The organism is Pseudovibrio ascidiaceicola, assembly GCF_900114245.1.
GTDB lineage: Bacteria > Pseudomonadota > Alphaproteobacteria > Rhizobiales > Stappiaceae > Pseudovibrio > Pseudovibrio ascidiaceicola.
In genome coordinates this window covers 167920-222905 of the sequence record NZ_FOSK01000001.1, presented here as the reverse complement: position 1 = coordinate 222905, position 54986 = coordinate 167920, and the positions used below count along the sequence as shown (strand labels likewise).

The 54986-nt window shown below is 51.8% G+C and carries 60 protein-coding genes (2 of these 60 only partly in view); 38 read left to right on the top strand and 22 right to left on the bottom strand.

What is annotated here, in order from left to right:
* Positions 1 to 313, top strand: partial view of an HpcH/HpaI aldolase/citrate lyase family protein gene (locus BM231_RS01150; protein ID WP_093516119.1) — the 3' portion only. The gene continues 590 nt to the left of window position 1, outside the view; only the last 313 of its 903 coding nucleotides appear in the window; the start codon falls outside the window, past its left edge; the stop codon is at positions 311 to 313.
* Between the two features lie 91 nt (positions 314 to 404).
* Positions 405 to 611 carry a DUF1737 domain-containing protein gene (locus BM231_RS01145; protein ID WP_057464660.1) on the top strand — a complete coding sequence of 69 codons (207 nt, stop codon included), beginning with the start codon at positions 405 to 407 and terminating at the stop codon, positions 609 to 611.
* A 58-nt stretch (positions 612 to 669) separates the two neighbouring features.
* On the opposite strand, the gene folE is transcribed toward BM231_RS01145, so the two are convergent.
* From folE to BM231_RS01120, 5 genes are all read right to left on the bottom strand, one after another.
* Complete coding sequence (gene folE, locus BM231_RS01140; protein ID WP_093516117.1) at positions 670 to 1293, bottom strand: GTP cyclohydrolase I FolE; 624 nt, start codon at positions 1291 to 1293, stop codon at positions 670 to 672.
* Positions 1294 to 1353: 60 nt separating this feature from the next.
* Complete coding sequence (locus BM231_RS01135; RefSeq protein ID WP_093516115.1) at positions 1354 to 2406, bottom strand: ATP-binding protein; 1053 nt, start codon at positions 2404 to 2406, stop codon at positions 1354 to 1356.
* A 72-nt stretch (positions 2407 to 2478) separates the two neighbouring features.
* Complete coding sequence (locus tag BM231_RS01130; protein WP_057464662.1) at positions 2479 to 3168, bottom strand: outer-membrane lipoprotein carrier protein LolA; 690 nt, start codon at positions 3166 to 3168, stop codon at positions 2479 to 2481.
* A 254-nt stretch (positions 3169 to 3422) separates the two neighbouring features.
* Positions 3423 to 6320, bottom strand: coding sequence for a DNA translocase FtsK (locus BM231_RS01125; RefSeq protein WP_093516113.1), 2898 nt, complete (start codon positions 6318 to 6320; stop codon positions 3423 to 3425).
* A 4-nt stretch (positions 6321 to 6324) separates the two neighbouring features.
* A complete protein-coding gene (locus BM231_RS01120) occupies positions 6325 to 7521 on the bottom strand; it encodes an aminotransferase class I/II-fold pyridoxal phosphate-dependent enzyme (RefSeq protein WP_093516111.1) in 1197 nt (398 codons plus the stop codon).
* Positions 7522 to 7723: 202 nt separating this feature from the next.
* Here BM231_RS01120 and BM231_RS01115 point away from each other — a divergent pair, with 202 nt between their 5' ends.
* Positions 7724 to 8728 (top strand): CorA family divalent cation transporter, encoded by a 1005-nt coding sequence (locus BM231_RS01115; RefSeq protein WP_093516109.1) that lies wholly within the window; start codon positions 7724 to 7726, stop codon positions 8726 to 8728.
* A 59-nt stretch (positions 8729 to 8787) separates the two neighbouring features.
* On the opposite strand, the gene BM231_RS01110 is transcribed toward BM231_RS01115, so the two are convergent.
* Positions 8788 to 9051: a DUF1674 domain-containing protein gene (locus BM231_RS01110; RefSeq protein WP_057464666.1), complete on the bottom strand. Its 264-nt coding sequence runs from the start codon at positions 9049 to 9051 to the stop codon at positions 8788 to 8790.
* Positions 9052 to 9263: 212 nt separating this feature from the next.
* On the opposite strand from BM231_RS01110, the gene htpX reads away from it, so the two are divergent.
* From htpX to BM231_RS01060, 9 genes are all read left to right on the top strand, one after another.
* Positions 9264 to 10289: a zinc metalloprotease HtpX gene (gene htpX / locus BM231_RS01105; RefSeq protein WP_093516107.1), complete on the top strand. Its 1026-nt coding sequence runs from the start codon at positions 9264 to 9266 to the stop codon at positions 10287 to 10289.
* A 303-nt stretch (positions 10290 to 10592) separates the two neighbouring features.
* On the top strand, positions 10593 to 12041 hold the full coding sequence (gene rsmB, locus BM231_RS01100) for a 16S rRNA (cytosine(967)-C(5))-methyltransferase RsmB (RefSeq protein WP_093516105.1): 1449 nt from the start codon (positions 10593 to 10595) through the stop codon (positions 12039 to 12041).
* Positions 12042 to 12353: 312 nt separating this feature from the next.
* Positions 12354 to 13973 (top strand): heparinase II/III family protein, encoded by a 1620-nt coding sequence (locus BM231_RS01090; RefSeq protein WP_208859975.1) that lies wholly within the window; start codon positions 12354 to 12356, stop codon positions 13971 to 13973.
* Positions 13974 to 14136: 163 nt separating this feature from the next.
* Positions 14137 to 15753 carry a bifunctional phosphoribosylaminoimidazolecarboxamide formyltransferase/IMP cyclohydrolase gene (gene purH, locus BM231_RS01085; RefSeq protein ID WP_093516099.1) on the top strand — a complete coding sequence of 539 codons (1617 nt, stop codon included), beginning with the start codon at positions 14137 to 14139 and terminating at the stop codon, positions 15751 to 15753.
* Positions 15754 to 15921: 168 nt separating this feature from the next.
* A complete protein-coding gene (locus BM231_RS01080) occupies positions 15922 to 17451 on the top strand; it encodes a glycosyltransferase family 39 protein (RefSeq protein WP_093516990.1) in 1530 nt (509 codons plus the stop codon).
* A 96-nt stretch (positions 17452 to 17547) separates the two neighbouring features.
* A complete protein-coding gene (locus BM231_RS01075; RefSeq protein ID WP_208859974.1) occupies positions 17548 to 18015 on the top strand; it encodes a GNAT family N-acetyltransferase in 468 nt (155 codons plus the stop codon).
* A gap of 114 nt (positions 18016 to 18129) precedes the next feature.
* Complete coding sequence (locus BM231_RS01070) at positions 18130 to 18873, top strand: carbonic anhydrase (protein WP_244527129.1); 744 nt, start codon at positions 18130 to 18132, stop codon at positions 18871 to 18873.
* Between the two features lie 12 nt (positions 18874 to 18885).
* A complete protein-coding gene (locus tag BM231_RS01065; RefSeq protein WP_063308897.1) occupies positions 18886 to 19338 on the top strand; it encodes a GNAT family N-acetyltransferase in 453 nt (150 codons plus the stop codon).
* 1082 nt (positions 19339 to 20420) lie between these two features.
* The gene (locus BM231_RS01060) at positions 20421 to 20999 is read left to right on the top strand and encodes a hypothetical protein (RefSeq protein ID WP_208859973.1); all 579 of its coding nucleotides are present in this window, start codon (positions 20421 to 20423) and stop codon (positions 20997 to 20999) included.
* A 187-nt stretch (positions 21000 to 21186) separates the two neighbouring features.
* Here the strand turns inward: BM231_RS01060 and BM231_RS01055 are convergent, their stop codons facing one another.
* The 4 genes from BM231_RS01055 to acnA form a co-directional block, all read right to left on the bottom strand.
* On the bottom strand, positions 21187 to 21513 hold the full coding sequence (locus BM231_RS01055; RefSeq protein WP_093516986.1) for a hypothetical protein: 327 nt from the start codon (positions 21511 to 21513) through the stop codon (positions 21187 to 21189).
* A gap of 241 nt (positions 21514 to 21754) precedes the next feature.
* Entirely contained in the window at positions 21755 to 21925 is a 171-nt protein-coding gene (locus BM231_RS26920; RefSeq protein WP_159437941.1) for a hypothetical protein, read from the bottom strand.
* A gap of 129 nt (positions 21926 to 22054) precedes the next feature.
* On the bottom strand, positions 22055 to 22789 hold the full coding sequence (locus BM231_RS01050) for a hypothetical protein (RefSeq protein ID WP_139226327.1): 735 nt from the start codon (positions 22787 to 22789) through the stop codon (positions 22055 to 22057).
* 914 nt (positions 22790 to 23703) lie between these two features.
* Complete coding sequence (gene acnA / locus BM231_RS01040) at positions 23704 to 26379, bottom strand: aconitate hydratase AcnA (RefSeq protein WP_093516091.1); 2676 nt, start codon at positions 26377 to 26379, stop codon at positions 23704 to 23706.
* Between the two features lie 466 nt (positions 26380 to 26845).
* Between acnA and BM231_RS01035 the strand changes: the two genes are divergently transcribed.
* From BM231_RS01035 to BM231_RS00985, 10 genes are all read left to right on the top strand, one after another.
* Entirely contained in the window at positions 26846 to 27286 is a 441-nt protein-coding gene (locus tag BM231_RS01035) for a cupin domain-containing protein (RefSeq protein ID WP_093516983.1), read from the top strand.
* Between the two features lie 150 nt (positions 27287 to 27436).
* Entirely contained in the window at positions 27437 to 28141 is a 705-nt protein-coding gene (gene ccmA, locus BM231_RS01030; RefSeq protein ID WP_208860058.1) for a heme ABC exporter ATP-binding protein CcmA, read from the top strand.
* Positions 28142 to 28143: 2 nt separating this feature from the next.
* Positions 28144 to 28812 carry a heme exporter protein CcmB gene (ccmB, locus tag BM231_RS01025; RefSeq protein WP_093516087.1) on the top strand — a complete coding sequence of 223 codons (669 nt, stop codon included), beginning with the start codon at positions 28144 to 28146 and terminating at the stop codon, positions 28810 to 28812.
* Positions 28813 to 28990: 178 nt separating this feature from the next.
* Positions 28991 to 29770, top strand: a complete 780-nt coding sequence (locus BM231_RS01020) for a heme ABC transporter permease (protein ID WP_057464678.1) — start codon at positions 28991 to 28993, stop codon at positions 29768 to 29770.
* A 5-nt stretch (positions 29771 to 29775) separates the two neighbouring features.
* Positions 29776 to 30006 (top strand): heme exporter protein CcmD, encoded by a 231-nt coding sequence (ccmD, locus tag BM231_RS01015; protein ID WP_063294558.1) that lies wholly within the window; start codon positions 29776 to 29778, stop codon positions 30004 to 30006.
* Positions 30007 to 30011: 5 nt separating this feature from the next.
* Complete coding sequence (locus BM231_RS01010; protein WP_063299778.1) at positions 30012 to 30605, top strand: DsbE family thiol:disulfide interchange protein; 594 nt, start codon at positions 30012 to 30014, stop codon at positions 30603 to 30605.
* A gap of 122 nt (positions 30606 to 30727) precedes the next feature.
* Entirely contained in the window at positions 30728 to 31471 is a 744-nt protein-coding gene (locus BM231_RS01005; RefSeq protein WP_093516085.1) for a DUF1223 domain-containing protein, read from the top strand.
* A gap of 168 nt (positions 31472 to 31639) precedes the next feature.
* Positions 31640 to 32527, top strand: coding sequence for a cation diffusion facilitator family transporter (locus tag BM231_RS01000; RefSeq protein WP_063308956.1), 888 nt, complete (start codon positions 31640 to 31642; stop codon positions 32525 to 32527).
* A 224-nt stretch (positions 32528 to 32751) separates the two neighbouring features.
* On the top strand, positions 32752 to 33570 hold the full coding sequence (locus tag BM231_RS00990; protein WP_093516981.1) for a carbohydrate ABC transporter permease: 819 nt from the start codon (positions 32752 to 32754) through the stop codon (positions 33568 to 33570).
* 138 nt (positions 33571 to 33708) lie between these two features.
* A complete protein-coding gene (locus BM231_RS00985; protein ID WP_208859972.1) occupies positions 33709 to 34083 on the top strand; it encodes a hypothetical protein in 375 nt (124 codons plus the stop codon).
* A gap of 76 nt (positions 34084 to 34159) precedes the next feature.
* On the opposite strand, the gene BM231_RS00980 is transcribed toward BM231_RS00985, so the two are convergent.
* From BM231_RS00980 to BM231_RS00965, 4 genes are all read right to left on the bottom strand, one after another.
* Complete coding sequence (locus tag BM231_RS00980) at positions 34160 to 34525, bottom strand: YybH family protein (protein WP_063299781.1); 366 nt, start codon at positions 34523 to 34525, stop codon at positions 34160 to 34162.
* A gap of 364 nt (positions 34526 to 34889) precedes the next feature.
* A complete protein-coding gene (locus BM231_RS00975) occupies positions 34890 to 36206 on the bottom strand; it encodes an ammonium transporter (protein ID WP_093516081.1) in 1317 nt (438 codons plus the stop codon).
* Between the two features lie 22 nt (positions 36207 to 36228).
* A complete protein-coding gene (locus tag BM231_RS00970) occupies positions 36229 to 36567 on the bottom strand; it encodes a P-II family nitrogen regulator (protein WP_057464729.1) in 339 nt (112 codons plus the stop codon).
* Positions 36568 to 36932: 365 nt separating this feature from the next.
* Positions 36933 to 37505, bottom strand: a complete 573-nt coding sequence (locus BM231_RS00965; protein WP_093516079.1) for a DUF924 family protein — start codon at positions 37503 to 37505, stop codon at positions 36933 to 36935.
* A gap of 94 nt (positions 37506 to 37599) precedes the next feature.
* Here BM231_RS00965 and BM231_RS27320 point away from each other — a divergent pair, with 94 nt between their 5' ends.
* Positions 37600 to 37824, top strand: a complete 225-nt coding sequence (locus BM231_RS27320; RefSeq protein WP_063308945.1) for a sulfurtransferase TusA family protein — start codon at positions 37600 to 37602, stop codon at positions 37822 to 37824.
* Positions 37825 to 37845: 21 nt separating this feature from the next.
* Here BM231_RS27320 and BM231_RS00955 read toward each other — a convergent pair whose 3' ends face one another.
* Positions 37846 to 38139: a 4a-hydroxytetrahydrobiopterin dehydratase gene (locus BM231_RS00955; RefSeq protein WP_093516077.1), complete on the bottom strand. Its 294-nt coding sequence runs from the start codon at positions 38137 to 38139 to the stop codon at positions 37846 to 37848.
* Between the two features lie 155 nt (positions 38140 to 38294).
* Here BM231_RS00955 and BM231_RS00950 point away from each other — a divergent pair, with 155 nt between their 5' ends.
* The gene (locus tag BM231_RS00950) at positions 38295 to 38780 is read left to right on the top strand and encodes a low molecular weight protein-tyrosine-phosphatase (protein ID WP_057464687.1); all 486 of its coding nucleotides are present in this window, start codon (positions 38295 to 38297) and stop codon (positions 38778 to 38780) included.
* Positions 38781 to 38847: 67 nt separating this feature from the next.
* On the opposite strand, the gene BM231_RS00945 is transcribed toward BM231_RS00950, so the two are convergent.
* The gene (locus tag BM231_RS00945) at positions 38848 to 39687 is read right to left on the bottom strand and encodes a phosphatase PAP2 family protein (RefSeq protein ID WP_093516075.1); all 840 of its coding nucleotides are present in this window, start codon (positions 39685 to 39687) and stop codon (positions 38848 to 38850) included.
* A 211-nt stretch (positions 39688 to 39898) separates the two neighbouring features.
* Between BM231_RS00945 and BM231_RS00940 the strand changes: the two genes are divergently transcribed.
* A complete protein-coding gene (locus BM231_RS00940; protein WP_093516073.1) occupies positions 39899 to 40501 on the top strand; it encodes a 2-hydroxychromene-2-carboxylate isomerase in 603 nt (200 codons plus the stop codon).
* Here BM231_RS00940 and BM231_RS00935 read toward each other — a convergent pair.
* Positions 40498 to 41625, bottom strand: coding sequence for a hybrid sensor histidine kinase/response regulator (locus BM231_RS00935; protein ID WP_093516071.1), 1128 nt, complete (start codon positions 41623 to 41625; stop codon positions 40498 to 40500). The two genes, BM231_RS00940 and BM231_RS00935, sit on opposite strands and share 4 nt — an antisense overlap.
* A gap of 164 nt (positions 41626 to 41789) precedes the next feature.
* Here BM231_RS00935 and BM231_RS00930 point away from each other — a divergent pair, with 164 nt between their 5' ends.
* Genes BM231_RS00930 through BM231_RS00920 form a run of 3 tightly spaced genes read left to right on the top strand, consistent with a single transcriptional unit; the run spans position 41790 to position 44415 of the window.
* Positions 41790 to 42752, top strand: coding sequence for an AEC family transporter (locus BM231_RS00930; RefSeq protein ID WP_093516977.1), 963 nt, complete (start codon positions 41790 to 41792; stop codon positions 42750 to 42752).
* Positions 42753 to 42782: 30 nt separating this feature from the next.
* On the top strand, positions 42783 to 43745 hold the full coding sequence (locus BM231_RS00925) for an AEC family transporter (RefSeq protein WP_093516069.1): 963 nt from the start codon (positions 42783 to 42785) through the stop codon (positions 43743 to 43745).
* A gap of 34 nt (positions 43746 to 43779) precedes the next feature.
* Positions 43780 to 44415 carry an HAD-IA family hydrolase gene (locus BM231_RS00920; RefSeq protein ID WP_093516067.1) on the top strand — a complete coding sequence of 212 codons (636 nt, stop codon included), beginning with the start codon at positions 43780 to 43782 and terminating at the stop codon, positions 44413 to 44415.
* Here BM231_RS00920 and gluQRS read toward each other — a convergent pair.
* Entirely contained in the window at positions 44412 to 45269 is an 858-nt protein-coding gene (gene gluQRS / locus BM231_RS00915) for a tRNA glutamyl-Q(34) synthetase GluQRS (protein WP_093516065.1), read from the bottom strand. The two genes, BM231_RS00920 and gluQRS, sit on opposite strands and share 4 nt — an antisense overlap.
* Before the next feature lie 72 nt (positions 45270 to 45341).
* On the opposite strand from gluQRS, the gene BM231_RS00910 reads away from it, so the two are divergent.
* The 4 genes from BM231_RS00910 to BM231_RS00895 are packed head-to-tail and all read left to right on the top strand — an operon-like array spanning position 45342 to position 47628.
* Positions 45342 to 45983: a DNA-3-methyladenine glycosylase family protein gene (locus tag BM231_RS00910; protein WP_093516063.1), complete on the top strand. Its 642-nt coding sequence runs from the start codon at positions 45342 to 45344 to the stop codon at positions 45981 to 45983.
* Positions 45984 to 46020: 37 nt separating this feature from the next.
* Positions 46021 to 46455, top strand: coding sequence for a hypothetical protein (locus BM231_RS00905; RefSeq protein ID WP_093516061.1), 435 nt, complete (start codon positions 46021 to 46023; stop codon positions 46453 to 46455).
* A complete protein-coding gene (locus BM231_RS00900) occupies positions 46452 to 47126 on the top strand; it encodes an alpha/beta hydrolase (protein WP_208859969.1) in 675 nt (224 codons plus the stop codon). The genes BM231_RS00905 and BM231_RS00900 overlap by 4 nt, the downstream gene beginning before the upstream one ends.
* A gap of 28 nt (positions 47127 to 47154) precedes the next feature.
* The gene (locus BM231_RS00895; protein ID WP_093516059.1) at positions 47155 to 47628 is read left to right on the top strand and encodes a YbaK/EbsC family protein; all 474 of its coding nucleotides are present in this window, start codon (positions 47155 to 47157) and stop codon (positions 47626 to 47628) included.
* A 4-nt stretch (positions 47629 to 47632) separates the two neighbouring features.
* On the opposite strand, the gene BM231_RS00890 is transcribed toward BM231_RS00895, so the two are convergent.
* On the bottom strand, positions 47633 to 47845 hold the full coding sequence (locus BM231_RS00890) for a hypothetical protein (protein WP_063291285.1): 213 nt from the start codon (positions 47843 to 47845) through the stop codon (positions 47633 to 47635).
* Between the two features lie 159 nt (positions 47846 to 48004).
* Between BM231_RS00890 and BM231_RS00885 the strand changes: the two genes are divergently transcribed.
* Positions 48005 to 48556: a cysteine hydrolase family protein gene (locus BM231_RS00885; protein WP_093516057.1), complete on the top strand. Its 552-nt coding sequence runs from the start codon at positions 48005 to 48007 to the stop codon at positions 48554 to 48556.
* Here BM231_RS00885 and BM231_RS00880 read toward each other — a convergent pair.
* Positions 48553 to 49458 (bottom strand): polyprenyl synthetase family protein, encoded by a 906-nt coding sequence (locus BM231_RS00880; RefSeq protein WP_093516055.1) that lies wholly within the window; start codon positions 49456 to 49458, stop codon positions 48553 to 48555. The genes BM231_RS00885 and BM231_RS00880 overlap by 4 nt on opposite strands.
* A 300-nt stretch (positions 49459 to 49758) precedes the next feature.
* Between BM231_RS00880 and BM231_RS00875 the strand changes: the two genes are divergently transcribed.
* The 3 genes from BM231_RS00875 to BM231_RS00865 all read left to right on the top strand — a co-directional run bounded on the left by BM231_RS00875 (position 49759) and on the right by BM231_RS00865 (position 52001).
* Positions 49759 to 51000, top strand: coding sequence for an SAM-dependent methyltransferase (locus BM231_RS00875; protein WP_093516053.1), 1242 nt, complete (start codon positions 49759 to 49761; stop codon positions 50998 to 51000).
* 128 nt (positions 51001 to 51128) lie between these two features.
* A complete protein-coding gene (locus BM231_RS00870; RefSeq protein ID WP_208859968.1) occupies positions 51129 to 51491 on the top strand; it encodes an NINE protein in 363 nt (120 codons plus the stop codon).
* Positions 51492 to 51641: 150 nt separating this feature from the next.
* The gene (locus BM231_RS00865; protein WP_093516051.1) at positions 51642 to 52001 is read left to right on the top strand and encodes an NINE protein; all 360 of its coding nucleotides are present in this window, start codon (positions 51642 to 51644) and stop codon (positions 51999 to 52001) included.
* Positions 52002 to 52142: 141 nt separating this feature from the next.
* Here the strand turns inward: BM231_RS00865 and ahpD are convergent, their stop codons facing one another.
* Together ahpD and BM231_RS00855 are read right to left on the bottom strand one after the other, a co-directional pair.
* Positions 52143 to 52685: an alkylhydroperoxidase, AhpD family gene (ahpD, locus tag BM231_RS00860; protein ID WP_057464702.1), complete on the bottom strand. Its 543-nt coding sequence runs from the start codon at positions 52683 to 52685 to the stop codon at positions 52143 to 52145.
* Positions 52686 to 52856: 171 nt separating this feature from the next.
* On the bottom strand, positions 52857 to 53408 hold the full coding sequence (locus BM231_RS00855; RefSeq protein WP_093516049.1) for a peroxiredoxin: 552 nt from the start codon (positions 53406 to 53408) through the stop codon (positions 52857 to 52859).
* A gap of 247 nt (positions 53409 to 53655) precedes the next feature.
* On the opposite strand from BM231_RS00855, the gene BM231_RS00850 reads away from it, so the two are divergent.
* The gene (locus BM231_RS00850; protein WP_063294563.1) at positions 53656 to 54600 is read left to right on the top strand and encodes a hydrogen peroxide-inducible genes activator; all 945 of its coding nucleotides are present in this window, start codon (positions 53656 to 53658) and stop codon (positions 54598 to 54600) included.
* A gap of 56 nt (positions 54601 to 54656) precedes the next feature.
* Positions 54657 to 54986, top strand: partial view of a monofunctional biosynthetic peptidoglycan transglycosylase gene (mtgA, locus tag BM231_RS00845; RefSeq protein ID WP_342029949.1) — the 5' portion only. It continues 327 nt past the right edge of the window; only the first 330 of its 657 coding nucleotides appear in the window; it begins with the start codon at positions 54657 to 54659; the stop codon falls past the right edge of the window.

Genomic DNA, 54986 nt, shown 5'->3' with positions numbered 1-54986 from the left:
TCTGGACGGTGTTTACAACAACTTCTCTGCTCTTGAAGGCTTTGCGGAAGAATGTAAGCAGGGTGCCGAGATGGGGTTGGATGGTAAGACCTTGATCCATCCGAAGCAGCTTGGACCTTGCAACACTGCCTTTGCGCCAAGCAAAGCGGATGTTGAGTGGGCGAAGAAGATGATTGCCGAGTTTGAATTGCCAGAAAACCAGAGCAAAGGTGCTGTGCAGGTTGACGGCAAGATGGTTGAGCGTCTGCATGCAGATATTGGCCGCAAAACGGTTGCGATTGCTGAGGCTATCAAACGGCACGTAAACGCGTAAATTTGAACTCTGCGCACGTTTTAACCTCTGGTATCTGATAGGTGTGGCTGGTAGGTTCCCGCCCACACTCGAAGAATTTAAAGGAATAAACATGCGCCTTTACCGCCTCATCACCGAACCGGATTCTGCAAAGTTTTGTCACCGTGTTACTGAAGCGCTCAACAAAGGTTGGGAACTTCAGGGCTCGCCAACCATGACTTACGACGCAACTCAGGGCCTTACCATTTGTGGTCAGGCCGTGGTCAAGCATGTTGATGGTGAGAAGTACACGCCAGAGACCAAGCTCGGCGCTTGGTAAGTTAATCTGTTCAAGGCCTGCAGCAATGCAGGCCTTTTTCGTTATGGGCTTCGGTTGCTTAACCGAAGTTGCTTGAAGGAGCGTGGAGCAGTGAGGTAAATTCCTGCCTTAACGTGGTGTCGGTTTTAAAGTCCCCTTCGAAATATCGTGTAACCATTGAAACGCCCGGCTTACGAATGCCTCTCGTGGTCATGCACATGTGGGCTGCTTCAATGATGACTGCGACCCCGCGTGGCTCAAGCGCTTGCCAAATTGCATCACCGATCTGAGCGGTGAGGGTTTCCTGTATCTGCAACCGTTTAGAATACGCTTCCACAACGCGAGCAAGCTTGCTGATGCCGACAACGCGACCAGCAGGTAAATAGGCAACATGGGCTTTGCCGATGATAGGGACGATGTGGTGTTCGCAATGAGATTCCAGACGCATGTTGCGCAGGATGATCAAGTCATTGTAGCCGTCAGTTTCTTCAAAGGTTTGGGTGAGCAGTTGCTTGGGGTCTGTCTCATAACCTGCAAAGAAATCCTCGTAGGCGCGGGCAACTCGGGCTGGCGTGTCAATCAACCCTTCGCGCTCCGGATCATCTCCTGACCATTCGATCAGGGTTTTTACAGCGGCTTCAGCATCTTCCCTTGAGGGGCGTTTGCGTGCCTGATCTTTGGTCGGCGTTTCGCTCAACAGCATACTTCTGGTTCCTGATGGGTGGAGGTATGCTGATATTATTGTAATAGTATAACATTACAATCAAGTGGATTGTTGTAGAATGGCTTCTAAAACACCCCGATAAATAGCTCTAACGCGATGATGATGGTTTGGGGAAGCTTGCCAGAAGTTGGTGAGGCCGGGACCTGCGTTCAACTCCAGGACATTAGCGGGTGCATCGTTTTTGCTGAGATCATCACAAAGGATGTCTACACCTGCATATCGTAAGCCACACACACGCGCAGCTTCCACGGCCAGGTTTTTGAAGCGGTGAGAGGCGAGGTCGGTTACGTCGACTGCTTCACCGCCCGTTGAAAGGTTAGCGTTGGAAAGAAGCTGAAGGAGTTCTCCATCGGGTAGCACAGTTGTCAGATCGTAGCCTGCTACCCGAATGGCTTTAAGGATGCGGGGGTCATTACTTTCAACCTTGTAGCCACCGCTTCTGGTGGTGAGGGTTTTGATCTTGTTAGCCAAGAGTTCTGCGATAGGGTGAGAGCCGTTTCCGATAAGGGAGAGAGGGCGCCGTTCTATGATTGCCAGAATCGTTCCATCAAGCACAATCACGCGATAATCGCGGCCTGAGACAGCTTTCTGTACCAGCATGCGATCGTTGGATCGTAAAGCGTTTGTCAGGTGGGCGTTGAGTTCTGCCTCTTCGGAGATCTTTTGAACACCGACGCCTTGGGTACCTTCATTGGGTTTGATGAAAACCGGATAGCCGAGTGACTGGGCGATGTCGCCTGCTTCTGTGAGCGTGTTCAGGCTTCTGGCGACATGTGGGTTGGCGGTGCTGAGTTGCCTGATCGCTTTGTTTGAATGAATGAGCTTGAAGTCAGGGGTTGGTAGACCGGCATCCTGCAAGAGACGACCGCAAAAGTCCTTGTCTCGTGCGGCTTCTCCAGCGGCATAACTGTTAAGTGCGAAAGCTCCGCCCTTGATGGGGAAACGCATGCCGCTGCCTGTTTCTATGTAACCGAAATAGAAGAATTCGCTGTCGAGAGCGAGTTTGATGCCTTTCTCCTGACACAACTCCGCAAGCAAGCGTGGGGCAAGAGGAAGGTTCGGGAGGTCAGGCGAAACAGGGATAAACTGCATTCAAATTCTCAAGCTAATAAAAAAGGAGCGCCGAAGCACTCCTCTTCATACATCAGTTTTTGTAGCAATGCTCTAGTTGTTGCCGCGTCTTTGACGGGAGTTCGCGATGTAATCGATCTTGAACAAATCCGGGTTAGTCGCGCCGTTTTCAGTCACGTCATAGATAGCAACAGAAGTGTCGTATCCCTGTGCGTCGCGTACGGTCCATTGCTTGAGCTTGTAGTTTCTTGCGTCGAAAATCAGCGTCAGGCGGCCAGATGTGAAACGGGTTTTGTCGTCGATCGCAATTGTGATGAGATCTGGTTCAACAACCACGTTGGTTACATTGGCGTCTGTCTTAAGGTCGATTTTATCAGCCAGTAGGAAGCGCAGGGGTGTCTGTGAAAGTGGCCAGATGTCCTGCGTCTGCAACTTACGGTCCTTGACTGAAACCATGCTGCCGTCAGCAATGATGTCGAGTGTAGAAGGCTTGTTGTAGTAGAAGCGGACTTTGCCCGGACGGCTGATAAAGAACTGCCCTTCGACACGTCCACCGGTTGGGCCAAATTGCACGAACTTGCCGTGCATGTTGCGGACGGAATTGAAATACTTGCTAACGGCGTCAATGGCTTGCACGTTAGTCAGCGCGACTGGCTGTGCCTGCTGGGCTGTTTGAGCGGCGGAGTGTTCCGCAGTCAGTGGGACAGAACCAATAAAAAGCGCTGCTGCAATTGCGAGGCTTTTGCCAATCCTACCAAAAGAGATCGCCTGAGATGCAATCATAAATATAACTCCGCTGTCAAAACTCGTAGAACAACCGTAAGGCGAGTTGATTAACTCTTCTCTAAATCCAGCTTGCGGTTATTTGTGAACCCTCATTCTGAAAGGCTATCGTTACCATAAGGCGAAGATGGGGCATATGCCTCAAATTCCATAAAATCGCCTAGACATCTCTGAAAAGGCTGATCAACTTTTCGGGAGTGTTTTACAGCAGTCTACCCGTGATTGGCTACAGGCAGACTGCTGCAAGATAAGTATCAGAACTGCTCGCCGTTTTCTGGGAGCAGGATTTCTCGCTTACCGGCATGGTTCGCTGGGCTGATCATGCCCTCTTGCTCCATGCGCTCAATGAGAGAGGCAGCGCGGTTGTAGCCAATTGAGAGGCGGCGCTGAATGTAGGAGGTTGATGCTTTACGGTCTCTGGCGACGATTGCAACGGCCTGATCAAACAGGTCGTTGGTTGCGTTGCCGGAGCCTTGCGTCAGAGCATCGTAGCCGCCCTCCGATTCAGTGTCTTCAGTCACGTCAGAGAGGTAGGTCGGTGTGCCTTGCTCTTTGAGGTGTGAGACGATGTCTTCCACTTCATCATCAGCAACAAATGGGCCGTGAACACGCTGGGTTTTACCGCCAGCGGCCATGTAAAGCATGTCACCCATGCCAAGCAGCTGTTCTGCGCCCATTTCGCCAAGGATTGTGCGACTGTCGATCTTGGATGTCACTTGGAATGAAATACGGGTTGGGAAGTTGGCTTTAATAGTACCGGTGATGACGTCTACGGATGGGCGCTGGGTTGCCATGATCAGGTGGATACCGGCAGCACGGGCCATTTGTGCCAAACGCTGGATTGCGCCTTCGATGTCCTTACCTGCTACCATCATGAGATCAGCCATTTCATCGACGACTACGACGATGTACGGCATTTTCTCCATTGGCAGTTCTTCTTCTTCGAAGATTGGCTCGCCAGTGTTTTTGTCAAAGCCGGTCTGAACCGTGCGCGTGAAGCTTTCGCCCTTCTTCATGGCTTGCTCAATACGGGTGTTGTACCCGTCGATATTGCGCACGCCCATCTTGGACATTTTCTTGTAGCGATCTTCCATCTCACGAACGGTCCATTTCAAAGCCACGACGGCCTTGTTCGGATCGGTCACAACAGGGGTGAGAAGGTGCGGAATGCCGTCATAAATGGACAGTTCCAGCATCTTTGGATCGATCATGATCATTTTACACTGCTCAGGGGTGAGCCTGTAGAGCAGGGAGAGGATCATGGTGTTGACGGAAACGGACTTACCAGAGCCTGTGGTACCTGCCACCAGCAAGTGAGGCATGCGGGCAAGGTCGGCGATGACGGCTTCACCATTAATGGTTTTGCCGAGGGCCATGGCCAGCTTTGCTTTGGACGCGTCAAAGTCCTCAGAGTCCAGAAGTTCGCGCAGGTATACGGTTTCGCGTTTGGCGTTTGGAAGCTCGATACCGATGGCGTTTTTGCCCGGAATAACGGCTACACGTGCAGAGATCGCGCTCATGGAGCGGGCGATGTCGTCTGCCAAGCCAATCACGCGGGAAGATTTGATACCCGGAGCTGGTTCCAGCTCGTAAAGCGTTACAACAGGTCCCGGACGAACTGCGATGATTTCACCACGGACGCCAAAGTCACCCAGTACACCTTCCAGAATACGGGCGTTTTGCTCAAGTGCGTCTTTACTCAGGCGCTGCTTGCCGTCTGCCTGAGGTTCAGCGAGAAGCTCAATGCTAGGCAATTCAAACGGTGGCTGTTTGATAATTGCGGTAGATCTCTTCTCCTGCGCAAACGGGCGCGGCACAGAGCGTCCCGGAGCAGGGCGTGGCGGTTGTTGTTGAGGAGCTGCCTGCATTGGAGGTTCTTGCTCATCAGGACTTGCAATGCCGATCGGTGCATCCGGCTGAGGACCCAGATGGAGGTCTTCGCCCTCATGGTAGTCATCTGGCCCAAGCTCATATCCATGTTCATCATAAACAGGTTCGCCTGCGGGTACAGGTTCCCACTGTTCTTCAGGATAGTGCTGGTTTTGCGCTGCGTAATGTTGTGTGTTGTCATGTTGCGCGTCAAACTGCACATCTGACCGTTCAGGCTGAGCTTCCTGCTGATAATAATCGCTGAGGCCATCATCTTCGACAGGCATAAGCTTGGATGCTACTTTGCGTCTTAGACGGGATACCAAGCTGTCTTTTTCAGCGGGCTCTTCTTCATCAGCTTCCTGCTCTTCCCACTGTTGATCTGCCTGTGGGGCGTGCTGCTCTTCTTCGTAATATTCTGGCTGCTGAGGCTGGTTTGGATCGTGCGGGGCAGGTGCATAATCTTCTTCCTGCCAATTTTGTTCAGTGACCAGCTTGCGTTTGAAGATCGTGCGTTGAATCGCACTGGTTGCCATGAGCTTCCAATGGCTTAGCGCGCCAATGATTGCATAGTAGCGATTGTTTTCGCCGTCATAGTCTTCCTCAGAATCTTCCGTAAACGGCAACGCTTCGTGAGGGGTGTATTCATCTTCAACAGCTTCGTCTTCAGTGAACTCTGAAGGAGCTGGATCTTTGCCGATCAGGCCTGCTGCGTAAGCTAGGAGCACAATAGAAGGCAGGCCAAGACCGACTGCACCGGTCAGGGTTCTCATGCCCGTTGAGAGCTCAGGCAGGATTGCGGTTGGAACGGAGAAAATCCAGTCGCCGAGGAAGCCGCCAAGTCCTGTTGGCAGTGGCCAGCTTGATGGAATTGGAATGGCTGCCAAACCACCTGCAAATAGCACGGTTCCGACAAGCCATGTCAGGAAGCGTTTGCGGGTGACACCGGATGTATATTTGAGAGACAGGCGCCATCCCCAGAGGAAGATGGGCACCAGAAATACGGCTGTTGCCAGCCCGATTGTCTGCATCAGAACGTCTGCAACAATGGCTCCTGTTTGGCCCAGAGCATTGTGAATCTCAGCATTGGTTGCGTGATTCAAGCTTGGGTCGTCCGTTGACCATGTTGCGAGGGCTGCCGCCACACAGAGACCGATGACGAGGATCACCGCGCCACCAATGACGATTATGTTGCTTTTGATAAAGCGCTTGATCGGGCTCTCTGTATCAGCCAGTGAAACAGAGTTTGCTTTTGGTCGTTGCATTGCAGCAGCCTGACGCATTCAATTACTCCAGAGAGTCCAAAATTCTTCGGAAAGCTTCCTTGCTGACTTCCAAAGATTCAACGAGGGCGAGGCGGATGTATTTGTCACCGGGGTTGGAACCATCCGGCATATCAGAGGCGATGTAAGCTCCTGGGAGGGACTTCACGCCCACTTCGCGCCAGAGCTTTTCAGCGACCTGTGTTCCAGAACCCCAGCGAGAAACATCCAACCAGAGGAAAAAGCCGCCATCTTTGCGTACTGAGCCAAATAGAGGAGATAGCATTTCCTCTGCGGCGTCGTACTTTTCATTGTAGAGGCGGCGGTTTTCGATCACGTGTCCTTCATCTCCGAACGCACGAACGGCAAGCGCCTGCACAGGCATTGGAACCTGAGGTGCTGCAACGTTGCGGAAATCGGCAAAGAATTGGATGAACTCTGGATCTCCGGCAGCAAAGCCACAGCGTGCGCCTGGGAGGTTGGAGCGCTTGGACAGTGAATTGAACGTCACGACATTTTTCAGCGTGCCATCAAGAGCTTCCGCTGCTTCCAAAATGCCAGTCGGAGGCGTGTCGCGATAGATTTCAGAATAGCACTCATCAGCGAAGAGCAGAAAGTTGTGCTTGCGTGCCAGCTTGATGAGCTTTTGCCAATACTCCATAGGCGCAACGGTGCCTTGTGGGTTGGCAGGCGACGCGAAATAGAATGCGACGGTGCGGTCGAGCAAAGCAGGGTCGATGGCATCCAGATCTGGCAAAACTCCGTCGGCTGGTTCTGGCAAAAGAATTTCGTCAGCTCCCGCAATATGAGCGCCAGCACCGTAGGATTGGTAAAACGGGTTCGGCAGAATAACGGCCGGTTTGCTGTCTTTCTTCAGATAGTCGCGTGCGCAAACACAGCCAAAGACGAGGCCTTCGCGAGAGCCGTTGAGCGGAATGACGCTTTTGTCTGGATCGAAGGCATTAGAGAGTTGAAAACGGTTTTTGATCCATTTGCCAACAGCTACACGGAATTCATCAGTGCCACGAATTGCGGGATACTTGCGGAAGCCGTTCTTGTTTTCCTCAAGCACTTCAATGACGTAGCTTGGAGGCTCATGGCGCGGCTCACCGATAGTCATGACAATTGGATCAAGACCCGGTGCGATGCCAGCGAGTTGCTGATTCAGCCGCTGAAACGGGTTTCCTCCGCTAGATTTTTTCTCAATTTCTTTCGTGGACACAAGAATTCTCGCAGGAATGATTTACAACAAATGCTCGGAGCACCAAAACTCTAGTGTTTTTTGGTAAATTGGCTGTTAACCAATTTACTGTGCGCTAAGCTGAATAGGTGTTTCTTCTGGGGTTTGTCATCTGATTTTTTAGAAGTGTGGGTTTTGATGTGTGTGCTGAGTTAGGATCGAACTTGGGCCGGGATTTGTCGAAATGGCACAAACCACAGAAAACATTGAGGCGAGCCATATCCATTTGGATTCCTCATTTGTCATTGTTTTTTCCAAGTCAAAAGGCATGCGAAGACTCACGTTAGAACAGCTACGTGACTATGAGCTGGAGTCTGACGAATTTTATTGGGCTTATTTGCAGCGGGTGGCAGCTCAGAACCGCGAGTTTCTTGAAGAAGTTGGGCTGGAACACAGCGATATTGATGATCTTTTAGCCCGAGAGGTGCGTCCGCATTGTCATGTGCGTACAAGCGGGGCGTTTATTGCCATCAACGTTTTCAATGAGTTGCCGAAACAGGAAAGCGGCGACATGGAATGTGCCCAGATCTGGGTGGATGCTAAGCGGATGATCTGCATCTGGCATGATCCGCTGGATGTTTTTCAAAGTTTACTTGAGGGGTTCAAGACCCGTGTGCCACCAGAAAGCACGGCAGAATTCTGGGCTCGACTGGTGCTGGCGATTGCGGAACGTGCTGAGGACATGGTTGAGGTGCTGCAGGACAGGATCGATCATCTTGAAGATGTGGTGCTGGAGACAGGAGATCACCCCTGGGAAAGCGAACTTGCGCAGGTTCGTCGGTTAGCAACCATTGTTAGGCGCAGCATGTTGGCGCATCTGGACATCTTGAGGAATTTTGAAATTGAGAAGTTCGAGTGGGTCAATCGGATCAACAAACGCCGGGTTCGTGAGGCGGGTGACCGAGCCCTTCGAATTGCCGAGGAGATGGATGCTATCCGTGAACGCGCAGAAATAGTTCACGACCAGATCATGTTTAAACGATCAGAGAATACCAACCGCTACATGCTGATGATGGCGGCCATTGCCGTGGTATTTCTGCCGCTTAGTTTTGTAACTGGGCTGCTGGGCATTAATGTCGGCGGCATCCCGGGAAGTCATGACCCGGTTGCGTTTAGTATTGTCAGCGGGCTTTTGATCATTTTCGGCGTGGGACTGTTTGCGATTGTCCGATGGTTTAGGATTTTTTAGAAGGCTGGCTCCGTGCTTAGTCCTATCAGAAAGCCGGAACCACCATTTGGGAACGTGTTTTAGAAATCGCTGGTAATGCCTTTGACTTCCCAATCGCTGTAGCGGGCAGGATCCAAACCACCGCGGCCATTGAGCTCTTTCGGCATTTCTTTCTGGGCTGCGTCGATCTCTGTGCGGCGCTCTTCAGCCTCTTTCAAAGCACGTTGGGCAGCTGGGGGCAGGTCTTCAAACCGGCGTTTTTTCGGCGCTTCTTCAATCTGCTCCGTTGTATCGACTTCTTGTGTTTTAAAGTTTTCGACGGCTGATTTGTTGTCTTTTTCCATTTCAATCCCCGTTGGCTGATGCTGCTTATCGCTGTTGTAAGCTTGCGTTTGCCATTTGGAGCTACCACTTAAGCTGGTAGTGGTAGTTTCACAATGATCGCGTAGCCTTAGATATAGGCGCGAGAGCCTGTGTTTTGCAATGGGCACCGTGTTCATTGATGGATGACCAGCGGAATTGGTGAACTAAGAGAACAGATTGGAGCATTGAAACCATGAACTATGTACGGACCGGTATGCTGCTTGCGGCGATGACCGCTTTGTTTATGGGTATTGGCTTCATGCTTGGCGGCCAAACCGGCATGCTGATTGCTCTGCTGATCGCTGGCGGCATGAACATCTTCTCCTACTGGAATTCGGATCGCATGGTTCTGTCCATGCACCATGCGCAGGAAGTGGATGAACGTCAGGCCCCGGAGCTTTATGGCATGGTTCGTACCATGGCAGCGCGTGCTGAGCTGCCGATGCCTAAGGTTTATGTGATCAACAACCCGCAGCCCAATGCGTTTGCGACAGGCCGGAACCCTGAGAATGCAGCAGTTGCAGCGACGACTGGTCTTTTAAATTCCCTTTCCAAAGAAGAAGTTGCGGGCGTGATGGCGCACGAGTTGGCGCACGTGAAGAACCGTGACACGCTGATCATGACAATCACTGCGACGATTGCTGGTGCGATCTCCATGCTGGCGAACTTTGCGCTTTTCTTTGGCGGAAACCGCAATAATCCGCTTGGTCTGATTGGGTCTATCCTGATGATGATCCTCGCACCAATGGCGGCAGCTTTGGTTCAGATGGCGATTTCCAGAACACGTGAATATGCAGCTGACCGTATGGGCGCGCAGATTTGTGGTAACCCGCTGTGGCTTGCTTCCGCTTTGCATAAGATTGCAGGCGGTGCAGCTCGGGTTGTGAACGAAGATGCAGAACATAACCCTGCAACGGCGCATATGTTCATCATCAATCCGCTTTCCGGTCAGAACATGGACAACTTGTTCTCGACACATCCGAACACAGATAACCGGATCGCGGCGCTTCGTCAGATGGCTTCTGAAGCTGGCTTTACTGAAACGCGTGGTTCTGGTGGTGGTCATTTTAGTGTGCGTGAGACGTCGCAAGCTAAGCCGCAGCGTGAAACACGTCGCCCAAGCGGCCCTTGGGGAGCATCCCGCCAATCAGGTCAGCGTGGTGGGAGCGATCAACCTAGTCGTGATGAGCCGCGGAAGCCCAAAGGGCCATGGGGCTAAAAGCAAGGGAAATCTGCGAATGCGAGGCGTCTCTCGCATTTGCTTTGTTGATTGTACCGTGTTTACCTGAATAACTATTCGCGCTTCCCAAATTGTCTTTGCAATATTAAAGGTTCTGTGGTTAGCCGAGCAGGATTTGACAGTTCTCCTTTGGTTACAACTGGCAGTAATCCGCCGAAACGCTAGTGGAACCTGATGAAACCGGTTGGCCTCTGAGTGAGGCTCTTCACACAAGAATGCATCTTTAAAAGAATAGATGGCGCCGAAGGTCTGGCGACACATTCTGGAATACATGGATCAACGATGAGCGCAGAGCGTAAGAATACATCCTCTCAGGACAGAAACTCCAAGTTCAAGGGGAGAAAGCGTTCTGGAGCACCGAAGACTCCAAGAGACAATGACAGAGCTTCTGAAACGGAAAGCGTAGAGGGTACCTTTAAAGATCCTGGCTATGCGGCTCGTAAGGCTGCCACCGATCTGATTGGTAAAGTTTTGAGCAAGCGTATGCCTCTGGATGGCGAGCTTGATCTGAACAATGGTCATCCAGGTTATAAGCGCCTTGAGCCGAACGATCGGGCGCTTGTGCGTGCAATTATTGGCACTGCGCTGCGTCGTCGTGGTCAGATTCAGGATGTGATTGATCGCTTCCTTGACCGTCCTATTCCTGAGAAGACTGGTCGCGTTCTGGACATTCTTCATGTTGCCATGGCGCAGTTGTTCTTTATGTCCGTGCCGGATCATGCAGCAGTTTCCCTTGCAGTGACGCTTGCTGGTCGTGATGCACGTGCCAAGCCGTACAAAAACCTCGTCAATGCTGTTTTGCGCCGTGCAACGCGGGAAGGTGCGGCAATCATCGCAGAGCAGGATACTGCGAAGCTGAATGCTCCTGATTGGATGTTCGTCCGTTGGTGTGAAGTTTATGGCGAAGAAGCTGCGCGTGCGATGTCTGCTGCACATATGCAGGAGCCGTATCTGGACCTGAGCGTGCCATCAGACCGTGATGATTGGGCGGAAAAGCTGGGTGGTGAAGTTCAGCTGGGTTATTCCGTACGCTTGCAGCCAGATGGGCCGATTGAAAAGCTGGAAGGCTTTGAAGATGGCAAATGGTGGGTTCAGGATGCAGCTGCTGCCGTTCCTGCGCGTTTGCTGGGTGACATTAAGGGCAAAGTGGTTGCAGATTTGTGTGCTGCTCCGGGTGGTAAGACCATGCAGCTTGCCGCCACTGGTGCCGATGTGACCGCTGTCGATATTTCAGCCCGTCGTTTGCAGCGCCTGACACAGAATCTGAAGCGCGTTGGGCTAGAAGCTGAGACTGAAGTTTCTGATCTTCGTGAGTTTGTGCCGGTTGATCTGTTTGATGCGATTCTTCTGGATGCACCTTGTTCTGCGACCGGTACCATTCGCCGTCACCCAGATGTGGCATGGCTGAAGCGCGAAGATGATGTGCTCAAACTCGCTGACCTGCAATACGAATTGCTTGAAAAAGCACTGGGTTGGCTGAAGCCGGGCGGAACTCTTGTTTACTGCACCTGTTCACTGGAACAGGAAGAGGGCGAGCTGCAAATTCAACGTTTGTTGTTGGAACATCCTGAGGTGCAGCGTGTGCCTGTGACAGCTGAAGAGCTGGGCGGTGTTGCTGAGGCGATCAATTCTCAAGGCGACTTCCGCGCGATGCCAGGTCAGAACCCATCCTCAGGGAAAACATCTGGTGGTCTGGATGGCTTTTTCGCGGCTCGTTTGCGTCTCTCTTAAAAAGAGCTGGTGGAATGTCACTAAGGATTTGCGCAAAGTGGGCATGGTTAACGAGATTTAAAGAGCTTGGGCGCAAACCATTTGTTAAGTTTGTTTAGAGCGTGTTGTTGCAAATCGCTTTCTTGCTCACGCTCTAAATCTTTGTTTTTGTGCGTATCCTTATCTGAAACCGAAATTGCTTTTCGGGGATATGCTCTAATGGAGTGCTGAAGGGGTATGACGGGCGCAACGGTGTCCGAAAGACTTAGAATCCTTAGTCTTTTGACACAAAACATGGCTCAAAACAGTCTGAACTGGGCGCGAGGGGGATCTATGTTCCGCTTGTTCTCGTTTGGAAGTGCGCCATCGCGTCTGCTTATCGCTCCTCAGGATCTGCGCACTGCAGATGCAACAAACGCTGCTGACATTTATGCTGGCCGGTTCTTGTTTGCCGGGCATTTGGTTGAGGTCGGCGGACAGTCCCCGTTTGATGTTGAGCCTCCGAATCTGCAATGGTCGAAAGCGCTGCATGGATTTTCCTGGCTTCGCCATTTGCGTGCTGCTGAGACCAACATGGCGCAGCAGAATGCTCGTGCGCTGGTTGAAGACTGGATCAGAACCTGTGGTCGCTGGCATGATATCGGCTGGAAACAGGAAGTTGTTGCGCGCCGTGTATTGAGCTGGATGGCTCAGTCTCCGTTGTTGCTGACCGGGTGTGAGGCGGACTTTTACCGCGCCTTCATGCGGTCTCTGTACCGGCAGGTGCGTTATCTGCGCCGGACTATGAACAAAGCACCAGATGGCTTGCCACGCTTGACAGTTGCGATGGCGAATGCCTGTGCGACGGTTTCTATGGATGGGCAGGGGCGTCACGTCAAACAAGCTCTGAAACGCCTTGATCAGGAGCTGAAACGCCAAATCCTGCCGGATGGTGGTCATATCTCCAGACATCCTGGCGCGATTATTGAGATCCTCGTCGACCTGTTGCCAATCCGCCAAGCGCTTGTGATGCAAGGGCAAACAGTGTCACCGGTCATGATGGAATCCATTGACCGTATGATGCCGATGATCCGCTTCTTCCGTCACGGTGATGGGTCCTTTGCTCATTTCAACGGCATGGCTTCTACTTCGGGTGATGTTGTCGCGACTATCCTTGCTTATGATGATGCACGTGGAACGCCACCTGTCAGTGCACCGCACTCTGGTTATCAACGTCTGACGGGTGGTGATAGCCTTGTGATGATGGATGTGGGAGCGCCGCCGCCAACGCGTTTCTCCAACAGTACGCATGCTGGTTGCCTCTCCTTTGAGTTCTCCTCAAAGCGCAATCGCATAGTGGTGAACTGTGGGGTCTCTACGCGAGAGCAGGTTGCGTGGAAGATGGTGGCTCGTTCAACTGCTGCGCATTCGACTGCCGGAATTGGCGATACATCTTCTTGTCGTTTTCTGACGTCTTCCCGTTTTGATAAGATGCTGGGTAACCCGGTCCTGTCTGGTCCCAAAGACGTTGAAGCGGAGCGACAGGATACCGATCTTTCTGACCGTGTGATTGCAAGTCATGACGGTTATGTAGAGCGCTATGGTATTGTTCATGAACGTGATCTGACGTTGTCGCGTGATGGAACCGTTCTGGATGGGATTGACCGGTTCAAGCCAACATCTGACAAGGCAGAGGAAGAGACCGTCACGATCCGTTTTCATCTGCATCCGCAAGTGTGTTGCATCATGTTGCCATTGGGTGATGCTGCTGTTTTGCAGTGTGCGGATGGTGAGGCTTGGGAGTTTTCTGCGGATGGGATTGAGTTCTCCGTTGAGGAATCAATTTATCTGTCAGACGTATTCGGCCATCGACAGACACAGCAGATCGTTCTTACCGTTGGTGTGAAAGAAGCGTTGAGCGTGACCTGGATGTTGAGAAAGACTGCCTCTGCCAAGGCACGGCGGAAGACCTAACGTCATTTGTGCTCTTGTCCTTTAGGTGATGTAAACTGCTCCTAAAGGTTACCCGTCAAACCGCTCTGTATCCCCATTAAATGGGTTCCCACGGCTGTGAATAAGTGTTATTTGGCGGGCGTCAAAACCCTTCCATTTTCTCTAAGAGAGTAGGCTTTTACCCATGGCCGTTGTCTCCAAAGGCGTTCCGATACCTGAACTCGTATCGGTTAAGCGTGCGCTTCTTTCTGTCTCCGATAAAACCGGTCTTGTTGAGTTTGCAAAAGCTCTTTCCGAACGCGGAGTTGAGCTGATCTCAACAGGCGGAACTCGTAAAACGATTGCTGAGGCTGGCCTCCCAGTTAAAGACATTTCTGAGGTTACTGGTTTTCCTGAAATCATGGATGGCCGTGTTAAGACGCTCCATCCAATGGTGCATGGCGGATTGCTGAGCATACGTGATGATGCTGAGCATGTTGCTGCGATGGATGAGCATGGCATCACTGGTATCGACCTTCTTTGCGTAAACCTTTATCCATTTGAAGATACTGTTGCATCTGGTGCTGATTACGCAAATGGTGTTGAGAACATCGACATTGGTGGTCCTGCGATGACACGCGCTGCTGCCAAGAACCATGCCTACGTAACCACTGTTGTTGACCCTGCTGACTATGCTGCTGTGGTTGTGGCGCTGGATACGCATAACGGTCAGTCTCCGATTGCTCTTCGTAAGAAGCTGGCGCAGAAGGCTTTTGCTCGTACCGCCGCTTATGATGCTGCTGTTTCCAACTGGATGGCAGAGCAAATTGATGAAGCTGCACCGGACTACCGTGCGATTGGTGGCACCCTGAACGAAGTGATGCGTTATGGTGAGAACCCGCATCAGGCAGCTGGCTTCTATGTAACCGGTGAGAAGCGTCCAGGTGTTGCGACGGCACGTCAGGTGCAGGGTAAGCAACTCTCTTACAACAACATCAATGATACGGATGCAGCGTTTGAGCTGGTTTCCGAGTTTGATCCAGCTCGTACGGCAGCTGTAGCTATCATCAAACATGCGAACCCATGCGGTGTTGCTGAGGCGTCTACGCTGAAGGAAGCCTACGAAAAAGCGCTGGCTTGTGATCCGGTTTCTGCGTTTGGTGGCATTGTTGCGCTCAACGGTACTCTGGATGCGGATGCTGCTTCTGAGATTACCAAGATCTTCACTGAGGTAATCATCGCTCCTGATGCGACAGAAGAAGCGATTGAGCTGGTTGCGAAGAAAAAGAACCTGCGTTTGCTTTTGACGAATGGTCTTTCTGACCCACGCGCCAAGGGCCTGTTTGTGAAGACTGTTTCTGGTGGTCTTCTGGTTCAGGATCGTGACAGTGGTGTTGTTGATGATCTGGATCTGAAGGTGGTGACAAAGCGTGCACCGTCTGATCAGGAACTGGCAGATCTGAAAATGGCCTTCCGTGTTGGCAAGCATGTGAAATCCAATGCGATTGTTTACGTCAAAGACGGTGCGACTGTTGGTATTGGGGCAGGGCAGATGAGCCGTGTTGATAGTGCTCGTATCGCTGCACGCAAAGCTGAGGATGCTGCAGAAGCTGCTGGCCTTGCTGAGCCTCTGACCAAGGGCTGTGTGGTTGCCTCTGATGCGTTCTTCCCGTTCGCTGATGGGCTGCTTTCTGCTGCAGAGGCTGGTGCGACGGCTGTGATTCAACCAGGTGGTTCCATGCGTGATGATGAAGTGATCAAAGCCGCTGATGAAGCTGGTTTGGCAATGGTCGTTACCGGAATGCGCCACTTCCGCCACTAAGTAACTGCATCGCTTATAAATTCTGGGCCTTCGCAGGTTATGCTTGCGAAGGCTTTTTTATTGGCCGCTGGTTTTAATTAAAGCTGAAAGCCAATGCTTAGTTGTAATTGTTACGGTGGAGGGAACGAAAACAAGACGCAAAAGCGTCGCTAACTGCGCATGGTGCAGATGCTGCAAGATCAAGGTTTCCTTCCCAAACTTCAACGCGCCATAGCTTCGGATAACTGGGCTGCGTTTATTGCGAACCGCTTTGTCTGGCTTCTTGCTGGATACTTTATCATTCAGACCATTACTCGTTATTTTGCGTCTCCTGTTTTGGGCTTGGATGAAGCGGAGCAGATTATTGCGGCTCAGAGTTTTCAGCTTGGGTATGGTCCGCAACCGCCGCTGTATACGTGGCTGACGATTGTTTTCTTCTCGGTGTTTGGAGACGGATTGTTTGCAACGGCTCTTCTCAAGAACTCCCTGCTTTTTCTGGGCTATTTGGGTGTTTGGCTCACCGCGCGGAAGGCCTCTGATCCGACGTTAGCTGCTATTGGGACAGCCTCACTCATCTTTCTGCCGCAGATATCCTGGGAGTCGCAGCGGGCGTTGAGCCATTCAGTTTTGATGTTCGCGTGTTCTGCGTGGACGGTTTATCTCTTCCTGACCTGCATCGAAAAACCAAGTTGGTGGCGAGCGGTTGTGTTTGGGGTTGTGATCGCAGCAGGAGCGCTTTCTAAATACAACTACATGTTTTTACTCGTCGCTTTGATTGCAGCTGGCTTTTGCATTGAGGAGGGGCGTAAGTTCCTATGTTCAAAATACATTCTTGGTTCGGCTGTTGTTGCTGTCGTGCTTTTGGTTCCGCCAGCTTTCTGGATGTTTGAGAACCAGGACCTTATCTACGCGCGTGTCCATAAGTTTGGGATTGATAAGGTTGAACGGCATTTCCTGACAGGGTTCTTTTCTCTCATAAACGCAGCTTTACAGTTCGTTATTGTGGCTGTGGTCCTGTTTTTTTGCGCTTGGGCGACGAGCTTTTACTGGAAGGATGCTGAGCAGCACGATCAATATGTGAAAGAGAATATTCGCAAGCTACTCACGCTCGTGGTGATCTTTGGACTGGTTATTGCCGCAGTTTCTGTTGTTGCAAGTGGGGCGACCAATGTGAAAGATCGATGGCTTCAGCCTATTCTGTTTCTTGCTCCGCTGGTTGCTTCCCTTTGGCTGTTTGCTGAGGTTTCAATGCGACAGGCCAAGATCATTCTTGGCACGGCGAGTGTGCTGTCAGTGCTGATCGTTGTGCTCATTCCCTTCAATTTTGCCTTTGGCAGCTTTAAGAAGCCAAGTGCGCATGCGCTTCCTTCTCAGGCCATTGTTGATACGCTGGCGCAGTATGGCGTGCGGAGTGTTTTGACTACATCACACAGCATCGCGGGTAACATTGGTGACCTGAAGCCGGGTTGGGCGGTGACCATTCCGGAGTATTCCGGCATCGACATCAACTACGCCTATCCGGTTGCTATCCTTTGGAAAGGGCACTCCAAGGCGGTTCCTGCGAACATGTCTGCCCTTTATCAGAAGCTTAAAGGCAAGCCGATCCCTAACAGTGAGATCCATATAGAAGCTGCGCCTTACTATCATTGGTCAGAATATCCATTCGAGTATAGCTTCATCATTGTTGATGGGAGTGATCAGGCAGTCTCGCAGCACTAGAGTTTTGCGGCTAAATTCTCCCAGTTTTGAGAATGGGTAGATGCTCTGAAAATTGGTAGGCTGGTGATCGCGACTTGAGATCAGGGAGATGGGTCCGTGATATTCGATGAGATTACAGTGGAACCAGCCAGAGAAGCGGATGCGCATCGTTTGGGCGAACTTGTCTTTGCGATGGAAAGCGAACTCTGGCCGGAAGATGAACTTGATGTCGGGCAGTTCAAAATGACGGCTGAGGATATTCTGTCTGATGATGGCTCTCGCTATTGGGCTTATCTGGCGCGGTCTCAGGGTGAGCTTCTCGGGCTTATTACGCTGGCGGAAAAGAAGGCCATCTATGCTGGTGGTCGGTTTGGTGAAATCGTTGAGTTTTATGTTGTGCCATCTGGCCGGTGTGCGGGGGTGGGCAAGATACTGCTGGAGCATGCGGTCCTGAAAGGGCAGGAGATGGACTGGCCTTATCTGGAAGTCGGAGCGCCGCATCAACCTGCCTGGAAAACGACGCTGAGTTTTTATCTTAATAACGAATTCAGAGAAATTGGCCCGCGGCTGGAAAGAGAAATTTAGGCGCGATTGCGAGTTCTTTTCGTTTAGGGCTGTTTCATCCAATTCAACAACAGAATGTCCAGAATGGGCTTTTAGGCTGGCGGCAACTTTTGTTTGCTTGGCCAGGAGAAGCCTATGTGTTGGATGTGTAATGACAAAGCGGAGTTGGTGGGATCACCAGAGCGTCGTAATTTTCTGAAAACCGCTGGTGTGTTTGGCGCTGCCTTGGCAACGGGTGGTGTTGGTGCTGTTTCCTCTGCTGGGGCTCAGGAGCCGCCTATTCCTAAAAACGAGATTGATGGTGGTGATGCTCTTAAGCGTTTGATCGATGGTAACAAACGCTATGTTGAGGGGAATATCACTCCTGCTGATTTCCAGAGCACCCGTGCTGCTTTGGCCGCTGGGCAGAACCCGTTTGCGGCGATCCTTGGTTGTGCGGATTCCCGTGTGGCGCCGGAGCTGGCGTTTGATACCGGGCGTGGGGATCTGTTTGTTGTGCGTGTGGCTGGCAATGTTGTGACGCCGGAAGGGCTGGCGAGCCTTGAGTTTTGTGTTGATGTGCTGGGCACACAGCTCATCATGGTGCTGGGTCATGAGCAGTGCGGTGCTGTGAAGGCGGCGATTTCTTCGGTGCAGAGTGGCAACCAGTTTCCCGGTCATATTCAGACACTTGTTGAGCTTCTTCGTCCTCCTGTGCAGCAGGCGCAGGGTGAGAAGGGGGATGTTCTCGTCAATGCCATCAAAGCCAATGTGCAGTGGGGCGTGACGGCTTTGCAGCAGGCATCACCTATTTTGGACAAGCACTTTAAGGCGGGGACGTTGAAGGTGGTTGGTGGGGTGTATGACCTTGATACGGGCAAGGTAACAATGGTGACATAAGAGGGTCGGCAGATGGTTGTTCCCATAATCAGGGTGTCTGAAGCGAAGGATCTTCCGGCTTTGTTGGAGCTTGAGGCTCATTATATGGCGGAGCTGGAACCGCAGAACTTTGAGCGGTGGAAGACGTGTGAGGCAGTGCATCGCAAGCGTATGGAAGAGGCTTTGCTGCGCACTTTTGCCGCTGAGATGGCGGATGACATCAAAGGCTATTGCTATTGGGGGCTTCAGAACGACAGTGCCCATATCTTCAACGTGTATGTGCATCCGGATTTTCGCCGCTATGGTTTGGCGAAGTATCTGCTTGAGCGTACGGAGGAGGATATTCAGCGCAAGGGCTTTAGCCAGTGGACGTTCAACCCCATCAAGACCCACCCTGCGAAGGTGTTTATTGAGCAGCTTGGCTATAGATTGCAGTGGGAAGATACGGACCGGCTTCACATGTTCAAGGAGAAGGCGGCGGCGTGAGCCTTCCTGTTATGCAAACAGCTTTAGCACCGCTGGAAATGTCCGGCGGTGTTTTCACGTGAAACTCCCAAAATGGGGAGGGCAAGGCGAGCAGGCAGTGCCTGCGCATTTTATTGGTTACGAGTCTTTGGCATTGGCTGTCGCCTTGCCCGGGCATTTTGGTATGGACAACATCGCCTCTTATCCTGAAAGACACGATAGTCGGTTTCCCGAAAGGACAGTGGCTTTGCTCAGGCAAGTTTCCCGGCCTAAACAGGTCCTCTATCCCTGACATCAGCTGCTCTGACCAGCAAATGCCACTGCGTGATGCCCCTCAAGCTTGGGCCCTTCCTCTCAGACCATGCAGTCACGTCTGAAAATCGGTTCCACCGGACCTTTGAAAGATGCGTTACCTCTCTCAAAAGCCCCACCCAGCCTACGACAAACTGACGGACGGTCCGCCAGTAGCCCGTTACGTAGGCATGGGAGTTAGTATGGCGGCATCTTTTACCAAGGGGGATAAGTTTCTTGCAGCCCCGCCGATGTCATCCCGATCCCCGAGCCGGGACCTACGGAAGATTGCTGCGTAACGTGAGCGGGTGTTGGTGAGGCAGCGATGGCTTTTGAGGGCGGGAGAGCGTGAGGGCCGAGAAGATTATGGTTATGGGTCCCGGGTCTTCGCCCGGGATGGCGCCGTGGGGAGGATGAGGGAGCCTCAAAGGTTTTCGTGAGGATTGGGAAGCGTTGTTTAGGTGATGTTGAGTGGAGGCCCCACCGGTGTCATCCCGATCCCCGAGCCGGGACCTATGGAAGATTGCTGCATAACGTGAGCGGGTGTTGGTGAGGCAGCGATGGCTTTTGAGGGTGGGGGATTGCTAGCGAGTAGAGCCGAGAGGGTTGTGGTTATGGGTCCCGGGTCTTCGCCCGGGATGACGCCGTGGCGCGCGCTTTGAGGAGAACTCGGCGCGCTTTGGCGGATAACAAGGGTGTGTTTGGCGAAGGTCAAGTGATGGGTGGTGTGCTGGGTGTATGAGTGGGACCTGCAGATTGCATTGGTGAGGTGCCGGGAAGGGCGCTTTCCGGACTATAGAGAGGTGTTTTCGTTGAAAGTTTCGTATCTGGCTCTCAGCCTTTTGGGCGGGGCAATGTTGTTTGCCGGTGGTGCGCAGGCGCAAGGCAAAATCACCAATCATGTGGCCGAGGGAAACCTGCAGGTGACCCATAATGTGGGCTGTATTGCGCGGGAGGACGCCAAGACGAGTTACACTCCGGCTGACCTTTATGCCTCGATTTTTGATTGCATTGAGAAGGAGCAGTATGGCTCTGCCGTTGATCTTTATGTGATGGCGTTTGCGCGTGGCACCTTTGATATGCAGCGAGTGAAGGATAAGAGCGCGTATCAGGCGCTTTCTGTGCTGCGGATGGTGACGTTTCAAAAGATGGACGAGGCGCAGCGCACTGCGTTTGGGACTGCGCTGGAAAATTACAGCAAGGATGGCATTGCCGGAGCCTGCGAGTTTTTAAAGGGGCAGAATGCGCCGGATTACTACCCGAAATACATGATTGCGCACGGTATGGGCGGCTTCACGAACAAGGATGATGACGGGCTGGTCACGCCGTTTGATGCCGCTGCTGCATGGCAATTGACCCTGACAAAAGCCGGCATTTGCGCTGGTAAGTAAGCGCTGGCCTGCGGAGGGTGGTGGCTCCGCAGGCCAGCAGGGTGCTTTCCGCGAGGATGCGGGGTGTGGGTGCGTTCTCGCTTCCGGCACCGGAGCGGATGGCAGTGTTGCCAAATGCTCTTACACAGTGCGCCAGCACATGCTCCACGTGGGCAGGTTCCCTTGCTTTGTGGAGCGCTGGGCGGGCTTATTCAGGAAGCGGAATTTTGGTGTTTATCGGCTGCGGATGAGCGACCCGCTCTCCTGCGTATTCCCGAAAAGTGCTAGCGGTTTTCGGATTAGAATACGCATTAGATAAAGTTCCGCAGCGTTTTTGGAGTGCTTCCAGTCGGTCGTGGAAGGCATTATGCAAAGTGAACAAAGCATCGCGTTCGCTGCTGTGCTGCAGTCTCTCAGTTAGCAGTAAGTGCTGCATATGGCTGAGGTTTTGCAGGTCAGAGACAACGACGAGGACTTCGTCTATTTCATTTTGGAACGTATTTGTGGTGCCACAGGCACATGCGGAGTCGGTCATTCTCAATCCCTTTGTCTTTACAGGGTTGAACATCCGCGCGACAGCTCGACTTTCTAGGGCCCACTGGCGAGCGGGAGGCTAGAAACCTGTAAGACAGACAGGCGAGTTTATTCCCCTCCGAAGAAGGTATTGTATTCACCGCCCTCCCGCTCATAGCAAAGGGTTTGCGCGCTACCTATAAAGCAGGCACAAAAAATCCGCCAGTTAACGGGAGCGGTTACCGCTGTCTTAGAGGAGGTTTCTAGGCCTCATGTATGAATGTGGAATGAAAACCTGAGGTTGTCAAATTGTCGGTTTTGACGAGGGTGTGGATGGTGGAGAATGTGGTGCGTTTGCGTCGTGCCTGAGAGCCAGTCACTCCTCCCACAAAGCCCGCGACCTTCACCCCATCCAACATCCCCACCACCGTCATCCCGCACTCGATGCGGGACCCAGCTGGGCGGTGGCTAAGGGTGTGTGCAGGCGGCTCTGGATCCCGGCTCGGGGGCCGGGATGACGGGGGATGAAATGAAGTAGTTCAATAATTGAAGTATAACTCAGTCTAGGTTCTCTTATTTATAGTTCCATGCACTAGTTCGAATTTCTTGATTTCTTTATCAAGGGAAAACTTGTTTTTATTGTACTCACCAAAGACTTCGTTGAGTCGATTTTTGTGTTGATCGCTATTCGTTTGCTCCAAAATTGCTAGTCTGGTGTTTTCGGACCAATCGTTAATAGTTAATGGAAAATACAATAAAATGTATCTTAGGATAATACCAATTTGCCCTGTTACTGTCAGGATCAAAGCTGTTTTAATTAAAATTGACCATTCGGGAGACTGATACAAAAAGATCAACGAAGAGACACCAACATACATAATCAACCCAGCAAAAAATAAAGTGAATGTGGCGATAATCAATGATGGTATCGACGTTGCCACGATAAAAAACTTATTTAAAATTAAATCTTTATGGCCGTTGTAGCCATAGTTGATAAAGTAGTCTTCGTGAGAGCTAGAATATTTATAGAGCTCAGATATTTGTGGGTCGATCCTCTCTTCTATCATTGAGAACATTGCTGCTCTTAATGCCCATATTTTTTCGTGCTGAACCAAGAAAATTAAAGACACATAAGTTTGAACTAAAACAGCAACAGCAACAAGATCACGTTGATGTGTTAGTTTTATGCCTAAGATAGATACTGTGAGATCAAAATCGAATATTATAGATGATAAGAATATTGTAATTAATGCTGAAGTAACTTGGATTTTCTGGATAGACTTGCGTTTTACCTTCATTTTGTAGATAGGAAACCGTCTCTTCTTGTATGATTTTTTGAGTAGTTCGACGAAATTTGGGATAGTATATTTTGTTGCGAACTTTCTGTTCGGCATTGACAGCTTTTTTAAGTTGCTTAACTCGATACCATCTTTTGCGTTTAGCAAGTCGATTTCGTAAGAATTTTCGTAGCTTAATGAGCATTGGACTTCCAAAAAGAATAACCTGAAGCCTATAATTATTCCTGTTGGAGTCTTCAGAGATTCTCTCTGTAATACAACTCTTTTTCTTAGTCGGAGACGAGGTTTCTCAACATATGGTGTAGGATGCCTCCGGCTTTGATGTGTTCGAGTTCGTCTTCTGTATCGACGCGGCAAACTCCGCCGTCCTCCCGCACTTGATGCGGGATCCAGCACGAGGGTGGCTGAGGTCTACGTTGGTAGCTCTGGGTCCCGCATCGCGCTGCGCTTGTGCGGGATGACGTCGGAACGTTACCTTTTTTCTGGCGTTATGGTTCCGAGGAGCCTTCGTGTCGGTCGCTAAAGTTTGCCCAGTTGTTGCTTTCAGTGAAACTCCCGTCTTTCAGCGCTTTTGTTCTGCGAAAATAGCCGAGATAGATGAAAACTGCGCCAATGAGCAGAAGGAATCCGAGGCGAAGAAAAATGGATGTTGCTGTCAAAGTGATTTCCAAATGAATGTAATTTTTATGAGATGCATCTTATGCGGGAAAATTAACTTTGTGTAGCCTCCACCGTCTTCCCGCACTTGATGCGGGATCCAGTGCGGGGGTGGCTAAGGTCTGTGCTGGTAGCTCTGGATCCCGGCTCGGGGGCCGGGATGACATCGGTGGAGGTGGTGGCTCAGAAGGTAGGGCCGCCAATGAAAAACGGGCCTTGGAGGGCCCGTTTTTGTGTTTGTAGTTTGTCTGCCAATCTTAGCTGGAGACCAAATTCCTCAGCACGTAGTGCAGGATGCCGCCGGCTTTGATGTATTCTAGTTCGTCTTCGGTATCGATGCGGCAGAGGGCTTCGATGGTTTTCTTGGTGCCGTTAGCGAACTCGACCTGAATATCGACCATCTGGCGGGGCTTAAGGTCTGCTACGCCGAGGATGGTTACGCGCTCAGTTCCATCGATACCGTGGGACTGCCAGCTCTCGCCCTCTTTAAAGGTGAAGGGCAGAACGCCCATGCCGACGAGGTTGGAGCGGTGGATGCGCTCGAAGGACTGAGCGATCACAGCGCGGACGCCGAGTAGTTTGGTGCCTTTTGCCGCCCAATCGCGGGAGGAGCCGGTGCCGTATTCCTTGCCTGCAAACACAACAAGCGGGGTGCCAGCCTCTTTGTATTCCATGCAGGCGTCGTAGATCCAACGCTGCTTGCCATCCTTGGTGGTGTAGCCACCTTCCACGCCCGGCACCATCTGGTTTTTGATGCGGATGTTGCCGAAAGTGCCGCGCATCATGACTTCGTGGTTGCCACGCCGGGAGCCGTAGGAGTTGAAGTCTTTTGGCGCGATCTGATGGGAAGCAAGGTATTGGCCCGCCGGGCTGTCTGCCTTGATCGCCCCGGCTGGGGAGATGTGGTCCGTGGTGATGGAATCGAGGAACAGGCCCATGACTGCTGCATCCTCAATATCTGTGAGGGGGGCTGGCTCCATGGTCATGCCTTCAAAGTAAGGCGGGTTCTGCACGTAGGTGGATGCTGGCGGCCAGCCGTAGGTCATGCCGCCTTCCACCTTGATGTTCTGCCAGTGCTCGTCGCCCTTGAACACATCGCCGTAACGCTCTTCGAACATCTCTTCCGTGATGGAGGAGCGGATGAGGTCGGTGATCTCTTCTGTGGTTGGCCATAGATCCTTCAGGTAGACCGGGTTGCCGTCCTGATCCTTGCCGAGCGGGTCTTTGGCCACGTTGATGTTGAGCGAGCCTGCGATGGCATAAGCGACAACCAGTGGCGGTGAGGCCAGATAGTTGGCGCGCACATCCGGATTGACGCGGCCTTCGAAGTTGCGGTTGCCCGACAGTACGGAGCAGGCCACGAGGTCGTTGTCGTTGACGGACTTGGAGATTTCTGGCGGCAGTGGGCCTGAGTTACCAATACAGGTGGTGCAACCGTAGCCAGTGAGGTTGAAGCCGAGGGCGTCGAGGTCTGCCTGAACGCCAGCTTTCTCCAGATAATCCGTCACCACCTGAGAGCCGGGTGCCAGTGAGGTCTTTACCCATGGCTTCACATGGAGGCCTTTGGCGCGGGCTTTGCGGGCCACCAGACCAGCGCCGATGAGAACGGACGGGTTAGAGGTGTTGGTACAGCTTGTGATCGCGGCGATGACGACGTCGCCGTTACCAAGGTCATGGTCGCGGCCTTCCACCGGTGCGCGTTTGAACTCTTCACCTGCTTTCTTGAACTCCTCTGCCATGGTTTTGGCAAAACCTTCTGAGGCGTCAGCCAGGGAGATACGATCCTGCGGACGCTTTGGTCCGGCGATGGATGGCACAACGGTGGAGATGTCCAGCTCAAGCGTGTCGGTGAAGGTTGGCTCCGCGTGGGTGTCGCGGTACATGCCCTGCACCTTGGCGTATTCCTCCACCAGCGCGATGCGGTGGGCGTCGCGGCCTGTGGACCTGAGGTATTTGAGGGTGTCGCCGTCCACCGGGAAGAAGCCACAGGTAGCACCGTATTCCGGTGCCATGTTGGCAATGGTGGCAGCGTCTTCCAGCGAGAGGTTGTCGAGGCCGGGGCCGTAGAACTCTACGAACTTGCCGACAACGCCCTTCTTGCGCAGCATTTCAACCACGGTGAGCACGAGGTCTGTCGCGGTGATGCCTTCTGCCATTTCGCCTGTGAGTTTGAAGCCGACGACTTCAGGGATCAGCATAGAGATCGGCTGACCCAGCATAGCGGCTTCCGCCTCAATGCCGCCCACGCCCCAGCCGAGGACCGCAAGGCCGTTGACCATGGTGGTGTGGCTGTCAGTGCCGACGAGGGTATCCGGGTAAGCGATGGTTTCGCCGTTCTCTTCCTTCGTCCAGACGGTCTGGGCGAGGTACTCAAGGTTGACCTGGTGACAGATGCCAGTGCCTGGAGGCACGGCGCGGAAGTTATCAAACGCGGACTGACCCCAGCGCAGGAATTCATAGCGCTCGTTGTTGCGCTCGTATTCGCGTTCCACATTGAGCGCGAAAGCGGAGGTGGTGCCGAAATAGTCCACCATGACGGAGTGGTCGATAACGAGATCAACGGGAACCAGTGGGTTCACCTTTTTCGGATCACCGCCGAGGCTGACAGCAGCATCGCGCATGGCGGCAAGGTCAACAACGGCTGGAACGCCGGTGAAGTCCTGCATGAGCACGCGGGCAGGGCGATAGGCGATTTCGTGTGTGGAGGTGCGGGTGGTGAGCCACTCAGCAACGGCCTTGATGTCGTCCGCTGTGACAGAGCGGCCATCTTCAAAACGCAGCAGGTTCTCCAGAACCACCTTTAGCGAGAATGGCAGTTTGGAAACGCCAGTCAGGCCGTTCTTTTCTGCTTCAGGAATGGAAAAGTAAGTGTAAGACTTGCCGCCGACTTGCAGCGTTTGTTTGGCATTAAAACTGTTTAGAGATTGTGTCATTCGGCGATCTCCTTATTTCGTTTCCCGCCGTGAACAGGAAACGGAGCTTTGAGCTGACGAACCTCTCCGATATCTCCCGGAGTTTAGTGGCTCGCCGTCATGGCGTTGGCTTGATCATTTAACAAATGCATTAAAAGCGCTTCTTGAAATTCAATCAGCTTATAGTTGTCGTCCCTATAGCGTCTTTCTGACGCAGGTTCCAGCTGAACCGCAGCGGAAGGCTAATAATTTACCTAGGGTGAGATTAGGCCGGAATGGGAGGCCCGATCAAGCGGGGTTGGGTTTGTATAAATCATATTATATACAGTGGTATACAATATGTCCAGCCTTTGAGTTGGTCCTTTGTGGCTTTAAAGGCTCGGAAGGGGATTATCGGTAAAGTGCTTCTGGTTTATCTATGAATAATTGCCAGAAGTGGCGAAAAAGTGCGCAGAGAATAGCTGAAAACAACAGAAAGGCGTTTCCCATGAAATCTGCAGTTTTGGTTGGTGCTTGTTGTCTGGTGCTGGGCGGATATGCGGTCAGTGCTCTGGCTCAGGAGAATGGTGAGGCCTATTCGGACACTAAGGTTTTACTGGATAAGAGCGAGACTACGATTACCAAGCAGCCTCTGTTCTATCCGACCGGTCGGCAGGCTCAGGTGACGTCTCTCATCATTACGCTGGCACCGGGAGAGGCTGTTAAAGAGCACATGCATCCCATTCCTCTTTACGGATATATACTTGATGGTGAGCTGACGATCACCTATGAGAAAGAAGCTCCTCTGACCTTTAAAAAGGGGGAGGCGTTTATTGAGGCCGTCAATACTTGGCACTTCGGCAAAAATACCGGAACAGTGCCAACGCGAATCCTAGCCGTGTTTATGGGAGCGAAGGATTTGCCGAATGTGATACGGCCTCCTGAATAAAGTGGTTTGCGCAAAGACGGGATCATGCAAATCGCTTTAATTCTTTGTTGGAGCGTATCTTATCCGGAAATCGGATCCATTTTTCGGGATACGCCGTCAGTTTGATAAGCAGTGTGTGCTGCTGTGGTGGTTTCGGGCGCGATGAACCAATTGAAGTTAATCTGTCAGGGTGTTGCATGTGATCGCGGTGGCCGCAGAGTTTTGAACCATGTCGACTTTGAAGTTGGTTCAAGCGAAGCTCTGATTGTCCAGGGTCCCAATGGTGTCGGGAAATCCAGTCTGTTGCGCGTGATTGCAGGGTTGGTTGCGAAAGCGAATGGCACGATTGAGCTGGAAGGCGGCATGCCTGAGCGCTCTGTTGCCGAGCACTCGCACTACTTTGGCCATCTTGATGCATTGAAGCCGCTGCAGTCCGTCCTTGAAAACCTGAGCTTCTGGCGCGATTTCTTTGAGCCTGCTGCTTTTGGTGGCGGCAAAGTGCGTGAGAGCATGAGCGAGCTGGAAGCGCTGGATACTCTTGGTATTGCGCATACTGCCAGTTTGCCAGCAGGGTACCTGAGTGCTGGACAGCGCCGACGCCTTTCGGTGGCGCGCTTGCTGGTGGTGCCACGTCCAATCTGGTTGCTTGATGAGCCGACCTCGGCGCTTGATAAGGCTTCTGAAGAGGTGTTGCTGGGGCTGATTGCCGATCACATCCACGCTGGTGGCCTTGTGGTTGCTGCCACACACCTGCCGCTCAACCTGCCAAACACCAAGTTCCTCAATCTGTCGCCTGTCACGACCGAGAGTGAGCATATGTTTGCCGGAGCGGATCTGGACGATTATTTCGATGAAGACGAGCAGGACGAGGGCTGATCATGAGTTGGATGAAGAGTCTTTTTGTCCGTGAATACCAATTGGCGAACCGCGTTGGTGGTGGTGCGCTGATCGGTGTTCTGTTCTTTCTGGCTGTTGTGACGATCTTTCCGTTCGGCGTTGGGCCGGACATGATCCTGTTGTCTCGTATTGGCGCTGCGATCCTTTGGATTGGCGCGTTGCTGTCGACTTTGCTGGGGCTCGATCGCCTGTTTCAGGCAGACCGTGAGGACGGCAGTCTTGAACTTCTGGTAATGTCCGGGCGGTCGCTTGAGCTGGTTGTTCTGATTAAATGTGCTGCCCATTGGGCGGCGACAGGACTTCCGCTGGTGCTGGCAACACCGGTTCTTTCTCTCTTTGTGGGTCTGGATTTCCAGAGTATCGTTCTGGTGACCCTGACCTTGCTTGTTGGCGCCCCTGCATTGACGCTTGTTGGTGCGGTTGGTGCTGGCGTTACCGTGTCCATGCGGCGGGGTGGGGTGTTGCTCTCCATTCTGGTTATTCCGCTGGCAATTCCAATCCTGATCTTTGGTGTAAGTGCCGCGACAGCGGGAGCGATCGACTCTAATAACTTCCTCGTTCCGTTCCTGTTTTTGTGTGCCCTGACACTTTTTGGTCTTGTTATTGGACCTCTTGCAGCAGCTGCAGCGCTTCGCGTTTCTGGTGACTGATGATGGCAGCCATGAGGCTGCTGAAATTACCAGAAGCGTTAAGTCTATGTAAAATCGTCTAAAATGGGTGAAATCCCGAAGAAGTGAAGCGTCAAATTGCGCGTAATCAATGACTGTGATGGGTCCGTGACACTATGTACACATTGATGCTTCGTCATTCTCAGTTTAGAACGGCTCTATGACCTTATACGATCTTGCAAACCCAACCCGGTTCCTGAAGCTTGTGAAAGCTGTGCTTCCCTGGCTTATCGTTGCGACGGTCGCTGCGCTTGCAGTTGGCTTGTACTTCGCGTTTTTTGTTGCGCCTGAAGATTATCAGCAAGGCCAGACAGTGCGCATTATGTTTGTGCATGTCCCTGCTGCCCAGCTTGCATTGATGTGTTATGCAATGATGGCACTATCTTCGATTGGTTCTCTGGTTTGGAAGCATCCGCTGGCTGATGTTTCGGCCAAGGCGTCTGCACCTATTGGTGCTGCATTCACATTCCTGGCCCTGTTTTCTGGCGCTGTCTGGGGTAAGCCAATGTGGGGGACCTTTTGGGTCTGGGACGCAAGATTGACCTCCTTCCTCGTGCTGCTGATTATGTATTTGGGCATTATCGCGCTGTGGAAGGCGATTGAAGATCCTATCAAGGCTGCGAAAGTGAACGCGATTATCACGCTGGTTGGCGTGATCAACGTGATCATTATTAAGTTCTCTGTTGAGTGGTGGAATACACTACACCAGCCGCCGAGCATTATCCGTGCTGATGGCCCTGCCATTCACTCTTCCATTCTTATTCCGCTTGGTTTGATGGCGTTGGCTTTTGTGCTTTTGTTTGTGACTTTGCATCTGATGAGCATGCGTAACGAGATTATGCGCCGTCGGATCAGAGCAATGCGGATGCGTGCGGCATCTGTTGCTCCGGCTGCTTCCAGCAGCACAGTCACGAAAGCAGCTCCTGCTGGTGCGAGGTAAGGACAATGGATTTTTCAGAGTTTGGTCGTCACGCTGAGTATGTGATTGCTGCTTATGCAATGGCTGCGCTTGTTATAGCTGTGCTGATTATCTGGGTGCGCTCAGACAAGTCTCAGCTGGATAAAGAGATGCAGGCACTTGAAGCGAGCGGTATTCGCCGTCGTTCCACACGTCGTGCTGGTCCTTCCGTTAGCCAGGTGGTTTCCTCAGGTGCTGATGATAAGAGTGAGAGCTAACAGGAATGGCTAGTGATATGGACGAGGAAAAGAAATCAGGCGTTTCTCCGCTGTTTCTTCTTCCGCTGATTGTTTTTGGTGCTCTCGCGGTTCTGATGGGTTTCATGATGCTGTCAGGCCATGATTCCAAGGAACTGCCTTCTGCACTGATCAACAAACCTGCGCCTGAATTTGCGCTGCCTCCAGTTGCCGGATTGGAGCGTGATGGTGTGCAGGTTCCAGGCTTCCAGCGCAGTGATCTGCTTGGTCAAGTGACCGTCGTGAACATCTTTGCGTCCTGGTGCGCACCGTGCCGTGCCGAACACAAATACTTGATGGAACTTTCCAAGGACAATCGTTTTGAGATTGCTGGCCTGAACTACAAGGACACTGACGTTAAGGCGAACCGGTTCCTTGCTGAGTTGGGCAACCCTTACGACCGCGTTGGGTTTGACACTGGCCGAGCTGGCATTGAATGGGGTGTTTACGGGGTTCCTGAGACATTCATCGTCGATGAGAAGGCTCAGATCCGCTACAAGTTTATCGGGCCATTGAGTGCAGCCAGCTATCGGGATGTCTTCTTACCAGAGCTTGAAAAAGTGCTGACTGAGTCCAAATAGAACCAGTGCCCCTGATGCCTTCGGTTTTCAGGGGCTCACTGGGATGTGATTCTACAGTTATCTGGTTATTGTTTAGGTTAGCGCTGCATCAGCGATGACTTGAATAATTGCGAAGGGCCGAAATGCGGTGGTTTTCTGTAAATAGATTGACGGGTGTTCTTCTCGCAGCGGGAATTGGTTTTGCGACCTCTCTCTCAGCTCAGGCGGAAACACCGAAGGCTGTGGTTGAGTTGTTCACCAGCCAGGGCTGCTCGTCATGTCCACCTGCAGACCAGTTTCTGGAGGAGCTTGTCTCAGACCAGAAGGATGTGGTCACCCTCTCTTACCACGTAGATTATTGGGATTACTTCGGCTGGAAGGACACCTTGGGCTCACCTGTGTTCACTCAGCGCCAGAAGGATTATGCCAAGAGCCGTGGTGATGCGCAGATCTATACGCCTCAGGTTGTTGTGAATGGTCGTGGGCATATGGTCGGCAGTGATCGTGGCTCCGTTAAGAATGCTATCCGCAAGTCTTCTGGTATGAGCGTTCAGGTTGAGGCGATGCTTGACGACAATGCGCTCGAAGTTCAGCTCTCTGGTTCTTTGAAACAGCCAGATAAGAAGGCTGACGTCTATCTTCTTGGAATTGACAAGGAAGCGGTTGTGGAGATCCAGCGCGGTGAAAACGCTGGTACAACGCAAACTTATAAGAACGTGGTGCGCAGCATTATGCCGATTGGCATGTGGTCTGGTACCGCTGAAGTGTTCCGTCTGCCGCGGACCGCTTTGAAGATGTTCGACTCCAAGAACTGGGCTGTTTTGGTTCAGACCAACTCTGGTGAGATGCCAGGCGAAATCATTGGCGCAGCGTTTTACGACAAGTAGAATTGGCTGATAAATTGCGAGTGATTTTCATTTGCAAACATTGAGTGCAAATAAGAATAAAAACTGGCTGTTTGAACCTGTTACATTGTTTAATATGCCACTGAAACCTGATAGAGGACGATAACTTTCTAAGCAGTCGTCGAGTTTGAATTAGGGTGGATGTGGCACATGGACCAGAGCATGCGCTTTGCGCTGGGCAGCATCGTCATTGGCATACTGGTATTTGCTCTTAAATACTTCGCCTTTGCGTTGACTGGCTCCATCGCGTTCTATTCTGACGCTCTTGAAACATCCATCAATATCGCAAGTGCTTCTGCTGCTGCCGGTGCGTTGTACCTGGCGCGCAAGCCTGCTGATCAGAACCATCCATATGGACACTACAAAGCAGAATATTTTGCTGCTGTTCTTGAGGGGGTTTTGATTGTTCTGGCGGCAATCCTTATCCTGCGCAAAGCCTATATGGGTTTGACTGAGCCGTATGAGCTTGAGGTCAATTTTCAGGGTATCGCGCTGAACTTCCTGTCTTCCGTCATCAACTTTTTCTGGGCCATGGCCTTGATGCGCATTGGTAGAGCGCATCGCTCACCTGCGCTGCAGGCGGATGCCCGGCATATCATGACGGATGTTTATACATCTCTCGGTGTGTTTGTTGGTATTGCTGCTGTGTGGGCGACGGGCTGGCAGATGTTTGATCCGATCCTTGCAGGGATTGTTGCGGTCAACATCATGTGGTCTGGTTGGAAGTTGGTACGTGAATCCATTGGTGGGCTGATGGATGAGGCGGCTCCTGAAGAGGAGCAGGAGGAAATCCGGGCGCTGATCTCCAAGTTTGGGGATGGTGCACTAGAGGCTCATGACCTGCGAACCCGCCATGCTGGCCACGTGACGTTCGTTGATTTTCATCTGGTTGTGCCGGGTGAGATGAGCGTTCTGGATGCCCATGCGATTTGTGATCGCATTGAGGAAGGCATCGCAGAAAAGATGCCTGGCGCACGTGTGACCATCCATGTTGAACCGGAAAATCACGCTAAACATTCAGGAATTGTGGTTTTATAGGCACTTACAGAGCTTGAAACCTGACCTGCGTAGTTCTACGGTGTTTCCGTTGTTGCTGCGTTCTGTTGGTCTGGCTGCCTTTTGCCTTCTCTCTGGAACGATCCTTTAAAGCAGTTTGCCCGGAAACGGGGCCACTCCTACTGCTTTCAGTATTGTTGATTGCGTCTTTGTCTTCGAAAGCCATGCTTTGTGGTGGGGGACTGCGCTTCGTTTCTGAGATGAATATGCCCCACAAACATTTTCTTGATCACCTTATCTTGCTTATCGGCGTGTTTTTGATCGTCGGACCGGTGATCGTTATCGCTTTCTCTTCAACGCACTCTGGCGCCACGCTTGGTCAAGATGGCCTCCAGTTTCTGCCGGGGCCATATGGAGTGGAGGTGTATAGCCGGGCGCTGTTTGAAGGGCGCGGGTTTACTGGCGGTGTCACTGGCATAACCATGGCGTTGAACTCGCTCTATCTGGCTGCAGGGTTTGCGCTGGCGAAAGTGGCTGTTTCTCTGTTGGCGGCATATGCGCTGGTGTTCTTTCGGGTGCGCTTTGGGACGTTCTTTTTCTGGGTGATCCTTTGCAGTTTGCTGCTGCCTTTGGAATCCAGGTTTCTGCCAACATATGCTGTGACCAGCAAGCTTGGGCTCGTGAATTCCTATCCGGGTTTGATGTTGCCACTGCTGGCTTCAGCGGTTGGGACATTCTTCTTCCGCCAGTTTTTTCTGGGAGTGCCGACTGAGCTTTCTGAAGCAGCGCGGATTGATGGGGCTGGGCCGATTAAGTTTCTGAAAGATGTTCTGGTACCTGCTTCTGCGCCGATGATTGCAGCACTTGGCCTGCTGATGTTTGTGCAGGGATGGAACCAGTATCTGTGGCCTGTGATGGTTTCCAGCGAAGAGACCAGAATGACTTTGGTGCAGGGACTTAGTTTGGTTGGACGCACAAGCCCGCAAGGGTTGGCACTTGCTGTGCTGGCTATGTTGCCGCCGATCCTGCTTGTCGTCTTCTGTCAGAAAGCCTTCGTGAAAGGGCTGACAGACGGACGTCAGTGATCGCTGATAAATCTCAAAGAGACCATAATTTCTGTCTCCTTTGAGACAGCACCACTTTGCGACCTTGCTACTTCTATGTGGGTTACAGGTATCTTGCGAGCTTTGCTCCAGATGCATCTCACAGAAGAAGGTCTCGGAATGATATTGCGTGGTTTTAAAGCACTTGCTGTTGTTGTCTCAATTGGTTTTGCTGGATGGGTCTCTCAAAGCCCTGCTTATGCATGGGGCGAGTTAAGCTGTTCGGATCTGAATGCGACTATCTCTGACATCGATGATATTTCCGAGGAAGTCTTCTTTGAAGGTGGTGTGCGTGCTGGATCAGGCGCAGATGGTGTTCTGGGGCATTTGATTGATGTAGGTCGTCTGCTCAGTGAGCTGGAAGACGATGGTAAGCTGGACCGTGCGGTTGACCGCCTGGAAGATGCGTGGATCGATGAGGACTGGAGCGGCTACTCCTTTGCTCTGGATGATATCGCGGACCGTCTGGACTACTTTTACTATCGCGACTGCTGAGCAATTGTCTCAGCTGTAGAGCGACGCGACCAAGTCCGGCCATGTGCCGGGCTTTTTTGCGCGTAGTACCTGGATTTCATGAGGCGGCGCTGAAGTAATCTTCTCGCAGCAGCGCCGTGCCGTCTGATTGCAGAACCCAGAGTTCTTTTGAGATGTTGCCGTGGGCTTTGTTCATCTTCCAGTCGGAAGAAAGGATTGCGGAGCTTTCGCCTGATGCGACGATTTTGGGGTTGATGTATTCGATTTTTGAGAAGCCTTCCCGAATGAGCATTTGCCAGAACTCGAGAATTTCGGCTCGTCCGTGATAGGTGCCAAACGGTTTGGCCTCCATAACAGCGTTTGCCTCATAGCAGTTAGCGCAGCCTTGAGCATCACCCGCATTGAACGCGTTCTGCCACTTCTGACTGGCTTCTTTAACCGCTGCTTCCAATTCACTGTTCATCATCGGACTCCAAAGCTCGGGCGCTTGCGCCTCTTTGTTTGGACGTAGGATGAAGAGCGAATCTTGATTAGAAATGGACGTATATGGCATTCCTGAAAGTACCACCTATGAAAGGTGAAGTCCGTCTTTCAAATGTGGTAGGCGGATTTGAACCGACTAGTAAGCTGGGGTATCAACTTTCCTAAGCTTTTGGGTTGCTTTGATTTTGTAGTATTTAGCGTTTGAGCACAGAGCTATTTATTGAGAGAAATTGATAGGCTGGCAAATGCTGCCAAAGAAAAAGCCCGGCGATGGTTGCCGGGCTTTGTAATTTCATCTTTTAGTTCTGGGAGAGTGTTTTGATCCTCCCAGAATTAGCGCAGGCTTAGAGGCGCTGGGAGCCGGTTCCGAATTCCGGATAGGCTTCGACGCCAATCTCCGCTTTGTCGAGGCCCATGGCTTCGTCTTCTTCTGTGACACGCAGGCCGACCACAAGCTGGATTGCGTACCAGACAATGGTGGAGGCAACGAAGGTGAAGATGCCGACGGCTGCAACGCCGATGAACTGGGTGACGTATGACGCGTCAGAGTTGGACAGTGGCACGATGAGAGTGCCCCAGATGCCAGCCAGCAGGTGAACCGGGATTGCGCCCACTACATCGTCGATCTTCAGCTTGTCGAGCATTGGAACTGCGAAGACGACGATTGCCCCACCGACGCCGCCAATGATGACCGACTGAAGTACGCTTGGGGCCAGCGGTTCAGCGGTAATGGAAACAAGACCAGCCAATGCACCGTTCAGAGCCATGGTGACATCAACCTTCTTGTAGAGGGCCTGTGTCAGGGCAATTGCGGTGACCACGCCGCCCGCAGCAGCCATGTTGGTGTTTGCGAAGATGCGGGAGATGTCTGTGACGTCACCAATTGTGCCCATTGCGAGCTGGGATGCGCCGTTGAAGCCGAACCAACCGAGCCACAGAATGAAGGTGCCCAGAGTTGCCAGCGGCATGGAAGAGCCCGGCATTACGTAGACCTGACCGTCTTTACCGTACTTGCCTTTACGCGCGCCAAGGATGATTGCGCCAGAAAGAGCTGCCCAGCCACCAACGGAGTGGACGAGAGTGGAACCAGCAAAGTCAGCAAAGCCCATTTCTGAGAGCCAACCTGCGCCCCACTGCCAGGAGCCGGTGATTGGATAAAGGACGCCTGTGAGGATGACAACGAAGATCAGGAAAGCCCAGAGCTTGATGCGCTCTGCCATGGTGCCGGACACGATGGAGGCTGTTGTAGCGCAAAAGACCATCTGGAAAAACCAGTCGGACGCCGTTGAGTAGCCGGTATCCAGAGCGTCGCCGCCGACAGGATCAAACGAGTAGGGGCCGAAGGAGCCCATGAAGCCGCCGTCAACGCCAGTGTACATGAGGTTGTAGCCGGTGATCCAGAACATCAGACCTGCGATGGAGTAGAGGGCGATGTTCTTGAGGCACTGCATGGAAACGTTCTTGGTGCGGACGAGACCAGCTTCCAGCATGGCGAAGCCTGCAGCCATCCACATCACCAGAAATCCGCCAATCAGGAAGAGCAGGGTGTTGAAGATGTAGGCGGTGTCGACAGCCAGAGCGTATTTTTCTTCTGCCATGACTGGACCTGCGGAAAGTGCCAGGAGTGAGCCTGCGGCAACAAGGGTGGAGGCGCGTTTCATATTCTTTGTCCCCTTCATTTCATTATATTGCTTCTGCGTCGGCTTCGCCGGTGCGAATGCGGACAACTTGATCAATGGAGTAGACGAAGATTTTGCCGTCACCGATCTGGCCGGTCTTCGCTGCGCTGCCTATGGCTTCGACAACTTTGTCTGCCATGTCTGTTGCAACTGCGACTTCGACCTTTAGTTTTGGGAGGAAGGTGACGGCGTATTCTGTGCCGCGGTAGATTTCGGTGTGCCCCTTCTGCCGGCCATAGCCTTTGACTTCGGTTACCGTGAGCCCCTGGATGCCTAAAGTGGTGAGTGCGTCGCGCACTTCATCCAACTTAAAGGGCTTGATGATTGCCATAATGATTTTCATGTCAGATTCCCGTTCCCCTCTCTCATCGATCGCGCCGTAAAGAGTTCTGGAGACCTCTTTGGGACCGGGAAAGTTGCCAGTTATCTGGTCGTTCTCAGAATGCCCGGCCGGCACGCTTGCCTCCTCTCTTTCAAGGAGCGTGCCAGTTTTGAGAAATATCGATTTTTATGTGGATTCCGCATGGGGAAGATGTTGGAATAATCTCGAAAATTCAGCGGCTTGTTTGAAATTAAATTTTCTTGAGGAGGGGACGATCTGGCGGAATTGCGCAGAATGTGGCTGTCACTAAAATAGGCAGAGCCATAAATTGACTCTGCCTATTTTGTAGTCATGTGTGATGTTTGGCTAATTTTTAGCCAAGATGCTTATGCTCTGAAACCTCCAGAGGCGAGGAACTTGGTCTCTTCTGGCGTTGAGGTTCGACCGAGCACTTCGTTGCGGTGAGGAAAACGGCCAAATCGACGGATCACGTCCATATGGATCAGCGCATAATGGTAAGTGTCCTGATCGCCAAGACCGCGGAACAAGTCCACGCTCAAATCCTGCATGTCCATCTCTTCTGAATGCTCAAATGGCAGGAAGAAAAACATGCGATAGCCCATAGGAAAGGCGGTATGGAAGTTCTTGTTCAATGACTCAAGAGCGACTTTTACAGCCTTCGGATCGGATGCAAATGCTTTTGGTGAGCCGCGGTAGATATTGCGCGGGAATTGATCGAGCAGCAAAAGGAGGGCCAAAGTGCCGTGAGGCGTTGCTGTCCAGGCATCGTAATCTCCGCGATTGGCGGCTTCTACGTCGGCTTCAAAGTTCTCACGAATTTCCTGATCGAACGCTTCGCCGCCGTTGAACCATTTGGGGCCGCCTGCCGTCCACCAGAAGTCCAGAATCTCAAGCGCTTTGCTGGTCTCTGTTTTTCCGTCCAGTTCCATCGTCGCCATGGTCTACTCCCCAATATTCACTTTACTGTTGCGCAAAGTTCCGTTAGCCCAGCATCAAACACAGTGCCACACTCGAGTACCTGGTGAAACATTGGTGGAAGATACAAATATTCTGGACCTGAGAGGTCTCAACTGCCCACTGCCTGTGATGAAGACGCGCAAGCATCTTAAGCGTATGGCAAAAGGCGAGCAGCTTGTTGTGAAAGCTACTGATCCAATGTCTGCAATCGATATTCCACATATGTGCCAGCAAGACGGCCATGTGCTGATTGAGAATAAGATGGTAGGTGACGTGCGTCAGTTCAAGATTGAATGCTGATTGCGCTCTTCCTGAAAAAGATTAAGCCTCGCACAGCCTGTCCAGTTTGCGAGCGAGCTTGAAATCCAACTCAGTCAGCCCACCTGCATCATGGGTGGTAAGTAACACATCCACTTTGTTGTAGGTGTTCGTCCATGTAGGATGGTGGTTCATCTTTTCTGCCAGAATTGCAGCGCTGGCCATGAAGCCAAATGCGCGTGCAAAGGACCGGAAGGTGAATGTGCGTTCTATCGCGTTGCCATTTTCAGACAAGGTCCAATGCGGTAATTCTGCTAGGGCAAATTCTTTTGCGGTAGAGGTCAACAACTCGGGCACAAGACCACCTTTGGTTTTGTTGCAAGGGGTGTCTCAGATTTAGTAGGTTTTTCTGACTCGCAAAATCCATGGATATTTGAGTAGATCCGCGCGAAAGTCTGGAGCAAAGATTTCGGCTGGGTTAAATATTCTGGCAGTCAGATTTGGAGGGAGCAGTGGTCTTGTTGCAGCGTCGTGTACTGTTTGTGTGTCTTGGCAATATTTGTCGTAGCCCATTGGCAGAGGGTGTCTTCCGTCATCATGTCAAACAAGCCGGGCTGGAAGAGCAGATTTACGTGGATTCCGCGGGAACTGCGAATTGGCATAGTGGCAAAAAGCCGGACATCCGCAGCATCCAGACAGCGCAGAAGCATGGTGTCGACATTTCTAAACAGGAAGCGCGCCAGCTGATTGATGAGGACTTTGAGAAGTTTCACTACATCATCGCGATGGATGCCAGCAATCTAACGAATATTCAGTCTAAAGCGCCGTATCTGCATACAGCAAATGTGCGCTTGCTGCTTCAGGATGAGCAGAAGGATGTGCCGGATCCGTATTACGGAGCGAATGAGGGCTTTGATGAAGTCTACGATTTGGTGAGCAACGGGACTTACAATTTGCTTCAGGAGATTCGTGAGGAGATGGAGCCGACCGAGATCTAGGCTCTTTGCAAGACATTGAAGAAAAGCTCCGCAGTTGGTTGCGGAGCTTTTTTGTATTTGAGGCAGGCTATTTGAATTTGCCTAGGAAGCTTTTGCTGCTTCGTGCGCACCAGCAGGCAGTGCGACCAAGTTTGGCACGTAGCCAGTTACCACCCTTGGTGAAGGAGGTGTCCAGGTTAGCTGGCTGGGCCCATGTTGGCGTGCGTTGGTACAGGTAGTGATAGACACCCATAATTACGAGCATGGTGATGCCCCAGGAGAGCAGGGTGTCTGAAAAGAAGTGTCCGCCGAAAGCCACACGGTTGGCGGAAAGGAAAAAGACCAATGCCCCGATTGCTGTTGCCAGCGGAATGCGCCAGGCTTTGGGGGCTATAAAGACCAGCACGAACAACCAGATGGATGCTGATGCTTCACCGGATACAAATGAGCAGTTACTATCACAGTGGTTAGTAGGTTGCCAAACGCCGATGAACGGCAGGTCTCCGCCGAATATCTCAGTTTGGCGTGGGCGTGGGCGGCCCCACAGGTTTTTGAAGAACGCGTTGACGACGAGGCCTGGTCCGAGAATGAGCGTGGATACGACGAAGATCGGGTGACGGAGATCCATCAGTGCTTTGATCTTTGGAAACGCGAGCTTGAAGAGCATCACAAACAAAGACAGGCCTGCGACCCACTGGAAGACATAGACGCCGAAGTATCGTACACCGCGCCAGAACGGGTCTTTTGAAACAGGGAAACTGCCTTCGCCGTCATAGAAGAAAGTGGAGGCCCAGATATCCAGTCTCGGGAAAATCAGGAAGATTGCTGAGACTATAAGGATATATGTCAGGATTGCCGTGAACGGACGTTCACCGCAGAAACTAATGATTTTTCTTAGGATTGAAGTGTTCGAGCCGTCTTTTGCCACGGGAATTCCTGAGTTCGCTCTTTTGAGTTACAAGGCGGTATACTTGTTTTCGGAGGTTGCGCCAATGTGCTGCCTTGAAATTCCATTGGTGCTCAGCAAGATTACGTCTCGCACGGCCAAACTCCCATATAGGGACCTGCGAGATAAATTCAAATTGTTTCCATTGCCGTAGGTTGGGTCTTACCGGTCTATTGGATCAGAAAGAGAATAAATGCCTCGGCTCGCGTTTTATTATGAATTTGCCAGCCCATACTCCTACCTGACCGCAGCACGTATTGAGCAGCTTGCGAAAGACAGGGGCATCGATATTGATTGGCGGCCTTTTTTGTTGGGGCCAATCTTCCGGCGTCAGGGGATACAAAGCTCTCCATTTGTAGAGAACCCGAAGAAGGGGGCTTATATGTGGCGGGACGTTGCGCGTACTGCTGCAAACCTGGGGTTGTCCTGGAAGAAGCCACAGATCTTTCCACAGCACAGCCTGCTTGCCTCTCGCATTGCTTTTGCTGGGCGTAAGGAGCCATGGATCGGTGCGTTTACCCGCGCTGTGTTTCATATGGCTTTTGCGCTGGACGAGGATATCTCCAAGCCAGAGTTGATGATTGCCTTGTTGCGTGAGCTGGATCTGGATGCAGATAAGGTCATGCGTCAGGCTGAAACCACTGAGGTCAAGATTGGCCTGCGGGCAGCTGTTGCGGAGGCGGAGGCGCTGGGTGTGTTTGGGGCGCCATGCATGATCACCGAAAAAGGCGATCTTTATTGGGGCAACGACCGCCTTGATGAAGCGCTGGATGCTTCCTTTGTGCGGATTGGCTAGCTGACTTTCTGAAGCGTGCTTTCCAGCAGGCTGTAGAGGGCTGACGGGTTGATAGGCTTTTCCAGAATTTGCCTGAAACCTTGTTTGAAGAGCGCTGGGCGGTCTTCCGGCGCGATGCTTGCTGTGATCGCGAAACTGGCTTTATCTTTTGCGTATCCGTTTGCCTGCATCTGAGTAAGCGTTTCTGAACCGCTCATTTCTGGCATATTCAGATCCAGAAAGATCAGGTCAGATGGAGTTTTTGACTGTACAGCTAACGCCTGCTTTCCACTGTCTGCGATGCGCACTGTCAGGCCAAATGATGAGAAGATTGCTGCCAGCAACTCCCGGTTTGGCTCATTGTCATCAACTACCAGTACAGAGCCAGAAAGCTTGGAGCGCGTCATATTTTGGGCTGGAGTAGAAAGTTGCTGTGTCTGCTCGATCTCTTGGATTGGCAAAACCAACTCAAAACAGGCTGCATGCTCGGTGTTGGTGATGAGCCTCAGGTCTCCATGATGATCACAGGCAAGGTGCCGTGCACTCCAAAGCCCGAGGCCGTGGCCGTCGGATTTACGTTTCGGCGTTGGGGCGGCGTCCAGATGCGAGGCTTGCTCTGGTGACAGGCCTGGGCCAGCATCCTTGAGTGTAACTACGATGTTGGGTTGATGGTTTGAGAACTTGATGTGCGCGCTGAGCGTGATGGTGCCCGTATTGCTGTACAGAATAGCATTATCGACCAGCACTGCGAGAATGCGCTGCAGCTCGTCCGATTGGGTTTGATAGGCCGACATAGCCTCTCGTGACCAGCGGTGGGTGAGGGTGTGACCAGAGCTTGCTGCCTGTGGTGAAAACAGATCAGCGATATAGGTGAGCTGCTCAAGAACTGATCTTGCTTCAGGCTCGGTCTTACTTATAGCACTGCTATGATGTTCAGCTTGTGTGTTTGCGCCGAGGATTGCACCTGTCAGCTTCGCAAGTGAGTTGATGGCTGTTTGCAGGGTATTCAGATGATGTTGCTGCTGATCGCTGAGTGGTTCCTGTGCGATCAGATCAGAAGCCGTTTTCATGGCAGACAGTGGTGTCTTCAGGTCGTGCACCAGCCTTGCAACATCCTGCTTTGGAGCCAGTTTGGGCGCAGGCATGAGATAACTCCTTGATCAATCCTCGAAGAAGAGCCTAAAACACTGGCAGGAAAAGTTCGCCCAGTTCTGGCAAGGATCCACCGAGATTTTGTTTTTTGCTGCTGCAAGCGCATCTGCTTGCGCTCTGGGAGAGTGCTGTATGGTGGAAAGAGAGCGGACACGGAATGCTGTTTAGTACGCTGCAAGTGGTGTTTCCCATTTTTGCGACAGTCGGTGTGGGGTATGGCTTTGGATATGCCGGGCTGCTGAGTAAGCAGGTCGGTGACAATCTCAGCACCTTCTGCATTACCGTGCTTATTCCGGTTCTGATTTTCCGTACTCTGGCGACATCTGATCTTGCTGGTTTGAGCCCATGGGCGCTTTGGGGCACCTATTACACGGCGCTGGCAACCAGTGCTGTGCTGGGTGGTTATATGGTGCGCAAGGTCTTTGGGCGAGAAGCAAGGGCTGCCTGTATTGGTGGATTTTCTGCTGCGTTCTCCAACATGTCGCTGGTTGGTATTCCGGTGATTACCTCAGCCTTTGGGCAGGAGGCGTTGGTTCCGATTTCCCTGATCATCTCCGTGCATGCACCGTCTGTAACACTGGTGTTTGTGTTGGCGATGGAGCGAGCGGTGGTGGTGGATGGCTACCAGGAAGCGCGGCCTTTCAAAGACGTTATGCATTCGCTGTTCACCACGCTGATCAAGAGCCCGCTGGTTATTGCTATTTTGCTGGGCGTGGGCTGGAATTTCTCGGGTTATGAATTGCCTGTGTTGCTGGATGGTGTGCTGCACCCTCTGGCAAAAGCTGCGAGCCCGGTTGCGTTGTTCTCTGTTGGTATGACGTTGCTTAACTATGGTGTGCGCGGGAACATTGCCATTGGCAGCGTGTTGAGTTTGCTCAAGATTGTGCTGATGCCTGCGTTGGTGCTGGCTTTGGGCGTTTATGTGTTCCCGCTCTCGCCGCTTTGGGTGGCGGTGGCGACACTGGCGGCGGCCTGCCCAACTGGTGTTGTGGCCTACCTTTATGCCAGTCAGTTTGGAACCGGGCATGCCATGAGTGCAAACTCTATCAGTCTGACGACCATTTTCTCAATAATCACAATGAGCTTCTGGCTTTGGATCTTAAACTTTCTGGGCTACTAAGAAGGTCTTGCACCCTCTTTCGAGTTTCCCATGATTGTTCAGGTCTTTTTCGTCGTCTTCCCGATCTTTGCTCTTGTTGGCATTGGTTATGTTATTGCTCGTGTTGGATATCTGGACCGCAGTCTTGGCGATATTCTGAGCAAGTTCTGTGTGAACCTGCTTATTCCAATCCTGTTGTTCCGCAGCCTTGGCTCTGCGGACCTCGACGGTATTTCGCCTTGGGGGTATTGGGCAACTTACTACGGCTCGATGGCTGTTGTTGCATTTCTGGGTGGTCTTCTGGTTCGTGTCGGATTTGGGCGTGAAGCGCGTGCGGCGGTGATTGCTGGGTTGACGGCGTCTTTCTCCAACACCGTGCTGGTTGGTATTCCTTTGATTGATGCGGTTTATGGAGCTGAGGGAACGCTTTTGATTTCGCTTCTCATTGTGTTCCACGCACCGTTAACCGCGCTGACGTCTTCTGTGTTGATGGAGCGTGCGGTGGTGATTGATGGTCATAAGGCGCCGCGCTCTAAGAAAGAGCTTCTTATTGCAGTTGGCAAAGGCTTGTTGGCGAACCCGATCCTGTATGGTGTTGTGGGTGGGTTGCTCTGGAATGTATCAGGTTTGGAGATCCCAAAACTGGCAGATGATGTTTTGGCGCCACTAGCGAAAGCTGCCTCACCTGTAGCGCTGGTTGCGGTGGGTATGAGCATGGTGAACTACGGTATCCGCGGTAATCTAGCGATTGGCGGCGTGCTGGCGATCATCAAATCGATCCTGATGCCGTTTGTGGTGTTTGTTGTTGCTGCACACGTGGTGGGTCTGCCCTCTGTCTGGGTAGGGGTTGCAACGTTGATCGCAGCGTGCCCGACAGGCGTGTTCTCCTTCATCATGGCCAACCAGTTCGGCACCGGTCACGCCATGTCCACCAACGGCATCGCAATCACCACAGGCATCTCAGTCTTCACCGTAAGCTTCTGGCTCTGGTTCATTCAGGTGCAGGGGTATTGAGGAAGTTTGATTCCATATTATGAGGTTCAAATAAGTGACTGACCGCTGTCTGATATTTGATCTGGACGGAACGCTGGTAGACAGTGAGCCGTTATGTTCTCAAGCTTTTTTGGATTTGCTGCCAGAGATTAATTTACCACTCTCAGAACTGATGAAGCGTTTTAGAGGGCGTAAGCTATCTGGAATTTTGGCAGACATTGAAAGCATTCTAGAACGAAGCTTGCCAGATAGTTTTGAGAGAGACTATCGTTCGAGAGTGGATCAATTATTCAAGACAGAGTTAGAGGCATTCCCGGGTGTCATTGAAGCTCTCTCCGATATACCAATGCCGATGTGTATTGCTTCGAGCGGTCCTAGGGCGAAAATTGAAACGGCTTTGGAGAAAGCAGGCCTGAAAGGCTTCTTTGGTTCCAAAATTTTTAGTTCGTATGAAGTTGGAATCTGGAAACCTGATCCAGGGCTTTTCCTGCATGCCGCTCGGGCTATGCAATTCGCTCCAGAACGTTGTGTTGTGGTTGAAGACAGTGAGGTTGGAACTCGTGCTGCGAAAGCGGCAGGGATGAGTGTTTTGAAGTTCTGTGATCAGCCTGATCATGAAGCAACAGCGGAAACTTTTGGTTCCTACAGGCAACTTCCGGGAGTTCTCTCCTCAATGCATTCTAAATCTTAGAGACCCAACTCCTCTCTGATTTGCAGGGGAGTGGCACCGCTTGCTCTTAGTTCGCGGAGGGAAGTGTCCTTGGCGGATTTGGCGAGTTTACGGCCTGTTTCATCCAAGATGAGATCGTGGTGTTCGTAATGCGGTTCTGGCAGGTCTAGCAGGGTTTGAAGCAGGCGGTGGACGCTGGTGGCGTGGTAGAGGTCTTTGCCGCGCAGAACGTGAGTGATGCCTTGCAGGGAGTCGTCTACGACTACTGAGAGGTGGTAGCTGGTTGGGGTGTCTTTGCGGGCAAGGACTACATCGCCCCAGGCTGCGGGATCTGCCTGAATCTTCCCTTGATGAGCTTCGTTCCAGCTGAGAGCTGAGCCAGCTAGTTCAATGGCTTTGGCCATGTTGAGGCGCAGGGCATAGGGAGCAGCAGAGTTTTGAAAGGCTTGCTGTTCTTGTACCGAGAGGACGTTGTCGTCGCCTGGATAGAGTGGGGCACCGTCTGGGTCTCGTGGCCATGGGGTGTCTGATGCATCCTGCTCAGCAAAGAAGCGTTTGATTTGAGCGCGGGTGAGGTAGGCCTTGTAGACAAGGCCCATTGCTTCCAGCTGTGCGAGTGCCTTGGTGTATTCGCTGAAATGCTCTGACTGTTTCCGTACTGGTGTTTCCCAGTGCAGGCCAAGCCATTTCAGGTCTTCCAGCATGTCTTCTTGCAGTTGTGGGGTGCAACGGATCGTGTCGATATCTTCGATGCGCAGCAGGAACCTTCCGCCGTTTTGCTTTGCAGCTTCATCGTTGAGGATGGCTGAGTAGGCATGGCCGAGATGGAGGTGGCCGTTGGGTGAAGGAGCAAAGCGATAGACAGGCGAGTTCATTTGCGAAATGGTTCTACTTGGAATATGGACAGCTTGTTATTAGAGCATCTTTGCTTGCTTGAGGAGGGGGCGTTGAGACCTATAGACACGCTTGAGGATATTAAGCGGGAGCTCGCGTCCCTTGTGCAGTTGGATGAGCGACTTGTTCGTATTGCTGATGTTGCAGGTGAGGTGCCTTTGCGTAGGCGCTCTGCTGATTTTGCTGGGCTCTGTAATATTGTGGTGGCGCAGCTGCTCTCGGTGGCGGCTGCGGCGAGCATCTGGGTAAGACTTGAGGCGCTGGTGGTGCCGTTTGAGCCGGATGTGCTGCTTTCCAAGAGTGATGAAGAACTGCTGGGTGTTGGGCTTTCCAATGCTAAGCTGCGAACATTGAAGGCCATTGCAGAAGAGCTGAAGGCTGGTTTGTGTTTGAATGAGGCGGTGGACTGGCCGGGTGAGGTGGCACACAAGCGGCTTTGTGAGATTAAGGGCATCGGTCCGTGGTCCGCAGATATCTTCTTGCTGTTTTGCGCTGGGCATCCGGATGTATTTCCGGTTGGGGATGTGGCCTTGCAGGCTGCTGTACAGCACGCGTTTGATCTGGAAGAGCGCCCCAAAGGAAAGGTGCTTGCTGAAATTGCTGAGGCATGGTCTCCTCATCGTGGAACTGCAGCGCGGTTGTTCTGGTCTTATTACCGTGTGATGAAAGAAGGGCGCGAGACCCTGCCTGTTTGAAGAATGCTGAGCCAATCATGAAGTAGGGAGCCGCTTGATGGAATCCAATAATTTTGTGGCAGCGACAAACAAGCAGATTGAACTGCTTCGTGATGGTAAGCCATTGGAAGCGTTTGATGTGTTTTTTGCTTCTACTGTGCAGATGTTTGCTAATGATGTGCTGTTTGCGGATGGAGCTGTTGAGGGGCGTGCCAAGCAAGAGCCGTTTATCTCGGCGGCGCAATCCATCATTGGTAAAATCGAAGATGTTGTGATTGATGAGGCGCGTGGTTTATGCGCCTTCCGCAATCTGAGCCAGTTTGTTGATGGTGCCGGTGTTGTGCAAAAGATTGATGGTTTGTGCTGGCAGCGCTGGGATGATGGCAAGGTCGTTGAAGAGCGCTATTATGATGGTGCGATGATGAACGTCCTTTTGAAGAATGGTCTGCTTCAGGATCTTGCTGGTCATATGACGATGAAAGAAGCTGAATGAGTATGCATGAGCTTGAGTGCATTCGCTTGGAGCCGAGCCATGCGCCAGTGCGTAAATTGCTGGTGTTGCTGCATGGCTATGGTGGTGATGCGGGCGATATGGAGCCGACGGCGCGTGTTTTACGCGACGAGCTGCCAGAGACTGCCGTTGTTTGCCTGAATGGGCCAGAGCCATGTGCGCATTGGGTTGAGGGGCGGCAGTGGTTTGCGGCCTCTGAGTTTGATGCTCGGGAAGTCTGGATTGGTGTGCAGGCGGCCGCGCCGTTGATCAACCGGGTGCTGGATGCGGAGCTGGAGCATTATGGTCTGTTGGAGCGGGACATGGTGCTGGGCGGCTTTTCGCAGGGAGCTATGGTTGCTTTGCATGTTGGACCTCGGCGTTTTTCTGAGGCGGCTGGCCTGCTAAGTTTCTCGGGTGTTCTGGGCGGGCCTGAGCATCTGGTGGAGCAGATGGTTGTGCGGCCTCCGGTGATGTTGCTGCATGGCAGTGAGGATGATGTGGTGTCTGCGGCGTATCTTGGTGCTGCAAAGACTGTATTGGTGAGTGCAGGTTTTGATGTGGAAGCGCATGATTTGGCAGCGCTTGACCATTCCATCAACGGTGAAGCGCAGGCGTTGGCGCTCCGGTTTTTGAAAGAGCGATTTGGAATTTCAGCGCCAACCACTATCTAGATGAAGCAAAGACCGGAGGAGGGGTGTGATGTTGCAAAGTAAGCGTGCGAAACAGTTTCAGAGTTTTTTGGATGATCGTGGTCTTGGGCTGAAAGTGGTTGAGCTGCCGGAGTCTTCGCGCTCTGCCGCAGAGGCTGCGCAAGCGCTGGGCTGTGCTCAGGAACAGATTGTCAAATCCCTTGTCTTTCAGAAGCTGGATACTGAGGAAGCTATTCTGGTGCTGGCAAGCGGAACCAACCGCGTTAATGAAGAGGCTATTTCTACAGTTGTCGGTGGGCCGATCGGGCGGCCTGATGCCAAGTTCGTCAGAAATGTTACCGGGTATTCAATTGGCGGCATTCCACCATTGGGACACAAGCAGGAGCTGACAGTGTTCGTAGATGAAGATCTGTTGAGCTTTGACGAAGTGTGGGCTGCTGCTGGAACGCCGAATGCAGTGTTTATGATGCCCGGAAATTTGCCGGACATTTTGGGAGATCATCAGGTTATCAGCGTGAAGTAACAGGCTACATTCTGTCTTCGACTGGCCAATGAACATATGCGAGGATCCAGAGGAAGATCAGGTTGACCAAGGGAATGAAAGCCAGAATGGTCCAGATCCTTGAGAAGCCGAGACGGTTCAGGATTCTCGCGATTGGAATGACGACAACCAATATCCAGACAATCATAATGACGACTTGCCAAAGGGCGAAGCCTTCCATCATCATTTCATGATTCATGTGACGACCTCCTGTCCATCTGCTTCAGGACCAACTATCTGTTTGATGGTTACAAAGGTCAAAGAAAATATTTATTGATTACAATTGCTTATGACTAATTCATGGGCATATTTTTAGGGGAAGTCGGAGGCGCCTGTTCCTCCGATAAATGAGGGTACGATGAGCACCGCGCTTATTATTATTGATGTACAAAAATATTTGTTTGATGTGGAGCCGCACCCGTTTGAGCGGGATGAAACAATTGCTCGTATCAACAGGCTGAGTGCAAAAGCTCGTGAAGCAGATGTGCCAGTTATCGTTGTTCAGCACGAACGGGCAAACCATCAATTGGCTTATGGTACTGACGGGTGGGAATTACCGGATGATCTGGTTGTAACGAACAGTGATTTGAAAGTGCGGAAAACTGCACCGGATTCCTTCTACAAAACCAATTTGAAAGAGTTGTTGGATGAGCGCGGCATCACTGATCTGACGATCTGCGGGTTTGCCTCGGAGTTCTGCGTGGATACCACGTTCCGCCGTGCGGCTTCGCTTGGGTTTAACCTGCGACTGGTGAATGACGCGCACACCACGCACGACAAAGAGCACGCTACCGGACAGCAAATCAGAGAGCATCACAACAATACGCTCGTTTTTCTTCGTGGGTATGAGGGCAGTATTGCTGTTTTACCGGAAGCTGACGTTGAATTTGCGCAGGCAGTGACGGCTTAACTTTCGCGATCAGCGATGTAACGGGCCAGCGTCTTCAAGGTGTTGGCCTTAGCGCCGTATGGCTCCAGCAGTTCATCTGCTTCTGCAATCAAGCGTGAGAGCTCCTGACGGGTGTGGCTTTCACCCAGCAGGCTGACGAGGGTTGCCTTGCCAGCTTCTGCATCTTTGCCCGTTGCCTTGCCAACCACTTCTGCATCGCCGGTCAAGTCCAGCAGGTCATCTGCCAGCTGGAACGCCAGACCGATGATTTCACCAAAACGGGTGAGGCGAGCGATGTCGTCGTCTGTGGCATTTGCGAGAATTGCGCCTGCACGACATGCATAACGAATGAGCGCGCCGGTCTTCATCGCCTGAAGCTGACGGATCTCAGCTTCTGTTCTGTCGCGGTGCTCAGAGGCCAGGTCCAGCATCTGACCGCCTGCCATGCCGCCAATGCCGGATGCGCGGGACAATTCCCGCGACAGACGCAGACGGATGGCTGGATCTGGATGCACTTGTTCATCAGCAATGAAATCAAATGCGATCGTGAGCAGTGCATCGCCTGCTAGAATAGCCGTTGCTTCGTCAAATGCCTTATGAGTTGTTGGACGACCACGACGCACATCGTCGTCATCCATTGCTGGCAGGTCGTCATGGGCGAGGGAGTAGCAGTGAATGCATTCCAGCGCTGATGCGGCAACAAGCGTGCCTTCATCTTCGTGACCGAACAAGCGGGCAGCTTCCACCATGAGAACCGGGCGCAGACGTTTGCCGCCGGACAGCGCTGCATAGTTCATCGCTTCCAGCAAGCGTTCAGGGCGGGCCAATTCCTCAGAACGAACTGTCTCCCCTAAAAGAGAGGTGAGCTTTTCTTCAAGAGACTGAGCGGTTTCGGTGATGACCGATTTTAAAGCAACAGACACAGAACCCCATCCCAAACGAGCAAATAAAGTACAACAGATTTGAAAGTGCTTACCTATTCGACAGATAGCAAGTTGATCGTTTGTCCTGAAAACAGCTCAACGTCAAGTGAAATGGAGTGTTTCCGTAAGGTTCCTGCGGAATTTCGCCCTGTAAATATTCGGCTGAGATTTCCTGCGGAGTTGCCTTGATGCTGTTTTTTTCTTTAGGTTAAATCTAAAGTTACCTAAGGTCATATAATAAGAGCCTCGCAATAAGGCGCCCTAGTAAGTCAGCTATAAGAGATGATAGGGGGAATAGAAATGCGTGCACTTTCGAAGATTTTGTCGAATTTTGTCCAGAAAGGGCAACTTGTAATTTTTGATGCCAAAGACAAAAAGCATGTTTTTGGTAGCGATGAAAGCGGCCCCTCCGCTGCATTGCGTTTTCACAGTCAGAAACTTCCCTACACACTTCTGATTGATCCTGAGCTGAAAGCAGCCGAAGCCTACATGGATGGCTTAATCACCATGGAGCCGGGTCACACTCTGAATGATCTGGTTGCTGTGTTCATGGCGAATGATGGCCTGCTTACAGAACATCCTATTCAACGAATTTTGACTTTCATGAAAGATGGCCATACGCGACGACGCCTTGGCCTGAACCTGAAGAAAAACAAAGCGCAGGTGCGCCATCACTACGATTTGTCGACGGACTTGTATCGGCTCTTTCTCGATGACGGGCTCAATTATAGTTGCGCTTATTACCGGACGCCCGAAGATACGCTTGAAGAAGCCCAGCAAGCCAAGCTGGATCATCTTGTTGCGAAGCTGGACCTGAAGCCAGGCATGTCAGTTCTTGAAATTGGCGGCGGTTGGGGTTCTCTGGCTATTCGTATGGCGCAGACCGGTGCGCAGGTGACCTCTCTCAACGTCTCTACCGAGCAGATCAAAATTGCTGAAGAGCGGGTGAAAGCTGCCGGTCTTGAGGGGAAGGTTGATTTTGTTTGTCTGGACTACAACGAGTTTGAGGGTGAGTTTGATCGCGTTGTTTCTGTCGGCATGATGGAGCATGTTGGCCACGGCAATCTGGGTGCTTACTTTGCTAAGGTCAGAGACTGTCTGAAGCAGGATGGCTATGCTGTCATTCACTCGATTGGTCGCAGTGGGCCCCCGGGTGTGACGGGCCCATTCCTGAGCAAGTACATCTTCCCAGGTGGGTATTGTCCTGCTCTTTCAGAGACTTTTGCCGATATTGAGAAAACGGGTCTTTGGGTCTGTGATAACGAGATTTTGCGACTGCACTACTATTACACCCTGAGAGATTGGCGCCTTAACTTTGAGCGTAACCGGGACAAGATCAAAGAGCTGTATGACGAGCGCTTTTGCAAAATGTGGGAGTTTTATCTGTCAGGCTGCGAAATGAACTTCCTGCATGGGCGGCTCATGGTGTTCCAGTTGATCCTGTCTAAAGAACGAGATGCTGTGCCGATTATCCGTGACTTCATTGGTGACAATGAGCAGGCGATGATCTCTCATCGTGATGATCGCAGAAAAACGGCCTAAGCTACTCTGTATTAAAGAAATGACCCCGGAATTAGTTCCGGGGTTTGTTGGGTTGGATCATTGACGCCAAGTAAAATCATTGGCTACTTTCCCGATGTTTAGAATGCATGGGTGAAAGCAGGTCGTTGGTGTTTGATGATATTCCATTGCCCTCGCAAAGGCGGCGAGAGGGCATTTTCAATTTTTCCGAACCGGGTAAGTCGACAGCTTATGCCGTTTTGTTTGCGCTATTGCTTGGGCAGTTCGCGGCCCACCGGTTTTATCTGCGCAAGCTTGGCAGTGCTGTTGTCATCAACTGCCTGAACATTACAGCAGTTTTGATCCTGATCCCGTTGCTGATGGGATTGGACGGACATAATTTGATTGCTGATCTGACGACAGGCGAGTGGGTTGGCTTCGGTGTTGCCATCGGCATGGCGATGATTGCGAACATTTGGGTGTTTATCGATCTGATCGTGCTGATTGTATTGCTTATTCGGGAGAGCTTTTAGGGCAGCTGCGGGGCGGCGGCTTGGTTTCTTCAGGTTTGCCTAGGAAGAATTCATAACCCCTAGTTCTATGCCGTAAATTTCGAGAGATGTGTTGATCGATAATGCGTGTCAGCCTCTGAGTGTGATCGAAGCTCACCGGAGGTCGTAGTTATGAGCGATCAAACCGTCATTCCGCCTAGTAAAAGAGGTTTCTTTTATCTCAAGAATCCGCACAAATCTGCTGTAGTGACAGTGGTCCTGTCGCTCTTTTTGGGCGGCTTGGGGCTGCATCGGTTTTATCTTGGTAAGCCGCTGAGCGGAGCAGTGATGCTTGTTCTCTCTTTGATTACGGCTTTTCTGATTGTGAGCGGCCTGAACCGGATGGAGACGCTGGATCCGAACGGAATGCTGGCTGTTGTCAGTGGAGCTTTGGGGTTGGGAATGGTTGTCTCTGCATGGGCTTTTGTTGATCTTCTGATCATTCTTGTGGGAGTGTTCAATACACCTTCCGAGCCGAATGAGGTTCGTTAGAGGCCATTACAAAGAAAAGCCGAAGCTGGGGGGCTTCGGCTTAGCTCTTGGAGCCAGTTTAGGGATCGCCTGTTATTCGGGGCACGAATAATCCTGGGAGGGGATTAAACAGGGCGAAAACCTTAGGAGAGGCGCTTGTGGTTATTCAGCTGCTTCCAATTCCAGTTCTGATGCTTCAAGGGCGACAGCAGCAGATTGGATGATTGATGCGAAACGAACAGCTGTTTGCACCATCTCGGCAGTTACTCCAGCTTTGCGCAGGATAGCTTCGTGGCTATCAATGCACATGCCACAGCCGTTGATGGCGGATACAGCAAGCGACCACAATTCAAAATCAACTTTGTCTACGCCCGGCTTGCCGATCACGTTCATACGCAATTTGGCAGGCATGGTTCCGTACTGCTCATTTGAGGAGAGGTGTACGAAGCGGTAGTAGATATTGTTCATGCTCATGATTGATACAGCAGCTTTGGCGGCGCTCATCGCTTCTGCGGATAGGTGCGGAGCAGCTTCTGCAATCAAGGCCTTCTTCACGTCTGCATTGCGGGTGGCGATGGCGCAAGCGACGATCAGGCCGTATTTTTGTTGAGCAGTCAGAGATTCATCAGTTCCCATAGAGCCAAGATTCAAACGAACATCCTTAGCAAAGTCACCAAGGCGGGATTTCAAGGAATCGATGGACATGATGTTTCTCCTAATGATTTTGGCGGTGGGCCACGTGCAAAGTGATGGTTTTTAGTTTTTGATGCGCAAACTCTTCCGAAATCTGTTTTTTATTGTCTTCGGAAGTACGCTAAAAAAGACCGGAGCCTGCGATTTTTCGCTTTATGTGCTCCGGTCCTGATCGTTCCGGAATTAAGCTGCGATTACGTCGCCGCCAACTTCACGGTTACATGGGCAGAGTTCGTCGGTCTGCAGAGCGTCGAGAACACGCAGGGTGTCTTTAGGGTTACGGCCAACGTTCAGGTTGGTTGCGTAGATGTGCTGAATGGTGTTCTCGTTGTCGACAACGAAGGTGTAGCGGTATGCAACGCCGTCTGGGGAGCGAACGCCGAGGCCGTCGATCAGGGAACCGTTGGTGTCAGCGAATGCCCAGATTGGCAGCTTATCGAGATCTGGGTGATCACGGCGCCATGCCAGCTTACAGAATTCGTTGTCGGAAGAACCGCCGAGTACAACTGCGTCACGGTCTTCAAACTCACCTGCAAGGCGAGCGAATTCAGCGATTTCGGTTGGGCATACGAAAGTGAAGTCTTTTGGGTAGAAGAAGATTACCTTCCACTTACCTTCGAAGCTTTTTTCAGTAATTGCTTCAAATGCGCTTTCGCCGTTTTCTTCGTGGTTGTTGAAACCAGGCTTTACGCCAACTACTTCAAATTCTGGAAGCTTTTCGCCGATACCGAGCATGGTACTCTCCTAAATATGGAATGACGCCAGAGCGCGTCGATTAGTGATTCTTATGAAAATGTCGAAAAACGCATCTTCGTTGGGGTCTTTATGCAACTCTTGATTTGATCGGTCAAAACGATAATAACGAAGAAGTCCATCGATTTTTTCGAACGACATGCTAAGTTGTCTTGGAATTGGCCGAATTCCGCCAAAACTTAGAGAAATTCTAATCTATAGGCTTTGATCTGTGTCATCTGGTCGCACGATGTTACCCACATTAAAACAGCTTCAGTACTTCAAAACGCTGGCCAAACTTCTGTCTTTTTCGAAGGCGGCGGAGGCTTGTTTCATCACACAATCAACGCTTTCTGCCTCGATCAAACAGTTGGAAGGTATTCTTGGGTGTGAGCTGCTCGACCGCTCTGGCCGCACGCTGGTGCTGACTGAAGCAGGAGAGAAGGTGCTGGAGCGAGCATCCTTGTTGTTGCGTGATGCAGAGGACCTTGTGCAGGGGGCCCGTGCGCAGAACAAGCCTTTGTGTGGCCGGTTTCGGTTGGGGGTGATTCCATCCGTTGCGCCATTCTTGCTGCCACGCTTTCTACCGCAGCTCAGGGAGCTTTATCCTGAGTTGCAATTGTTCCTTCGTGAGGATCTGTCGCGCAATTTGATCATTGCTTTGCGGGAAGGGCGGATTGATGCAGCGCTGATGGCGCTGCCCTATGACACGACGGGGTTTGAATCTGCTGAGATCGGAAGCGACGCTTTTTATCTGGCCGTGCCAAGTGCGCATGCGCTGGCTGGAGTCCATGAAGTGAGGATGGAAGATCTTGCGGATGAGGTGCTGCTGCTGCTGGAAGATGGGCACTGTTTGCGAAACCATGTCCTTGCCGCTACGGGAGGACGTATGTTGACGGCAAATGAAGATGTACAAGCCACATCTTTATCAACACTTGTGCAAATGGTGGATAACGGCATCGGCGTCACTTTGGTGCCACGTATTGCAGTAGATGCAGATATCGACCGCGGGACCTCTTTGAAGCTGATCAAGATTGCCGACAAGAATGCGCGCCGGACGATTGGAATGGTCTGGAGGCGTAAATCTTCTTTTGAAGGAAATGCAAAATTACTTTGCAAGGCTCTGGAACGCTTTATGGTTGAAACTCAAAGAGACGTCTCGGTTCCTCAAGATGTATCGGAGAAAAGTGCTTGAAAAAAGCGCGTTCAAAGGAGAAACCAGAGCCATTAAAGCGCAGGATCAGGCGTTGGGTGTTGCGTACACTCGGGGTGCTTGTGGCTTTGCCGGTGGTGCTGACACTGCTGTATTCTGTGGTTCCTCCTTATTCCAGTCTGATGCTGTTTCGCGTTGTGACTGGTCAGCCCGTTTGGCGAGAATGGGTGCCTTTGGAAGAAATTTCCGTTAATTTACAACGATCTGTGGTCGTCTCCGAGGATGCCACGTTCTGCTCTCACGGCGGCGTTGACTGGCCTGCGGTGCGTGGGCAGGCTTGGAAGTTGTTTGAAGGCAAGCGGCCTCGTGGGGCGAGTACCATCACCATGCAGCTTGCGAAGAACCTGTTCCTCTGGAACGACAGGGAT

What these genes read in the sequence shown, in the direction of transcription:
- BM231_RS01145 (WP_057464660.1), top strand. Translation starts at nt 405, where the DNA reads ATGCGCCTTTACCGCCTCATCACCGAACCGGATTCTGCAAAGTTTTGT.
- folE (WP_093516117.1), bottom strand. Translation starts at nt 1,293, where the DNA reads ATGCTGTTGAGCGAAACGCCGACCAAAGATCAGGCACGCAAACGCCCC.
- BM231_RS01135 (WP_093516115.1), bottom strand. Translation starts at nt 2,406, where the DNA reads ATGCAGTTTATCCCTGTTTCGCCTGACCTCCCGAACCTTCCTCTTGCC.
- BM231_RS01130 (WP_057464662.1), bottom strand. Translation starts at nt 3,168, where the DNA reads ATGATTGCATCTCAGGCGATCTCTTTTGGTAGGATTGGCAAAAGCCTC.
- BM231_RS01125 (WP_093516113.1), bottom strand. Translation starts at nt 6,320, where the DNA reads ATGCGTCAGGCTGCTGCAATGCAACGACCAAAAGCAAACTCTGTTTCA.
- BM231_RS01115 (WP_093516109.1), top strand. Translation starts at nt 7,724, where the DNA reads ATGGCACAAACCACAGAAAACATTGAGGCGAGCCATATCCATTTGGAT.
- BM231_RS01110 (WP_057464666.1), bottom strand. Translation starts at nt 9,051, where the DNA reads ATGGAAAAAGACAACAAATCAGCCGTCGAAAACTTTAAAACACAAGAA.
- htpX (WP_093516107.1), top strand. Translation starts at nt 9,264, where the DNA reads ATGAACTATGTACGGACCGGTATGCTGCTTGCGGCGATGACCGCTTTG.
- rsmB (WP_093516105.1), top strand. Translation starts at nt 10,593, where the DNA reads ATGAGCGCAGAGCGTAAGAATACATCCTCTCAGGACAGAAACTCCAAG.
- BM231_RS01090 (WP_208859975.1), top strand. Translation starts at nt 12,354, where the DNA reads ATGTTCCGCTTGTTCTCGTTTGGAAGTGCGCCATCGCGTCTGCTTATC.
- purH (WP_093516099.1), top strand. Translation starts at nt 14,137, where the DNA reads ATGGCCGTTGTCTCCAAAGGCGTTCCGATACCTGAACTCGTATCGGTT.
- BM231_RS01080 (WP_093516990.1), top strand. Translation starts at nt 15,922, where the DNA reads ATGCTGCAAGATCAAGGTTTCCTTCCCAAACTTCAACGCGCCATAGCT.
- BM231_RS01070 (WP_244527129.1), top strand. Translation starts at nt 18,130, where the DNA reads ATGTGTTGGATGTGTAATGACAAAGCGGAGTTGGTGGGATCACCAGAG.
- BM231_RS01065 (WP_063308897.1), top strand. Translation starts at nt 18,886, where the DNA reads ATGGTTGTTCCCATAATCAGGGTGTCTGAAGCGAAGGATCTTCCGGCT.
- BM231_RS01055 (WP_093516986.1), bottom strand. Translation starts at nt 21,513, where the DNA reads ATGACCGACTCCGCATGTGCCTGTGGCACCACAAATACGTTCCAAAAT.
- BM231_RS26920 (WP_159437941.1), bottom strand. Translation starts at nt 21,925, where the DNA reads ATGACGGTGGTGGGGATGTTGGATGGGGTGAAGGTCGCGGGCTTTGTG.
- BM231_RS01050 (WP_139226327.1), bottom strand. Translation starts at nt 22,789, where the DNA reads ATGAAGGTAAAACGCAAGTCTATCCAGAAAATCCAAGTTACTTCAGCA.
- acnA (WP_093516091.1), bottom strand. Translation starts at nt 26,379, where the DNA reads ATGACACAATCTCTAAACAGTTTTAATGCCAAACAAACGCTGCAAGTC.
- BM231_RS01035 (WP_093516983.1), top strand. Translation starts at nt 26,846, where the DNA reads ATGAAATCTGCAGTTTTGGTTGGTGCTTGTTGTCTGGTGCTGGGCGGA.
- ccmB (WP_093516087.1), top strand. Translation starts at nt 28,144, where the DNA reads ATGAGTTGGATGAAGAGTCTTTTTGTCCGTGAATACCAATTGGCGAAC.
- BM231_RS01020 (WP_057464678.1), top strand. Translation starts at nt 28,991, where the DNA reads ATGACCTTATACGATCTTGCAAACCCAACCCGGTTCCTGAAGCTTGTG.
- ccmD (WP_063294558.1), top strand. Translation starts at nt 29,776, where the DNA reads ATGGATTTTTCAGAGTTTGGTCGTCACGCTGAGTATGTGATTGCTGCT.
- BM231_RS01010 (WP_063299778.1), top strand. Translation starts at nt 30,012, where the DNA reads ATGGCTAGTGATATGGACGAGGAAAAGAAATCAGGCGTTTCTCCGCTG.
- BM231_RS01005 (WP_093516085.1), top strand. Translation starts at nt 30,728, where the DNA reads ATGCGGTGGTTTTCTGTAAATAGATTGACGGGTGTTCTTCTCGCAGCG.
- BM231_RS01000 (WP_063308956.1), top strand. Translation starts at nt 31,640, where the DNA reads ATGGACCAGAGCATGCGCTTTGCGCTGGGCAGCATCGTCATTGGCATA.
- BM231_RS00990 (WP_093516981.1), top strand. Translation starts at nt 32,752, where the DNA reads ATGCCCCACAAACATTTTCTTGATCACCTTATCTTGCTTATCGGCGTG.
- BM231_RS00985 (WP_208859972.1), top strand. Translation starts at nt 33,709, where the DNA reads ATGATATTGCGTGGTTTTAAAGCACTTGCTGTTGTTGTCTCAATTGGT.
- BM231_RS00980 (WP_063299781.1), bottom strand. Translation starts at nt 34,525, where the DNA reads ATGAACAGTGAATTGGAAGCAGCGGTTAAAGAAGCCAGTCAGAAGTGG.
- BM231_RS00975 (WP_093516081.1), bottom strand. Translation starts at nt 36,206, where the DNA reads ATGAAACGCGCCTCCACCCTTGTTGCCGCAGGCTCACTCCTGGCACTT.
- BM231_RS00970 (WP_057464729.1), bottom strand. Translation starts at nt 36,567, where the DNA reads ATGAAAATCATTATGGCAATCATCAAGCCCTTTAAGTTGGATGAAGTG.
- BM231_RS00965 (WP_093516079.1), bottom strand. Translation starts at nt 37,505, where the DNA reads ATGGCGACGATGGAACTGGACGGAAAAACAGAGACCAGCAAAGCGCTT.
- BM231_RS00940 (WP_093516073.1), top strand. Translation starts at nt 39,899, where the DNA reads ATGCCTCGGCTCGCGTTTTATTATGAATTTGCCAGCCCATACTCCTAC.
- BM231_RS00935 (WP_093516071.1), bottom strand. Translation starts at nt 41,625, where the DNA reads ATGCCTGCGCCCAAACTGGCTCCAAAGCAGGATGTTGCAAGGCTGGTG.
- BM231_RS00930 (WP_093516977.1), top strand. Translation starts at nt 41,790, where the DNA reads ATGCTGTTTAGTACGCTGCAAGTGGTGTTTCCCATTTTTGCGACAGTC.
- BM231_RS00925 (WP_093516069.1), top strand. Translation starts at nt 42,783, where the DNA reads ATGATTGTTCAGGTCTTTTTCGTCGTCTTCCCGATCTTTGCTCTTGTT.
- gluQRS (WP_093516065.1), bottom strand. Translation starts at nt 45,269, where the DNA reads ATGAACTCGCCTGTCTATCGCTTTGCTCCTTCACCCAACGGCCACCTC.
- BM231_RS00905 (WP_093516061.1), top strand. Translation starts at nt 46,021, where the DNA reads ATGGAATCCAATAATTTTGTGGCAGCGACAAACAAGCAGATTGAACTG.
- BM231_RS00900 (WP_208859969.1), top strand. Translation starts at nt 46,452, where the DNA reads ATGAGTATGCATGAGCTTGAGTGCATTCGCTTGGAGCCGAGCCATGCG.
- BM231_RS00895 (WP_093516059.1), top strand. Translation starts at nt 47,155, where the DNA reads ATGTTGCAAAGTAAGCGTGCGAAACAGTTTCAGAGTTTTTTGGATGAT.
- BM231_RS00890 (WP_063291285.1), bottom strand. Translation starts at nt 47,845, where the DNA reads ATGAATCATGAAATGATGATGGAAGGCTTCGCCCTTTGGCAAGTCGTC.
- BM231_RS00885 (WP_093516057.1), top strand. Translation starts at nt 48,005, where the DNA reads ATGAGCACCGCGCTTATTATTATTGATGTACAAAAATATTTGTTTGAT.
- BM231_RS00875 (WP_093516053.1), top strand. Translation starts at nt 49,759, where the DNA reads ATGCGTGCACTTTCGAAGATTTTGTCGAATTTTGTCCAGAAAGGGCAA.
- BM231_RS00865 (WP_093516051.1), top strand. Translation starts at nt 51,642, where the DNA reads ATGAGCGATCAAACCGTCATTCCGCCTAGTAAAAGAGGTTTCTTTTAT.
- ahpD (WP_057464702.1), bottom strand. Translation starts at nt 52,685, where the DNA reads ATGTCCATCGATTCCTTGAAATCCCGCCTTGGTGACTTTGCTAAGGAT.
- BM231_RS00855 (WP_093516049.1), bottom strand. Translation starts at nt 53,408, where the DNA reads ATGCTCGGTATCGGCGAAAAGCTTCCAGAATTTGAAGTAGTTGGCGTA.
- BM231_RS00850 (WP_063294563.1), top strand. Translation starts at nt 53,656, where the DNA reads ATGTTACCCACATTAAAACAGCTTCAGTACTTCAAAACGCTGGCCAAA.